Below are 54,597 nucleotides of genomic sequence, written 5' to 3' on the forward strand. Positions count from 1 at the left end.
GTCTCCCGGCTGGCCCGCGGCGCCGCCGCGGACGACCACCGCAGGCAGTGGCTGATCCTGGCGGGCCAGAGCGCCGGCGCGGCGGTCGCCGGAATGTTGCTGTTCAAGGGTTTCGAGACGATGTGGGAGACGCTGCCGTGGGTCGCGCTCGCCCTGGCCATGGTCGTCATCCTCGGACTGGTGGCCCTCGTGCGGATACTGCGCCGCACCGACGACATCTACAGCACTGTGATCGCCGTCGTCGTAGGCGTCTTCGTGACGCTCGGACCGCTAGCCTTTCTCCTCAGTACCAGCTGAAGCAGGGAGTGGGCTGTGGGGAACGCGCGGGCGGATATCGGAATCGGGCTCTCGACGGCGTCGGTGTATCCGGAGAACACCCAGGCGGCGTTCCGCTATGCGGCCGAATTGGGTTACGACGGTGTGGAATTGATGGTGTGGGCCGAACCGGCCAGCCAGGACATCGCGACCGTGCAGTCCTACGTCAAGCGCTACGGGGTGCCGGTGCTCGCGGTGCACGCGCCGTGTCTGCTGATCTCCCAACGGGTCTGGGGCGCCGACCCGGTGGCCAAACTGGAGCGCAGCGTGCGCACCGCGCAGGCGCTCGACGCCGACACCGTGGTGGTGCATCCGCCGTTTCGCTGGCAGCGCCGTTACGCCAAGGGTTTCGCCGACCAGGTCGGTGAGCTGGAGGCGAGCTACCCGGTCAAGGTCGCGGTGGAGAACATGTTCCCGATGCGGGCCGACACCCTGTTCCGCGAGGGCGCGGTGCGCAGGCTCGAACGCCGCTCCGGGCCCGGTCCCGCGGTGAGCGCGTTCAGTCCGTCCTTCGATCCGACCGACATCGGCTTCGAGCACTACACCCTCGATCTCTCGCACACCGCGACCGCGGGCGCCGACGCGCTCGAGCTGGCCCGGCGGATGGGCGAGGGCCTGGTGCACCTGCATCTGGCCGACGGCCGCGGCGCCGCCCACGACGAACACCTGGTCCCCGGCGACGGCACCCAGCCGTGCGCGCAGCTGTGCGAGCACCTGGTGCACACCGGCTTCACCGGGCACGCGGTCGCCGAGATCAACACCCAGACCGCGCGGACCACCGCCGAACGCTCGGCCCTGCTCGGCCGCACGCTCGACTTCGCGCGCAGGCACCTCACCGGTGCCACCCACGCCGACCTCACCTGAGCCATCGACTCGGTCACACCGCCGCAGTATGGTGCCTTGCATAGCATGCTTGTACGCTGTACGAACTACAGTGAACCGCGACCAGGAGTGACGATGACGCGAGAACTCGCGACCGACGCGCCGTTCAGTCAGGTCGTCGACCTGACCGAGCTCCCCACCACCGATGCCGAGACCGGGCGCTACGTCGGCATCATCGCGCCCGCCTGGACCATCGGTCCCAAGGTGCACGGCGGCACCATGGTCGCCGCCAGCGCGGCCGCGGCCACCCGTCGGCTCACCGAGTCCGACGCCTCGCTCGCGCGGATGGCGCCGATCGCGGCCAGCTCCGACTTCCTCGGCGCTCCTGAGCCCGGCGAGGTCGAGTACGCGGTCCACCTGCGCAAGAAGGGCCGCCAGATCTGCCTGGTCGACGCCGAGCTGATCCAGAACGGCCGCACCCTCGTGCGTACCGCCTTCACCTTCGGCCACCTCGACGTCGACGGCACCCGCTGGAGCGACACCGGCACCGACATGCCCGCCGAGCCCGACGCCACCGCGCTCGAGTACACCCCCGATTCGCCGATGGGCAAGATCGTGCACGTCGGCGAGGTGGCCCGGGTCTACCTGGACGCGACATGGGCCGACTTCGCCCGCGGCGAGACCGGCGCGCCCCGCGCCCGGCTGTGGATCCGCCCGCTCGACGGCGACGAGACCGACCCGCGCGTGCGCGCCGCCTTCGCCATGATGGCCGCCGACATGAGCCCGCCGGTGCCGATCAACCTCGGGCATTTCGGCTGGTCGCCGACCGTCCAGATGACCACCTACCTGCGCCGCGTCCCCGCCCCCGGCTGGCTGCGGGTCATCGCGACCGCCCGTGAGGTCGGTGAGCGCATGTTCGACGAGGACCAGCTGGTGATCGACTCCACCGGCGCCGTCGTCGCGCAGAGTCGCCAGCTGGCCTTGATCCCGGCGGCGCGCTGAGGGGTGGCGCACCACTAACCTTGACTGCATGACGAGAATTGCGGTGGTCGGTGGCGGTCGGATCGGTGAGGCGCTGGTCGCCGGATTGCTGGAGTCCGGCCGGGCGACCAAGGATCTGGTCGTCGTCGAGCCGGTCGCCGCGCGGGCCGCGCAGCTCGCCGAGCGCTTCAAGGTGCGGGTGAGCGGCTCGGTCGTCGAGGCGATCGTCGGGGCCGACATCGTCGTCGTCGCGGTCAAGCCCGGCGATGTCGACTCGGTGCTCACCGACCTGTCCAAGGCCGACCTCGACTCGGGCAGCGAGCAGGTGCTGGTCTCGCTGGCCGCCGGTGTCACCACCGCGCGGCTCGAGTCCAAGCTGCCCGCGGGCTTCCCGGTCGTCCGCGTCATGTCGAACACGCCGATGCTGGTCGGGCAGGGGATGAGCGTGCTCGCGCCGGGCCGCTACACCGACCCCGAGCAGCTCGAGCTCGTCGGCGAGATGCTCGAGGCCGTGGGTAAGGTGGTGACGGTGGCCGAATCGCAGATGGACGCGGTCACCGCGGTGTCGGGTTCCGGGCCGGCGTATTTCTTCCTCGTCGTCGAGGCGATGATCGACGCCGGCGTGAGCCTGGGGCTGACGCGCGATGTGGCCAGCCAGCTGGTCGTGCAGACCATGATCGGCTCGGCGGCGCTGCTGGACGAGACCGGGCAGAACGCGGTCGATCTACGGGCCGCGGTCACCTCACCCGCCGGCACGACGGCGGCGGCGCTGCGGGTGCTCGAACGTGGTGCGGTGCGGTCGACGTTCATCGAGGCGCTGCACGCCTCCAAGCAACGCTCGGCGGAACAGGGCGCGTCGAACGAATGACGATCGGGTACCCGGGATGAAAACCGATTTCTCACACCCGTCGCAGTAATCCCACTGGTCCCGCTAAGCTCGTAGAAGCACGTGCGTGTCTGTTCCGCCGGTGGGGAAGCCGGCGGCGCGGACGTGCCGGAGGTCAATGGTGCCATGATGTCTGCGAACAGAATGTCTGCAAGCAATTCACCGGCGTCGGGCGGCGGATCGGGTTCCCCGACTCCGCGGGTCGGCTCCACGCAGGGACAACCGGTGATCGGCGGTGGCACACAGTTTCTCACCGTCGCCGAAGTCGCCGATCTCATGCGGGTGTCGAAGATGACGGTGTATCGACTCGTCCATTCGGGTGAACTGCCCGCGGTGCGGGTCGGCCGCTCGTTCCGGGTGCACGCGAAGGCGGTGCACGACTACCTGGAGACGTCGTACTTCGACGCCGGCTGACCTAGGTCGGCCACAAGGGCGGTTTCGTCGCTGCTCGGGTGTCCCGGTAGCATGAACCCTCGGTTCGTGTCCGCCTGCCGGTGGCACCGCTTCGTGGTGTCCGGTGCGCCCCGGCGGCGCGGACACCAGACGACGCACGCGACACCGCGTGTGTATGCCGAGTAGAGAAACGCGAGGAAACCCTATGGGTTCTGTGATCAAGAAGCGCCGCAAGCGTATGTCGAAGAAGAAGCACCGCAAGCTGCTTCGCCGCACGCGTGTGCAGCGGCGCAAACTCGGCAAGTAAGCCTGCGTGCCTACGAGAGCCCGTCACCATCGCGGTGGCGGGCTCTCGTTTTGAAAAGATCAGGTTTGTGAATCTCGTCATGCGCTGACGAGTCGACCTCGTTAAAAGCTTGTTGATCGTGTCGGTGGGTGGCACGAATGCGGCTACTCTGGTACGCGGGAATACATGAGAAGCAGGGGGCTTTGAGTGGGGCCAGGTCCGAGTTCCGATACACGGGAACGACACGTACCGAAGGTAGTGCTGGTGACCGGAGCCAGCCGCTTCTTCGGTGGCAACGTCGCGTCCAGGCTCGCCGCGGAACCGGGTGTCGAACGCGTGATCGCGGTCGACACGATGACCCCCAGCCGGGAGCTCCGCCGTCGGATGGGCAGCGCCGAGTTCGTGCGCGCCGACATCAGGAATCCGCTGATCCGCAAGGTCGTCGAGGGCAACGACGTCGACACCGTCGTGCACGCGGCCGTGCTCACCCGTCCGCCCGCCGGTGGCGGTCGCGCGGTGATGAAGGATCTCAACGTGCTCGGCACGATGCAGTTGCTCGCCGTGTGTCAGAAGGCGCCGTCGGTGCGGCGCGTTGTCGTCCGGTCGTCCTCGGCGGTGTACGGCTGCAGCGCCAAGGATCCGGCGAAATTCACCGAGGAAATGGGCGCGCGTACCCCACCGGCCGGTTGGTTTGCGCGCGACATGATCGATATCGAGGCACTGGTGCGCGGAATGGCGCGACGCAGGCCCGATATTTCCGCCTCGATTCTGCGTTTCGCGCCGATCGTGGGTCCCCGGCTGGCCGATCGCGGCGTGCAATATCTGCGTTCGCCGATCACCCCGACCGTGCTCGGGCGCGAAGCCAGACTGCAATTACTGCACGAAGAAGACGCTGTCGCCGTCCTGGTGCACGCGGCATTTCGGGCACACGGCGGTACGGTGAATATCGCGGGCGACGGCGCGCTGGCCATGTCCCAGGCGATCCGCAGGGCAGGCCGTATTGTCGCGCCGGTGCCGTTCTTCGTTTTCCGCACTGTCGGGCGCACGCTGATGGGCCCGGTCATGCGCGGATTCAGCGGTGAACAACCCGACTACTTCTACTTCGGTTGCGGGTTGGATACCACCCGCATGCGGACCGAACTCGGTTTCACCCCACGCTGGACCACTGTCCAGGCATTCGACGACTTCATCGCGGGCGCAGCGTTGCGGCCCGTCTTCGATCCGGCTTGGATCGACGCCGCGGAAACCAAACTGCTCGGCCTCATCGGGGCCGATTCGGGAGCGCACACATGAACGAGGGAGCGAAAGTCATTCGTCTCGACGTGAATGTCGAGACCCGACAACGACCGCAGGCGCGTCGCTGGCCGGACCAGCCGACGCAGGCCACTCCGGTCACCTCGCTGAGTGAACGCAGGCCGGGCATGCCGACCCGGCCGCCCAAGACCCTGTCCGACATCGTCCGCGACACCGTCGCGGGCCAGATCGAGAACGCCGCGGAGTTCGCCCGGCGCAGGCTCACCGGCGACTACTCGGTCGACGAGTTCGGCTACGACGAGCACCTGCTCGAGTCGGTCATCCTGCCCGCGCTGCGGCCGCTGTCGGACTACTGGTTCCGGGTCGAGGTCGCCGGCATCGAGAACATCCCGGCCACCGGCGGGGCGCTGATCGTCGCCAACCACGCGGGCACCGTTCCACTCGACGGGCTGATGCTGCAGCTGGCCATCCACGACAAGCATCCGAGCCACCGGGCGCTGCGGCTGCTGGCCGCCGACCTGATCTTCGAGCTGCCCCTGCTCGGCGCGCTGGCCCGCAAGGCGGGCCATACCCTGGCCTGCCACCCCGACGCCGAGCGCCTGCTGCGCTCCGGCCAGATCGCGGGCGTGTTCCCCGAGGGCTTCAAGGGCGTCGGCAAGAACTACGCCGACCGCTACAAGCTGCAGCGCTTCGGGCGCGGCGGGTTCGTCTCGGCCGCTGTGCGCACCGGCGTGCCGATCATCCCGTGCTCGATCGTCGGCTCGGAGGAGATCTACCCGAAGCTGGCCGACATCAAGCCCCTGGCTCGTCTGCTCGGCCTGCCGTACTTCCCGGTGACCCCGCTGTTCCCGCACCTGGGCCCGCTGGGCGCGATCCCGCTGCCCTCGAAGTGGTACATCGAATTCGGCGAGCCGATCGCCACCACGGCCTACGAGCCGGAAGAGGCCGAGGACCCGATGACGATGTTCGAGGTCACCGACCAGGTTCGCGAGACCATCCAGCAGACCCTCTACAAACTGCTGGCCAAGCGCCGCAACCCCGTTCTGGGGTAGCGGCGCCGCGGTGGCTCAGTGCTCGCGGTGTCGGGCGACCGCCGCCGCGACCGCACCGCCCGCCGCGCCCAGCGCGAGCGCGGTGGGCACGCCGATCTTGGCGGCCTTGCGGCCGGTGCGGAAGTCGCGGATTTCCCAGCCCCGGTTCTTGGCGACCTCACGCAGGTCGGAATCGGGGTTGATCGCCACCGCGGTGCCGACGAGCGAGAGCATCGGCACGTCATTGTGGCTGTCGGAGTAGGCCGTGCAGCGCTTGAGGTTGAGGCCCTCGCGGATGGCCAGCGTGCGCACCGCGTGCGCCTTGCCGAGGCCGTGCAGGATGTCGCCGACGAGGCGGCCGGTGAACTTGCCGTCGACGCTCTCGGCCACCGTGCCCAGCGCGCCGGTGAGCCCGAGCCGCTTGGCGATGACATTGGCCAGCTCCACGGGCGTCGCGGTGACCAGCCACACCTGCTGGCCCGCGTCCAGGTGCATCTGGGCGAGCGCGCGGGTACCGGGCCAGATCTTGTCGGCGATGATCTCGTCGTAGATCTCCTCGCCGAGCGCGGCCAGTTCCGCGGTCGGACGGCCCGCGATGAAGCTGAGCGCCTTCTCCCGGCCCGAGGCCATGTCGGAGGAGTTCTCCTTGCCGGTGACCCGGAACTTCACCTGCTTCCAGGCGACGTCGACCAGGTCGGAGGTCTTGAAGTACTTGCGGGCGGCCAGCCCGCGGGCGAAGTGCACGATCGAGGCACCCTGGACCAGGGTGTTGTCGACGTCGAAGAACGCCGCCGCCGTCAGATCGCGGGGTACTTCGGGGCCCGTCGGCTCGCCCTGTTCGGCGAGTTCGGACTCGTGCAGGGTGAGCGCGGCGTCGGCACTGGCCTCACCGGCCAGATTGGCGCGCAGCTCCTCCTCGCTCGGCCCGAACGGGCTGCGAGGCAGCCGTGCGAACTGTTCCTGCAGTTCCTGGCCGAGGCGGCTGGGCTGCCACCGCGCAGGGAACTCCCCGAATCGCCCTGCGACGAATCCGGCCCTAGCCACCTTCGAACGTTCCGGCACCAGTACCCTCCGCTAGTCGCGCGAACCATGTCCACAGTAACCGGATTCACCGACAAGCCGCGGCGGGCTCGGGGATTAAATAGGGCTCATGACTAATCCCACACCCACCGTGACCCTGTTGACCCGCGCCGGCTGCTACCTGTGCACCACGGCACTGGCGCAATTGGAGACCATCTGTGGTGATTTCGGTCTCCCGGTGCACACCGTCGACGTCGACGAGGCGGCGGCCAGTGACCCCGGGCTCCGCGCAGAATACGGCGATCGGCTGCCCGTGGTCCTGTTGGACGGCCGTGAACACAGCTATTTCGACGTCGACGAGCCGCGTTTGCGGGCCGACCTGAGCCGTTTCGCTGGTCGCGGCGGAAAATGAGGCCAATTTCACCGACTTTGTGAACGCCTGCACAAGCGGTTACGGTGGTGGCACGCAATCCGCACCGCCGCGCTCAGCAGCGGCGGTGACCGGGTTTGCACAGCCCCCCATGGCACCGGTCGCGCTCTCGCGACGCAGTGACCCACACCGGTGAACGAACGACAGGAACCGGACCGTGATCAGGCCCGGCACGAGGAGCCGACGACGTGACAGAGCAGCATGAGACGCCCGGTGGCGTCTCCGGCAAGGCTCTTCAGAGGGATATCCCCCAGGCCACGGTGACTCGTCTTGCTACCTATCTCCGGGTTCTCGCCGGGTTGGCCGACGAGGGTGTAGCCATCGTATCGAGTGAGGAACTGGCTGTCGCGGCGGGTGTCAATTCGGCCAAGCTGCGCAAGGATCTTTCCTTCCTCGGACCCAACGGTGTGCGGGGTGTCGGCTATGACGTAGCCAAGTTGCGCACCAGGATCGAAGATGTGCTCGGTCTGTCGCAGGGACATCGGGTGGTGCTGATCGGTGCGGGCAATCTGGGCCGCGCCCTGGTCGGCTACGGCGGTTTCGGGGTACGTGGCTTCACCGTGGTCGGGATCTTCGACAACGACTCCGCGGTGATCGGCCAGTCGTACGCCGGTTTGGTCGTGCGCGATGTCGACCGGTTGACCGAGCAGATCCCGGCGCTCGCGCCGACCATCGCGGTGCTCGCCGTGCCGGACGAGGCCGCCCAGGACGTGTGTGACCGGCTCGTCGCCGCCGGGCTCCCGTCCATCCTGAGCTTCGCCCCGTGTGAACTGTGCGCACCCGCCCACGTGGAGGTCCGCCGCGTCGACCTGGCGATGGAGCTGCAGATGCTCTCCTTCGACGCCGCTCGCAACGACGCGCCCGCCCTGCCCGAGGTGGCGCAGGCCGGATCCGGCCGGATCGCGCGCCGGGTTCCCGCGCAGAACCATCCCGCCCTCACGCACCCCGCGCCGGTCGAACCGGCGCGCGGCAGGCCTACGCGCCGCACCGCGCCGCGCTCAGCCACTCCACACACAGCCACCCCGCATTCGGCAACGGAGCCAAGCACCAAGGGATCGGTGATCACGCCATGAGCGAGCGCCAGCGAGCGAATCAGCAGGCCAGTGCGCGGACGCGCAGGACGGCGCCGAGCGCGAGCGAGGTGCTGTCATGAGTGTCCTGCTCGTCGGAATTTCTCACCGGAGTGCGCCGGTCTCGGTGCTCGAGAAGGTCGCGATCAGTGAGGCCGACCGCCCGAAGCTGGTCGACCGGCTGCTCGCCTCCAGCCACGTGTCCGAGGCGATGATCGTCTCCACCTGCAACCGCGTCGAGATCTACGCCGTGGTCGACGCCTTCCACGGCGGGCTCGGCGAGGTCAGCGAACTGCTCACCAAGCATTCCGGGCTGCCGCTCGGCGACCTCACCAGGCACGCCTACGTGCGCTACAGCGAAGCCGCCGCCGAGCACCTGTTCGCGGTCGCCAGCGGCCTGGATTCGATGGTCGTCGGTGAGCAGCAGGTGCTCAGCCAGATCCGCAGCGCCTACGCCAGTGCCGACGGGCAGCAGGCGGTCGGGCGCACCCTGCACGAGCTGGCCCAGCACGGGCTGCGGGTCGGCAAGCGGGTGCACTCGGAGACCGGGATCGACCGGGCGGGCGCGTCGGTGGTGTCGGTGGCGCTGGACCGGGCGCGCGGCGTCGTCGGCGATCTCGCGGGCCGTACCGCGGTGGTGGTCGGCGCCGGTGCGATGGGCGGGCTGGCCGTCGCGCATCTGTCGCGGGCCGGGATCGGCCGGATCGTGGTCGTCAACCGTACGCTCGACCGTGCCCAGCGCCTCGCCGAGACCGGACGCAGCATGCACGGGGTCGACGCCGAGGCCATGGAGATGTCGCGGCTGACCGAGGCGATGGCAGGCGCCGATGTCGTCATCACCTGTACCGGCGCGGTCGGTGCGGTCGTCACCCTGGCCGACACCCACCGCGCGCTCGCGGGCCGGGCCACCACCGAAGCCGCCGAGCGGCCGCTGGTCTTCTGCGACCTCGGCCTGCCGCGCGACGTGGAGCACGCCGTGGCCGGGCTGCCCGGCGTCGCCGTCATCGACATCGAATCGCTGCAGCGCGATCCGGCCGCGGGCGCCGCGGCCGACGACACCGCCGCCGCGCGTCAGATCGTCGCCGACGAACTCGCCAAATACCTTGCCGGGCAACGCATGGCGGAGGTCACCCCCACGGTGGCCGCGCTGCGGCAGCGGGCCGCCGAAGTGGTGGAAGCCGAACTGCTGCGGCTGGATTCGCGGCTGCCCGACCTGGCCGATCCGGCCCGCGACGAGGTGGCGCGCACCGTGCGCCGCGTCGTCGACAAGCTGTTGCACGCGCCGACGGTGCGCGTCAAGCAGCTGGCTTCCACGCCGGGCGGCGACAGCTACGCCGAGGCGCTGCGTGAGCTGTTCGAGCTGAAACCCGGTGCGGTGCAAGCGGTTGCCGCTCCCATGGAGGTCGCCGCGGCGGAGTCCGCGCTGGCTGATGACTTCACCGCAGGACACCTCGGCGACGGGCAGTCCCGCATGACCGAGTCGAGGCCCGGAGGAGGCAGCCCGCGTAACCACGCAGGGCCTCTCGGGCATGCGCAGGAGGACACCGCATCATGACCACGACAGTGCAGGAAGAGGACACCGTGACCGCAGGCAGCATTCGTGCGCCGTGGCGGATCGGCACGCGCGGCAGCCTGCTCGCCCTGACACAGGCGGGCACCATCCGCGATGCGCTGATCGCCGCGGGTCAGCCCGCCGAGCTGGTCGTCATCAAGACCCCCGGCGACCTGTCGTCGGATCCGGTGCAGAAGATCGGCGTCGGCGTGTTCACCTCGGCGCTGCGCGACGAGCTCGCCGCCGGCGGCATCGACATCGCGGTGCACTCCTACAAGGATCTGCCCACCGCGCAGGACCCGCGCTTCACCATCGCCGCGATCCCGCCCCGCGAGGACCCGCGTGACGCGCTGGTGGCCCGCGACGGCCTGGTTCTCGGCGAGTTGCCCGCGGGCGCCAAGGTCGGCACCTCCGCGCCGCGCCGCGCCGCCCAGCTGCGCGCGCTCGGCCTCGGTCTCGACATCGTCCCCCTGCGCGGCAACATCGACTCCCGGCTGCGCAAGGTGAGCGAGGGCGAGCTCGACGCGATCGTCATCGCCCGCGCCGGCCTGTCCCGGATCGAGCGGACCGACGCGATCACCGAGTCGCTCGAGCCGGTGCAGATGCTGCCCGCGCCGTCGCAGGGTGCCCTCGCGGTCGAGTGCCGCAGTGACGACCAGGAACTCATCGAGATCCTCACCGGCCTCGACGACGCGTCGACCAGGGCCGCCGTCCTGGCCGAGCGTTCGTTGCTCGGTGAGCTCGAGGCGGGCTGTACCGCCCCGATCGGCGCGATCGCCGAGGTCGTCGAGTCGATCGACGAGGACGGCCGCATCTTCGAGGAGCTGTCGCTGCGGGCCTGTGCCGCCGCGATCGACGGCTCCGATGTGCTGCGAGCCTCGATCGTCGGGGCGCCCGCCGACGCCGAGGAGCTCGGCCGCACGCTCGCGCGCGAACTGCTGGATCTGGGCGCTCGCGCACTGCTGAGCGTCGCGGACGAGCCGGAACCGGAGGTCGGTTCCCCCACACAGGCGGTGAACACTCCCGCCCCAGACTTCACCAATTCCAGCCCGATGGAGAACAACCGATGAGCAGCCGAGGCACCAAGAAGCAACCAGGGCGGATCCTTTTCGTCGGATCCGGCCCCGGCGACCCGGCCCTGCTGACCGTGCGCGCCCGTGAGGTGCTCGAGCGGGCGACACTGGCGTTCACCGACCCCGACGTCGACAAGGGCGTGCTCGCCCTGATCGGCCTCGGCGTGGAGGCGGCCGAGGACGGTGAGCGTCCGGTCGACGTGCGGCCCGCGCTCGGCGAGCCCGCCGAGGTGGCCAAGACGCTGATCGCCGAGGCCCGCAACGGCCACGATGTGGTGCGCGTCGTCGCCGGTGATCCGCTGACCACCGATTCGGTGATCAACGAGGTCAACGCTGTCACCCGCTCGCACATGGTGTTCGAGGTGCTGCCGGGTCTGCCCAACGGCTCCGCGGTGCCCAGCTACGCCGGCATCGCCCTCGGTTCCGGGCACACCGAGGCCGATGTGCGCGGCGAGGTCGATTGGGCGGCGCTGGCCGCCGCGCCCGGTCCGCTGGTGCTCAGCGCCACCTCCGGCCACCTGGCCGAGACCGCGAGCGCGCTGGTCGAGCACGGGCTGGCCCCGCAGACCCCGGTCGCGGTGACCGTGCGCGGCACCACCCGGCAGCAGCGCACGATCGAGGCCACGCTGGCCACGCTGAACAACGCCGCCTCCGAGCTGGTCGGACCGCTGGTCGTGACGGTCGGCAAGGAAGTCGACAAGCGTTCGAAGATGTCGTGGTGGGAGTCGCGTGCCCTCTACGGCTGGACCGTGCTGGTGCCGCGCACCAAGGACCAGGCCGGCGAGATGAGCGAGCGGCTGGTGACCCATGGCGCCATCCCGATGGAGGTGCCGACCATCGCGGTCGAGCCGCCGCGCAGCCCCGCGCAGATGGAGCGCGCGGTGAAGGGCCTGGTCGACGGCCGCTACCAGTGGGTGGTGTTCACCTCCACCAACGCGGTGCGCGCGGTGTGGGAGAAGTTCGCCGAGTTCGGCCTGGACGCGCGGGCGTTCTCCGGTGTGAAGATCGCCTGCGTCGGCGAGGCTACCGCGGAGAAGGTGCGCTCCTTCGGCATCAACCCCGAGCTGGTGCCCAGCGGTGAGCAGTCCTCCGAGGGCCTGCTCGCCGACTTCCCGCCCTACGACGACGTGTTCGACCCGGTCAACCGGGTGCTGCTGCCCCGCGCCGACATCGCCACCGAGACCCTCGCCGAGGGCCTGCGGGAGCGCGGCTGGGAGATCGACGACGTCACCGCCTACCGCACCGTGCGCGCCTCGCCGCCGCCGGCGGAGACCCGCGAGATGATCAAGACCGGCGGCTTCGACGCGGTTCTGTTCACCTCGTCCTCCACGGTCCGCAACCTGGTCGGCATCGCGGGCAAGCCGCACGCGCGCACCATCGTCGCCTGCATCGGCCCGAAGACGGCCGAGACCGCGATCGAGTTCGGCCTGCGGGTGGACGTGCAGCCCGAGACCGCGCAGGTGGGTCCGCTGGTGGAGGCGCTGGCCGAGCACGCCTCGCGCCTGCGCGCGGAGGGCTTGCTGCCGCCGCCGCGGAAGAAGAGCCGCCGCAGCAGCAGCCGCTAGCCTGCCGAGACCGCTCGAAGGCCCGCCCACCGTGGCGGGCCTTCGGCGTATCGGAATCATCGGCTGTAGCGCAGCAGGGTGCGCACCAGCCGACAGGTGGCATCCGACGGCGGGCGCAGCTCGATCTGCTCGGCGGTGCGCCGGATCGTGTCGTTGGTCGCCTGATTCGGCAGGTACACACCGGAATCCAGCAGCGCGATCGTCAGCCGCATGGCCTTGAGCCTGCGGTTGTGCGCCACGTACCAGCGGCGCGGCCTGCCCGCGGGCAGGCGCTTCTTCTCCAGCGGTACGTACGGCGCGGTGATGAACGTGGACTTCGGTGCTGCGGCAATGGCGTTCATGGCGTCCTCCCGTCGCGAATGGGTCCCGCCCCCGATCGTCGGGAACCCTCGAACACGCTTTCGATTGTAGCGAGAGGGTCCGACAAGTTTCGTCGATCTCTCGCGGAAGCCATTGAGCTCCAGTGCGATTCGATGTTATCCACACGTTCGTGGCGGCCTGTCGCCGGGCGGCTGTCGGACCCGTGTGGTCTAGTGGGCTCCGATGTCACGGGAGGAGACGCGATGACGGTGGACGGGATCGGCGAACGTCTCGGCGTGCATGTCGAGCAGGGTGAACTGCTCGGCCTCGCCTGGCTGGTCGCGGTCGGTGACGCGGTGTCGACCGGGACGGCGGGGCACGTCGACGAGTCGCGCGCGGCGCCGGTGCGCGCCGACACGATCTTCCGCATCTCCTCGATGACCAAACCGCTCACCGCGGTCGCGGCCTCGATCCTGATCGACGACGGCCTGCTCGACCCGGCCGAGCCCGTCGATCGACTGCTGCCCGAACTCGCCGACCGCCGCGTGCTGGCGCATCCCGCCGCCGAGATCACCGACACCGTCGCGGCCCGGCGCCCGATCACCGTCGACGACCTGCTCACCTTCCGGCTGGGCTGGGGCATGGACTTCGCCGACTTCTCGCCCAAGCCGTTCGACGTGGCCTGGAGTGAGCTCGGCCTCGGCTGGGGCCCGCCGACTCCCGCGCGGTTGCCGGGGCCGGACACCTGGCTCGCCCGGCTCGGCACGCTGCCGCTGCAGTATCAGCCGGGGGAGCGCTGGCTCTATCACGTCGGCGCGCCGATCCTCGGTTTCCTGGTCGGCAGGGCCGCCGGTAGGCCGTTCTCGGAGTTCCTGGCCGAGCGGGTCCTGCGTCCGCTCGGCATGGTGGACACGGGCTTCTCCGTCCCCGCCGACAAGCTCGACCGCTTCGGCCCGCACTACGCCGACCGCGACGGCGCGCGCGTGGTCTTCGATCCGGTCGACGGTCAGTGGAGCACGCCGCCCGTGTTCGAGGGGGGTGGCGACGGACTCGTCTCCACCCTCGCCGACTATCACCGGTTCGCCCGCATGTTGCGCGACGGCGGCGTCCTCGACGGCACCCGGATCCTGTCCGAGGCGGCGGTGGCGACGATGACGCGCGACCACTTGACCGCCGCGCAGCTCGCGCGCGGCGGTCCGAACCCGGACGGCAGCGCGGGCTGGGGCTACGGCGTCGGTGTGCAGCTCAGCGACCTGTCCGACGGCCCGCGCGCGGGCTCCTACGGATGGTCCGGCGGCCTCGGCTCCACCTGGTCCACCGACGGCGCGGTGACCGGAATCCTGCTCACCAACCAGACGTGGAACTCGGCCGGACCGCTCCCGGTGTTTGCCACGTTCGAGTCGATCTTGGGCGAGGTGGCCCGCGCAGGCGACGCCGCGTAGGCGCCGTCGCGGGCCTGCTCGCCCAGGCGTATTCTGCGGTCTATGACCGCTTTCGACCGCCCGCGGCGGTTGCGCAGGACACCCGCATTGCGTCGGCTCGTCGCCGAGACCACGCTCGAGCCGCGTCAGCTGGTGCTGCCGATGTTCGTCGCCGACGGCATCGACGAACCGCGCGAGATCAGTTCGATGCCCGGCGTGTATCAGCACTCGCTGGACTCGCTGCGCAAGGCGTCGGTCGAAGCGGTGACCGCGGGGGTCGGTGGCCTGATGCTGTTCGGCGTGCCGCTGCCCGAGGACAAGGACGCCACCGGCAGTCAGGCCAGCGATCCGAACGGCATCCTCAACCGCGGTCTGCGCGCACTGGCCGAGGAGGTCGGCGACGCGACCGTCGTCATGGCCGACACCTGTCTGGACGAGTTCACCGATCACGGCCACTGTGGCGTCATCGGTTCCGACGGCGCGGTCGACAACGACGCCACCCTGCACCGCTACGTCGAGATGGCGCTCGCGCAGGCCGAGGCGGGCGCCGATCTGCTCGGCACCAGCGGGATGATGGACGGCCAGGTGGGCGCGATCCGGCGCGGTCTGGACGCGGTCGGGCGCACCGACACCGCCATCCTGGCCTACGCGGCGAAGTACGCCTCCGCCTTCTACGGCCCGTTCCGCGAGGCCGTCGGCTCGTCGCTGGAAGGCGATCGCCGCACCTACCAGCAGGACCCGGCCAACCGCCGCGAGTCGCTGCGCGAACTCGAGCTCGACCTCGCCGAGGGCGCCGACATCGTGATGGTGAAGCCGGCGATGTCCTACCTCGACATCCTGCGCGATGTGGCCGACCGCTCCACCGTCCCGGTCGCCGCGTACCAGATCTCGGGCGAGTACGCGATGATCACCGCCGCCGCCGAGCGCGGCTGGATCGACCGCAGGGCCTCGGTCCTGGAGTCGTTGATCGGTATCCGGCGGGCGGGCGCCGACATCGTGCTCACCTATTGGGCGACCGAGGCTGCACACTGGCTGTCGTGATCGTTCCACCGCACAAACCCGAGTCCCTCCCGATGCCCGAGGATGTCGGCACCGCACGCCAGCTGTGGTGGGCCGTGTCCGGGCTCGGGGTCGTCTACACCGGCGCTGGAATCGTCACCATGACCGGGCAGCGCGACGAGCTGAGCAAGCAGTTCCTCGACGAGATGCACAAGAGCGACCCGAATTTCCCCGCGTCCACGGTCGATGTGATGGTGCTGGCCGCCTTCGTACTGACCGCGGTCGTCGGGCTGGTGCTCGCCGGGGTGACCGTACTGATCGCGCAGCAGCTCGGCCGCGGCAAGTCCTGGGCGCGCACGGTACTCACCGTCATCGCGGTCTGGCTGGGGATGGGTGCGATCGCCACCATGTTCGCCTTCTCCGGGGACACCTCGGTGGCCACGATGGTCGCCGGCGGCACCGCGATCGTGCAGGGCGTGCTGGCGGTCGGCGCGGCGTACCTGAGTTACCGTCCGGAATCGACCAGGTACTTCCAGCTGAACCGCCGGTGAACGCCAGGTTGAACCCCGACGTCTTTGGTCACTGACACGCCACAGTGTATGGTGAGCATGATCACAGGGATTTGGGGTAATCCCAGTGATGTGACCGGTAGAAGTCCGGGGGATTCGGAGGCAATGATGCGCGTGGTGATCGAGCAGCAGCACCGCCTGCGACGCGACCTGTTGGTCATCGGCTTGATGGTCCTGCTGGCCGTCGTCACCATCGCACTGATTCTGTTGCCGAGTCTGGTCGGCTGATCCACCGGCGCCCTCGGCGCCGCGGTCCTCCCATGGTGTTGTTCTCCGAGCCCGGCGCGCGCTGGCGCGCGATCGCCTACGGCCCGCTGTTGTGCGCGGTGATCCTGCTGGTGGAGTGGCTCGCGGGCAGCACGCTGCACGGGTTCGCCCTCGGTTTCTGCGCCGTCGCCATCGGTGGTTTCACGGTGCTCCAGGTGATCGCCGGCCGCACCCACGCCCGTGTCGAACTGACCGGCACCGCCCTGCACCAGGGCGTCGAGTCCGTGCCGCTGACCGAGATCGCCGCCGTGCTGCCCACCGATGACGACGACGCCGCCGAAGGCCGGGCGCTCGGCGCGCTCAGCGGCGTGCCCCGGCGCCGTCGCGGCATCGGGTTGCGCCTGGTGGACGGCCGGATCGTGCAGGCGTGGGCGATCGACCACGCCGGGCTGCGCGCCGCGCTGGGCTCGGCCCTGGCAGGATCGCAATGATGAAACGCTGGATCGCCACGGCGCTGTTCGAGCTCGGCCTCGCCGTGATCTGCCTGGCCGGAGCGGTCTACAGCTGGCGCTACGCACGACGGGTGACCGGCTTCGTCACCTCCGACGAGCATCCGGGGTTCGAGGCCGTCCGCTATGTGCCGCCGCTGCTGCTGCTCGCCAGCGCGCTGGTCATCGTCGCGGGGCTGCTGGTGATCGACGCCGTCGCCCGGATCGCGACCCGATCTGTAGCACTGCGGTCCGTCGAACCGATGTCTTGAGTGAAGCCGAATCCCGATGCGCGCGTTGGGGTTCGGGACATATCTCGACCGCTCGCCTCGGCGGGCAACATGGAGGACCACCGATGACCAAGCTCACCGCGGGATTCTGTACGGCCGCCGCGGCCGTGGCGGCGATCGCCCTGGCAGCGGCACCCGCCCAGGCCGCAGGCCTGCCCCTGACCCCCATGGTCGCCGAGCCGGCCGCCGGTGGCTTCGCCCCGGAGACCGGCTCGAGCGGCATCTACAACGGCATCATGTGCCAGCTGCACACGATCTCGGCCGACGTCCCCTGCATGTACACCTAACCGGCCCACTGCTGGTAGACGTCGACGACGCGGCCTCCGCGCGTGCCCGGCGCGTTCAGGAACACGGTGACGGTGCCGTCGGGATGACTCGCCGCCTCCGTCACCACCTGGCGCAGGGTGGCGCGGATGCCGCCGTCGGCGTCGCGGTAGAGCGTGGTGTCCCCGTGCAGGCCCGCGCCGATCCGGTTGGCCGGGACGAACATCGCGGTGAGCGCCGGGACCGGACCCGCGCCGAGCGCGACGGTCTCCTCGTGGTCGAGCTGGGCGCCGATCCGATCCGGGTGGACCTGCGGTGCGAAGGCGGTGGCCGTGCCCGCGCCGAGGACCACTCCGGCCGCGACGAACCCCGTACACAGGGCAGCCCGCGGGAAACACAGTGCAGTGCTGGTGACGCCGAAACGCATGAAACACCCTTCCGCTGATAGCTGATGTCTACCGCTCGGTGCTCGAGCAGCCCGCAGCGTAGCCGCAGGCCAGCGCACCCGGATCCAAATGATCTCCGCGCAGGGGCGGCGTGTCGGGCGTGTCGCCGGTGGGTCGCTGCGGTCTGGGTCACTGTGCTCCACCCTGTCGTCCGGCGCGCCGAGGCGAGCTGAGAGACTGGAATCCGTGAGTTCTTCTCCGCGCGCGGCCGAGGCCAGTCCGTCGCAGGTACCGATGTCCGCTCAGCTCTTCGAGCGGGCCGCTTCGGTGATCCCGGGTGGGGTCAATTCCCCGGTCCGTGCGTTCAATTCGGTCGGCGGAACTCCGCGGTTCATCGCCTCGGCGAACGGCTACACCCTCGTCGACGCCGACGGCAACGAATACGTCGATCTGGTCTGCTCCTGGGGTCCGATGATCCTGGGCCACGCGCACCCCGCCGTCGTCGAAGCGGTGCAGCGGGCCGCCACCGGCGGACTGTCGTTCGGCGCGCCCACCGAGGCCGAGATCGAACTGGCCGAGGCCATCGCCGCGCGGGTCGAGCCGGTCGAGCGGGTCCGGTTGGTCAACTCCGGCACCGAGGCCACCATGAGCGCGGTGCGGCTGGCCCGCGGCTTCACCGGCCGGTCCAAGATCATCAAGTTCGCCGGCTGCTACCACGGCCACGTCGACGCGCTGCTGGCCGACGCGGGCTCCGGCGTCGCCACGCTCGGGCTGCCGACCTCACCCGGCGTCACCGGCGCCCAGGCCGCCGACACCATCGTGCTGCCCTATAACGACCTGACCGCCGTCGCTGCCGCGTTCGAGGCCAACCCGGGCCGGATCGCGTGCGTCATCACCGAGGCCGCCGCGGGCAACATGGGCGCGGTCGCGCCGCTGCCCGGCTTCAACGAGGGCCTGCGCACCCTGGCGCACGACAACGGCGCGCTGCTGATCATGGACGAGGTCATGACCGGCTTCCGGGTCAGTGCCGCGGGCTGGTACGGCCGCGAGGGCGTCGCCGGTGACCTCTACACCTTCGGCAAGGTGATGAGCGGCGGCCTGCCCGCCGCCGCGTTCGGCGGTCGCGCCGAGATCATGAACAACCTCGCTCCGCTCGGCCCGGTCTATCAGGCGGGCACGCTCTCCGGTAACCCCGTCGCCGTCGCGGCCGGCCTGGCGACGCTGCGCGCCGCCGACGCCGAGGTGTACGCGGCCCTGGATCGCAACGCCGATCGGCTCGGCGGTCTGTTCGCGAAAGCCCTGACCGAGGCCGGGGTCGAGCATCAAGTGCAGTTCGCAGGCAATATGGTGAGCGTGTTCTTCGCCGACCGCCCGGTGACCGACTACGCCGCCGCCAAGGCGAGCCAGACCTGGCGTTACCCAGCCTTCTTCCACGCTCTGCTCGACGCGGGCGTGTACGCGCCGCCGAGCGCGTTCGAGGCATGGTTCGTCTCCGCGGCGCTCGACGAGGACGCGTTCGACCGTATCGCCGCCGCTCTGCCCGCCGCCGCCCTCGCGGCCGCGGCCGCAACCCCCGAAGGATCCCCAGCGTGAGCTCCGACCAGCCCGACGCAGAATTCACCACTCCGGTCGACGGTGACGAGGCGCCGCATCCCGCGCCCGCCGCCGCGCCGCCCGGCCTCGACGACGACCCCGCGACGGTGGAAACCATCGTCCACGTGCTGCGCCACGGCGAGGTGCACAATCCGAACGGCATCCTCTACGGTCGCCTGCCCGGCTTCAGCCTCTCGGTGACCGGCCGATCGCAGGCCGGGGCCGTCGCGCGCTCGCTGGCCGACCACGACGTCTCCCTGGTGATCGCCTCCCCGCTGCAACGCGCCCAGGAGACGGCGGCCCCGATCGCGGCCGCCCACGACGTCATCGTGCGCACCGACGAGAACCTGATCGAGGCGGGCAACACCTTCGAGGGCCTGCGGGTGTCCGTCGGCGACGGCGCGCTGCGCAAGCCCCGGCACTGGTGGAAGCTGCGCGACCCGTTCACCCCGTCCTGGGGCGAGCCGTATCTGCAGATCGCGCATCGCATGCTGGCCGCGGTCAACAAGGCCCGCGTCGAGGGCGCCGGTCACGAGGTGGTGCTGGTCTCGCATCAGCTGCCCGTGTGGACGCTGCGCCGGTTCCTGCAGGGCCAGCGTCTGTGGCACGACCCGCGCAACCGGCAGTGCTCGCTCGCCTCGCTGACCTCGCTGGTCTACCACGGGGATACCCTGGTGGACATCGTGTACTCCGAACCAGCGGGCGCCTCCGACCCTTCGGTTCACGGCGCATGACACGCTCCACCGCGTCGGTCCCCGCCCGCAGCCACCGGCTGCGGGCGATCACTGCCGTCCTGTCCGCGCTGTTCGTGATCGTCGCGGCCGCCGGCTGTTCGACAGGTACCGATGCGGTGGCCACCGGGGGCGGCACCTTCGAATTCGTCTCGCCCGGTGGTAGAACCGATATCTACTACGATCCGCCCGCGACGCGCGGAACGATCGGCAAGCTCTCGGGGCCCGATCTGATGAACGAGGGAAAGACCGTCTCGGTCGACGATTTCCCGAACCAGATCGTGGTCGTGAATCTGTGGGGACAGTGGTGTGGCCCGTGCCGCGCCGAGTCGCCCGCGCTCGAAAAGGTCTTCGCGGCGACCAAGGACAAGGGCGTCGCGTTCCTGGGCATCAATGTCCGCGATCACCAGCGGGACAAAGCCCAGGACTTCGTAGTGGACAACAAGATCGAATACCCGTCCATCTACGACCCGTCGATGCGAACCTTGCTCGCGCTCGGCGGAAACTTTCCCACCAGTGTCATTCCGACCACGTTGATCCTGGATCGTCAGCACCGGGTCGCCGCGGTCTTCCTTCGCTCGCTATTGGCAGAAGATCTGCAGCCCGTGGTCGAGCGCATCGCCGCCGAGGAGAAGCAGTGAGCCGTCGTCGTCCCGGAAATCTGACCGCGTGTCGCCCCCGTCAGGGCGCGCGCCGCATGGGAGCGGGGTGGACCGTCGACGATCGTTGGGCGGGCATCGCGACCGTCCCGCGCAGCGTCGCCGGCGCGGGCCTGTTCGATTTCGGCCCGGTCGAACCGGCCGAGACCGAGCGCACCCTGTCGTTGCCCCGCGACGAGCAGCGTGACGAGGACACCAGCGAGTGATGGTGCTCGCCGCAGTCGGGGATTCCTTCCAGCAGACGGCGGCATCGGGTCCGTTGCTGTTGGCGTTGGGTGCCTGCCTGCTCGCGGGCCTGGTGTCGTTCGCTTCACCGTGTGTCGTGCCGTTGGTGCCGGGGTACCTGTCCTATCTGGCCGGGCTGGTCGGCGCCGAGGCGCCACCGGCCAGTGCCGCGCAGGTGGGCACGCTCACCGCGCAGCGCCGTAGCGCCAAGCTGCGGGTGGCCGGTGCCGCCGGACTGTTCGTCGCCGGGTTCACGGTGGTATTCGTGCTGGCCACGGCCACCGTGTTCGGCGTGATCCAGACCCTCAACGTCAACCGGGAGTTGCTGCAGCGCATCGGCGGTGTGGTGACCATTCTGATGGGTCTGGTCTTCATCGGCCTGGTGCCGGCGCTCCAGCGCGACACCAGGATGGAACCGCGCAGGTTCACCAGCATCGTCGGCGCGCCCCTGCTGGGCGGGGTGTTCGCGCTGGGCTGGACGCCGTGCCTCGGGCCGACACTGTCGGGCGTGATGGCGGTGTCCGCGGGCACCGAGGGCACGACCGCGGCGCGCGGTGTCGTGCTGATCGTGGCGTACTGCCTCGGGCTCGGGCTGCCGTTCGTCGTGCTGGCGTTCGGGTCGGCCGGCGCGCTGCGTGGGGTGGGATGGTTGCGGCGCAACTCGCGCACCATTCAGGTAATCGGGGGTGTTCTGCTCGTCGCCGTCGGCGTCGCGCTGGTCACGGGGGCATGGGATCAGTTCGTCGGCTGGGTGCGTGACGGGTTCGTCTCCGAGGTGACTCTCCCGATCTGATGACTGACACACTGACTCCGCCGACCACCCCCAACCCGCCCGTCCGGCAGTCCCTGCCCGGCCGTGCCTGGGCCCTGGTCCGCAATACCTGGCGCGGCCTCACCAGCATGCGCACCGCCCTGGTGCTGCTGTTCCTGCTGGCCCTGGCCGCCATTCCCGGCGCCTTGCTGCCCCAGCGCAGCCTGAACACGCAGAAGGTCGAGCAGTACATCGCCGACCGGCCGACGCTGGGTCCGTGGATGGACCGGTTCGAGCTGTTCGACGTGTTCGGCAGCTTCTGGTTCACCGCCATCTACGTGCTGCTGTTCATCTCGCTGGTCGGCTGCATCCTGCCGCGCTGCTGGGACCACTACCGGGCCTTGCGCACCCCGCCGGTGCCGACGCCGCGCAATCTGGGCCGGCTGCCGCACCACTTCAGCGAGACCGTCGACCGCGACGCCGACGCCGTCGTCGAGCAGGCGCGTGGGCAGCTGCGCGGCTGGCGCACCGAGGTGCGGCCGGGCAAGCGCGACGGCGAGGTCACGCTGTCGGCCGAGAAGGGCTACCTGCGCGAGTTCGGCAACCTGGTCTTCCACCTGTCGCTGGTGGGGCTGCTCGCCTCGATCGCGCTGGGCAAGCTGTTCGGTTACGAGGGCAACGTCATCGTGATCGCCGACAACGGCGCCGGCTTCTGCACCACCTCGCCCGCGGTGTTCGACTCCTTCCGCGCGGGCAATGTCAACGACGGCACCGGGATGACCCCGCTGTGCGTGCGGGTCAAGGACTTCAAGGCCGACTACCTGCCCACCGGCCAGGCCGAGATGTTCACCTCGAACGTCGAGTACCAGGCGGGCGAAGACCTGAGCACCGATACCTGGCGCTCCACCGAGCTGCGGGTGAACCATCCGCTGCGCGTCGCCGGTGACCGCGTCTACCTGCAGGGTCACGGTTTCGCGCCGACGTTCACCGTCACCTTCCCGAACGGGCAGACCCGCACCGAGACCATCCAGTGGCGCCCCGACGACGCCAGGACCTTCCTGTCCAGCGGCGTCCTGCGGATCGACCCGCCCGGCGGCATGTACGCCACCGACGAGGAGCGCCGGCAGAACCAGATCGCCATCGAGGGCCTGTTCGCCCCGACGGCGCTGTTCCACGGCAGCCTGCTCACCTCGTCGTTCCCGACGATGGACGATCCGGCCGTCGCCGTCGACATCTACCGCGGCAACACCGGCCTGGACACCGGCCGCTCGCAGTCGCTGTTCTCGCTGGACCCGGAGATGATCAAGCAGGGTCGGCTCACCAAGGAGGCGCGGGTCAACCTGCGACCGGGCGAGTCGACCACGCTGCCCAGCGGCGCGAAGGTGACCTTCGACGGCGCGAAGGAATTCGTGAACCTCCAGGTCTCGCACGATCCGGCCCAGCAATGGGTGCTGGTGAGCGCGCTGACGATGATGGCCGGTCTGCTGGTGTCGCTGCTGGTCAAGCGGCGCCGAATCTGGATCCGGGCGTACCCCGCCGAGAGCGGGGCAGGTACCGTGGATCAACGACGGACCGTAGTAGAAATGGGCGGTCTGGCCAGAAGCGATCAGGCGGGCTGGGGCGGCGAATTCGACCGGCTGCGCGCGCGGGTACTGGACGCGGAAACGGAGAACTGATGCCGATCGACGAAACGGTGGCGCGCTACAGCGACTTCGCCTTCATGTCGGCCATGGCGATCTACGCCCTGGCGCTGGTGCTGTTGCTGGTGCAGTACGCCTCGGCGCGCGCCAACAAGGTCGCGGAGCGCGAGCTGGTCACCGCGGGCGCGCCCGTCGACCCGTCGCTGCCCGGCCGGATCGAGACCCCGGCCGCCAAGCCGACCTCCGAGCGCCTCGGCAACATGGCGTTCGCGGTACTGCTCGTCGGCGCGCTGCTGCACGTCGGCTCGATCGTGCTGCGCGGCTTCGCCACCCACCGCTTCCCGCTCGGCAACATGTACGAGTTCACCACCATGGCCACCGCGGCCGCCGTGGTGATCGGCCTGTACTTCCTGCGTGACCAGCGTTACCGGTCCATGTGGGTCTTCCTGCTGGTCCCCGTGCTGATCCTGATGTTCCTGGCCGGCACCGTCCTCTACGCCGACGCCGCGCCCGTCGTCCCCGCGCTGCGTTCGTTCTGGCTGCCGATCCACGTCACCATCGTCAGCATCGGCAGCGGCGTCTTCCTGGTCTCCGGCGTCGCCAGCCTGCTCTACCTCTACCGCATGCGCCAGCCCGCGGGCGCGGAGTCGAACTCGATCTTCGGCACCATCGCCCGCCGCCTCCCCGACGCCCGCACCCTCGACCAGCTCGCCTACAAGACCACCATCATCGGCTTCCCCCTCTTCGGCGCCGGCGTCATCCTCGGCGCCATCTGGGCTGAAGCCGCCTGGGGCCGCTTCTGGGGCTGGGACCCCAAGGAAACCTGCTCCTTCATCGCCTGGGTCCTCTACGCCGCCTACCTCCACGCCCGAGCCACCTCCGGCTGGCGCGACACCAAGGCCGCCTGGATCAACATCGCCGGCTTCGTCGCGATGCTGTTCAACCTCTTCATCATCAACATGGTGATCTCGGGTCTGCACAGCTACGCCGGACTGAGCTGAGCGGCGCGGCCCTGGTCCGGGGAGCGCGATAACCGGTCTCTCAGGTCGGCCCGACGTGGTCGGCGGACGTGAGGAACGGGGCGAACGCGGTCGCTACCGCTGTCGCCGACGTAGGCTGCGTTCGTGTTCGTCAAGGCTTTTCGATCCTTCGCCGGCCCCCTGTGCGCCGCGGTCTTGGCCACGATCGCTCTCGGCGTGACGCTACATATCGGCTGGGTCTTCACGGAGTTCTGGATTCTCGCCTTCCCGCTGCTGCTGGGCGTGTTCGTGATCGTCCTGGCCTGCTTCGCGTTCGTGCTGTTTCTGGCCAGCCGCGATACGCGACCGTGGCCGCTGGTGGCAACCGCGGTACTCGCACTGATCGGGGTCGGCGGGTCGCTTTTTCTCTTCTTCAACCCGAAAGCTGCCGCATGGACCAGGTTTTGGGTCGAACGGCCGGCCTTCGCCGCTGTCGCAGCGATGGAGCTGCCGGAGCTTCGCAGCATCGACTACTACGGTGTCGACCTGCCACGGCATCTGTGTTTTGTTTCGGTGAACTGCAAGGTGGCAGTGATCGGCACCAGTAATGGCCAGCCGGTCCGGTTCGTACCCACCTACATCGGGATCCCCGACGACGCGCACGGCTACGCGCATTTCGTCGGAACACCCGAGCCCGGACCGTACGACGGGTTCGGCGAACCTGTCTGCCCGACGATGGAACTGGGCGGCGGTTGGTGGTGGCTCGACTTCTGCGGGTTCGGTTCACAGTGAGGATGCTGTGCCGCCTGGTCGGTGTCCGTACAGTCGGCGCATGGCCTTGGAGTTCTACGCGCAACCGGCTCCGCCGTTGCGGCTCACGACGAGCTGCACGGTCTTCGGAGGCGTTGTGCGACTCGTCATGATGGGGAAGTTCTTTCAGTCCGCCCGGGCAGCGGCTGACGAGTTCGGTGGTTTCCTCCCGGACGTCCCACCGCTGTCCGAGGGCGCGCCCGAACCGCGAGTGTGGGCTGAAGGGTGGTGGATGAGCACCGCGTCCGCCCCCGCGAGTGGATTCCCGTCGGGAGTCGAGTACGTCCGTGCGACATACCTTCCTGATCCACGCGCCGGTGGTACCGCGCGATGGCTCTACCTCGGCGGTGCCGCGCATGTGGGCAAAGAGATCACCATCGTGGGCAAAGAGATCACCATCGGCTACCGGGTGACCGTTCAGGCCGTGTAGCGGCGGTCACGTGGTCGTCGATGCCCGGAGACGACGATGCCCAGAGGCTCAGGTGAGCGTCCGGGCATCGGTCGAGCGATCGGGATCAGCAGTAGTAGCAGATCTTGTTGGCCGGGAGTTCGACGTGGCAGTTGAGGCAGACGGGCTTGCGGACCGGTTCTGGCTTGGGGACGGTGACGCTGCGGCGTGAGGACGTCGAGGTGCGCTTGGGCTTGGCGGCGGCTTCGGCCGCTTCGGCGGCGGCCAGGTCCTGGGAGGTCTGCTGGCGCAGGGCCGCGACCTTCGGGGGGAGGGTGGGGAGGCCGCCGTCGGCGGGGAGATCGGTGGCGTAGTGCTGGTAGCACTGCCAGCGGGCCGCGGCGGCGTGCATCTCGAGGTCGTCGGGGATGGGCAGGCCCGCGAGTTCGAGGATGTAGCGGTAGCCGGTGCCCACGGTCTGGTTCTTGCGCACGCACAGCGCGCTCAGCGGCGGCTCGTTGTTCTTGTGACAGTGCTCGGCGACCTTGTCCAGCACGACGGGCAGCCAGTGCTGCCACTTCACCTGCGTGCGGATCCCGGATTCCTCCTGGACCAGCTCCGCCAACTCGGTGTTGACGATGAAGTTGTTGAACCTGGTCGCGGTGTCGGCGAGGACCTCGTGTGCGGCGCGAGTCCACGCCGACCGTGCCTCGGTGAACGTCACGGCGCTGCCGTCGGCCGCGCGCCAAGTGGTCGGAATGGAACTCTGCTGCACATCGATCACCGGAATACGCTATCTACCCGGGTTTTTCGCGGTGCATCGGGGGGTATGTGGGTAAGCTCACGCGCGCGCGAACTACAGGTCGGACTGGCCGGAATCGTCGCGGTGCTGCTTGCCGAGGCGCCAGAGGAATTCCGGGTCGTCGTCGGGGCCGAGAATCGGTCGCCGCGACGGTGGGCCGGAACTCGGTCCTGCCTTCTCGGGGCCGAACGCCTTCCAGCACAACACCGCGACGGCCACGATCGCGATGAGTGCCAACACGTACGTCACGTCGCTCACCTCCTGCTATCGAGGGTAGCCGTGTCCGCGCCGTGTGCACATCCGTAACGGAAGGGAAATTCCCGGCAAACGCGAGCCCGGGTGGACTCGCGTCGGCCGGTCGGGTCAGCGGGGTGCTGCCTCGGTGGTGAGCGATTTCAGCAACTGCAGAACCTCGGACTCGCGGAATCGGCGATGCCCGCCCGGCGTGCGCAGCGAACCGAGCCTGCCCGCATGGGCCCACCGGGTGACGGTCTTGGGGTCTACGTGGAACATTGCGGCTACTTGGCCTGGTGTCAGCAGAGTGTCCTGGCCGCCGACGGTGATCGCAGTCATAGCTAACCTCTCCGTTCTCGACAGTTCCCTCATCAGATGGCGTCATCGTCGCACTGCGACCCCCACGTAGTCGAACCACCTACTGTTGGTAAAGGGGAAGTAATAGACAAAAGCCGCGAACGGGGCTGCGCCGAGCCTGGCCGTCGTGGGGTCGGGCCCGCCTTCGGCCGTGCGCGGGTCTGTTGACGGCTTCACCGGCGGCGCGCATAAGCTGGTGGCGTGAGTGAAGCAACTGGTCAGCAAGGTTCTGGCGCGGGGAAGCGGCTGGTCCGCAATCTGGCCCTCTACACGCTGGCCCGGCTCGGGCTCGTCGTGCTGATCGCCGCGGTGATCATCGGCGTCGCCAAGCTCATCGGCGTCGAGGTGCCGATCATCGTGGCCGCGCTGTTCGCGCTGATCGTCGCGATGCCGCTCTCGCTCACCCTCTTCAAGAAGCTGCGCACGAAGGTCAACGAGGACATCGCCGTCGTCGACGCGCGCCGCCGCCAGGACAAGGCGCAGCTGCGGGCCCGGTTGCGAGGTGACGACGACGGGTCGGCCGCGTGAAATACCTCGACCGCAGCGCCCCGCGTGACTGGGTCGACAACGCCGTCCGGCTGATCGACGCCGACTCCCAGCGCTCGGCCGACACCCACCTGCTGCGGTATCCGCTGCCTGCCGCCTGGCCGGTGCAGCTGTACCTCAAGGACGAGTCCACCCACATCACCGGCAGCCTCAAGCACCGGCTGGCGCGCTCGCTGTTCCTGTACGCGATCTGCAACGGCTGGGTCACCGAGGGCACCACGGTGGTGGAGGCGTCGTCGGGGTCGACGGCGGTCAGCGAGGCCTACTTCGCGAAGCTGCTCGGCCTGGATTTCGTCGCGGTCATGCCGGCGAGCACGTCGCCGCAGAAGATCGCGCTGATCGAAGCCCAGGGCGGGCGATGTCATTTCGTCGAGCGGGCGCCGGAGATGTACACCGAGGCCAAGCGCCTGGCTGCCGAGACCGGCGGGCATTTCATGGACCAGTTCACCCATGCCGAGCGCGCGACCGACTGGCGCGGCAACAACAACATCGCCGAATCCATCTTCCAGCAGCTGGCGCTGGAGACCAATCCGATCCCGGAGTGGATCGTGGTCGGCGCGGGCACCGGCGGTACCAGCGCCACGATCGGCCGCTACATCCGTTATCGCAGGCACGCGACCAGGCTGGCCGTGGTCGACCCCGAGCATTCGGCGTTCTTCGGTGGCTACGAGACCGGTGACGCGGGCTACGAGACCGGGATGCCATCGCGGATCGAGGGCATCGGCAGGCCGCGGGTCGAGCCGTCCTTCATCGGGCAGGTCGTCGACCGGATGATCCTGGTTCCGGACGCGGCCTCGGTCGCCACGGCGCGCCACGCCAGCACGGTGCTGGGCAGGCGGGTCGGTGGTTCGACGGGGACGAACCTGTGGGGTGCCTTCCATCTGGTATCGGAGCTGCTCGCCGCGGGCCGTAGCGGCAGCGTCGTGACGCTGCTGTGCGACGGCGGCGACCGCTACGCCGGTACCTATTTCGACGACGCCTGGCTCGACGCCCAGAATCTCGACCTGGCCGGACCCACCGCCGTCCTCACCGAATTCGCCGCTACGGGGCGCTGGCACGGCTGATCGGTGAAACCTGACCGGAGGTGTCAGGTTTCACTGTCAGGATCAGTGTCCATGACGACCCGCTACTACACCGCTACCAGCCTCGACGGTTACATCGCCGATCCCGACAACTCGCTGGATTGGCTGATGGCCGTCCCCGACGCCGACAACGCGACCGGCGATGTCAGCGAATTCCTGCTCGGCGTCGGTGCGATGTGTCTCGGCGCGACGACCTATGAGTGGATGGTGGCCAACGAGCCGCCCGAAGTGTGGCACGAGAACTACGGCGACCGCCCGACCTGGGTGTTCACCCATCGTGAGCTGCCCGAGCTGCCCGAGCTGCCCGGTGCGAATGTGCGTTTCGTCGCGAGCGAGGTCGGGCCGGTGCACGCGGAGATGGTCGCCGCCGCCGCCGGCCGCGACATCTGGATCATCGGCGGCGGTGATCTCGCCGGACAGTTCGCCGATGCCGGACTGCTCGACGAGGTGATCGTCGGCGTCGCGCCGGTGACCCTCGGCGGCGGCGCCCCGTTGCTGCCGCGCCGCCTGCTGTCCGATCGGCTGCGGCTGGTCGAGGTCGCCCAGCTGGGCCAGTTCGCGAAGCTGGTGTACCGGGTGCGCTGACCGTGTTGTCAATTTTTGTTGACACCGCGTGGAACGTCAATCAAAATTGACGACATGACCGATGCAACAACGCTCGCCTCGGCGGCGGGCAATCCCGATCCGGCGGTCGGCCTGCGCGCGGTACTCGCCCTGCGCAGGCTGGCCGACCGGCTCGAAGCCATCCAGGTGGCCAATGCCAGGGCCAACGGCTGGTCGTGGCAGGCGATTGCCGAAGCGCTCGAGGTCAGCAAGCAGGCGGTGCATCAGAAACACAACCGGAAGGGCGGTACCCGCTGATGTTCGAGAAGTTCAGCCGACAGGCCAGGGTGGCGGTAGTGAGCGCCCAGGACGACGCCAAGGACCTGGGCGCGAAGCAGATCGGACCCGAGCACGTGCTGCTCGGTGTGATCGCCCACGCCGAGCCGGGCCTGCGGGCGGTGCTCGACGCGCGGGGCATCACCGCCGACGGGGTGCGCACCGCTCTCGCCGCCCGGACGAGCGCGCCGCCGCTGGGCGCCGACGACGCCGAAGCCCTGCGCTCGATCGGCATCGACCTCGACGCCGTGCGGGCCAGCGTCACCGAGAACTTCGGCCCCGAGGCCTGGGACCGGGCCGAACCCGAGGTCCGTCGCGGCGTCTTCGGCCGGTTGCTGGGCGCCGGGCACATCCCGTTCGCCGGGCCGGCCAAGAAGTCGCTCGAACTCGCTCTGCGCGAGGCGATCCACCGCAAGGAGCGCGAGATCTCCACCGCCTACCTGCTGCTCGGGATCCTGCGCGGCGCCGACCCGGCCACCACCGACCTGCTCGGCGGCCGCGACGGGGCCGCCGACTTGCGTGCCGACGTCTACGGAATGCTCGACCGCGCAGCGTGAATTCTGCGTCGGGTGTGTGTCAGACCCGCCGCAATGTCCGTTTCCGGGCCTAGCATGGCTCTATGCAGCTAGCCATTCGATTGGTCATCAACGCCATTGCCATCTGGGCCGCGGCGGCGTGGATCGACAAGATCGACATCCTGGTCCCGGCCGATTCGGGGAACTGGGGCAAAGCCCTGGTGATCCTGATCGTCGCGGCGGTGTTCACCGCGGTGAACGCCGTCATCAAGCCGATCGTGAAGCTCCTGTCCCTGCCGTTCGTGATCCTCACGCTCGGTCTGTTCCTGCTGCTGGTGAACGCGGGCATGCTCTGGCTCACCGCGAAGATCACCGAACTGTCCGACTACGGTCTGCGGGTCGACGGTTTCTGGGCGGCGTTCTGGGGCGGTGTGATGATCTCGCTGGTCAACTGGGCGCTCGGCATCCTCGTCCCGGACGGCGACGACTAACCGAGTCCGACGGCCAGCGCGCTCAGCGCCGACCAGACCAGCAGCGCCAGCCCGGAATCACGCAGGGCGGGAATCAGTTCCAGCCCACCCTTGCCGGTGCGCACCGGGGCATTGGCACGGATCGCCAGCGGCAACGCCAGCAGTCCGGCCAGTGCCCACGGGGTGCGGGCCACCAGGGCCAGGCTGATCACGAACGGCGCGACCAGCAGCATCAGGTGCAGCGTGCGGGTGCGCGCGTCGCCGAGTTTCACCGCGAGGGTGACCTTCCCGGCCTCGGTGTCGGTGGGGATGTCGCGCAGATTGTTGGCGACCAGCACCGCACTGGAGAACGCGCCGACGCCGATCGCCAGCAGCAGTCCCACCCAGTCCACGCGCAGCGCCTGCACGTACTGGGTGCCCAGCACCGCGATCAGGCCGAAGAACACGAACACGGCGATCTCACCGAAACCGCTGTAGCCGTAGGGCTTGCTGCCGCCGGTGTAGAACCAGGCGCCGGCCAGACAGACGGCGCCGAGTACGACCAGCCACCAGGCGGTCGTCACGGCCAGCACCAGACCAGCGACCGCGCCGATCGCCAGGCTGAGGATCGCGGCATTGCGGACGGCGGTGGGGGAGGCCAGTTTCGAGCCGACCAGCCGCAGCGGACCGACCCGCACGTCATCGGTGCCGCGGATGCCGTCGGAGTAGTCGTTGGCGTAGTTCACGCCGACGATCAGCGCCAGCGAAACCAGCAGCGCCAGTATCGCTTTCCACCAGACGGCCCCGCCGATCGACGCGGCCGCGCCGGTGCCGGCGAGTACCGGCGCGATCGCGTTCGGCAGCGTCCGCGGCCGGGCGCCCTCGATCCATTCCGCTGCTGTAGCCATGGATCGAAGCCTAGCCCCGGCGGGTGTACTAGGCGGATTCGGCGATGGTCTTAAGCCGGGCCAGCCCCTTGTCGAAGTCCTTGCCGATCATGTTGTCGATCGGGAAGACCTTGCCGAGCACGCCCATCAGCCCGGAGTGGGTGCCGGTCATCCGCCAGGTCACCTCGGTGGCGGCACCGCGCGGCGTGAGGGTGAAGGTGACGAAGTTGGTGGCCTTGAACGGCTTCTCGAACGCCAGCTCGATGCCGATCTCGTGCGCGGCGTCGGCCTTGATCTCCATCGCGCCCGCGCCGGCCTTACGGTTGCCGCGCCAGGTGTAGCGGGCCCCGACACCCGACTCGGGGCCGGTATAGGTGCGTGCGAGCTGCGGATCGGCGTCCTCCCATGGCGACCACAGTCGCCACTGGCGGAAATCATCGATGAAACCGTGGATGCGTGCGGGTTCGGCGGCAATGGTCGTGCGCCGGGTCACCTCGAAGTCGCCCATGCGGGTCAGCCTAAGCCGGGCTACCGACAATTCCGCGGCGTGCGGGCGTGGTGTCGCGCCCGGGGCGGTCCCGCAGGGAACGCCGGCTCGTCGTCGCGCTCGCCTACGATGACTTGCGGCATGTCTGCACAGCATCTCGGCCCCGACGGGCCGCCTCCCACCGTCGCGGTGGCCGCGTCCCCCATCGTCGTGGGGGTGCTCGGCGTGATCGCGATCCGCCGCGACGATGCGACCTTGCTCGCGCTGCCCGGCGCGCGGGCGCGGTTGCTGCTGGCCGCCCTGGCCGTGCGCCCCGGCCGTGCCCGCAGCGCGCAGTCGCTGGTCGACGAGGTCTGGGGCGACCAGCCGCCCCGCGCGCCGATGAACGCCCTGCACACACAGGTCTCGCGATTGCGGGCGCTGCTGCCCGACGGCGCGTTGGAGATCGGCCCCGCCGGCTACCGGTTGACCCTGCCCGCCGACAGTGTCGACCTGACCGCGGCCGCCGTCCTGGTCCGTCGCGCCGAGGACCTCCTCGCGACCGGCGAGACCACCGCCGGCCTGGCCACGATCGCCGCCGCCCGCGCCCTGTGGCGCGGCGAACCGGGCGCCGACCTGCCCGAATCCGGCCCGGCCGACGACCTGCGGACCGCCGCCGACCAGCTGCGCCGCGACCTCGATCGCGCCGAGCTGACCGCGCACACCCAGCGCGGTGACTTTCCCGCCGCCATCCCGCTGGCCGCCGCCGACGCGGCCGCCCACCCCCTCGACGAGCCCGCCCACACCACCCTCATCCGCCTGCTCGCCGCCGCGGGCCGCACCAGCGACGCCCTCGAAACCTTCGCCGCCTACCGCCTGCGGCTGATCGAGGAACTCGGCGCCGACCCCGGTCCGACCCTGGTCGCGCTCAATACCGCCGTGTTGCGTGGCGATCCGATCGAGCTTCCGGGCGCCAGCCGTCGCCGCACCGAGCGGGGCCCCGATCACGCGGACGCCTCGACCGACACCTCCGAACGCGCGGTCGCCGGTTCACCACCGGCGAATCGGAGCGCGAACGGGGACGACCGCGCGACGGTCGGCACCGCGATCACCGACGACCCCGCAGCGCGGACGAGGACCCCGGGCGCGACCGAGCCGCCGAACCGGGACGGTTGGTCGGCGGCGAACAGCGGCTGGGACACACCCGCGGTCGGACAACCCGGCGGCGCGGGCGCCCGGGACCGATCCAACGGCCAACCGCGCACCCTCCCGCCCACCTCCCTCGGCCTGCGCGCCGCCCCCAACGAACTACTCGGTCGCGCGGCCGATCTCGACGCGATCACCGATCTGGTGCGCCGGTCGCGGGTGACGACCGTGCTCGGGCCCGGCGGTACCGGCAAGACCCGCGTGGCGAACGCGGTCGGCGAACGACTCACCGGCACCGTGCCGGTGGTGCTGGTCGAGCTGGCCCCGGTGCAGGCCGAGTCGGCGGGCCCGCAGGCCCTGGTCGACATCGAAGCGGCGATCGGGCACGTCATGGGCCTGGGTGAGGTGATGCGGGAGCCGGGCGGTCTGCGCCTGGGACGGCAGGTCGACCAGCGCGCTCGACTGCGCGACGCGCTCGCCGCCCGCCCGACCCTGCTGATCCTGGACAACTGCGAGCACGTGATCGAGGCGGTCGCCGAGGTTGTCGCCGACCTGGTCGGCAGCTGCGCCCAGCTCACCGTCCTGACCACCAGCCGCTCGCCACTGGCGATCACCGCCGAATCCGTCTATCCGCTGGCACCGTTGGCGATCGACGCGGCGGGCTCACCCGCGACGGACCTGTTCACCGCGCGAGCGCGGGCGGTGCGCCCCGACGTCCGGCTCGACCCGGAGATCGTGGCCCGGCTGTGCCGCACCCTGGACGGTCTGCCGCTGGCGATCGAGCTGGCCGCGGCCCGGGCGCGCACGATGAGCGTCGCCGAGATCGAATCCAGGCTCGAGCATCGTTTCGCCCTGCTGCGCAGCGGTGATCGGGCCGCGCCGCTGCGGCATCGCACGCTGCACGCGGTGATCGCGTGGAGCTGGAATCTGCTCGACCTCGATCAGCAGATCGTGCTGCGCAGGCTGTCGCGGTTCCCGGGCGGGTTCACCCTGTCGGCGGCCGAGGTCGTCGCGGCCGGGCCCGAGGTCGCCGAGGTCGCCGCCGCGGTCGACGGCCTGGTCGGGCAGTCGCTGCTCACCGTGCTCGACGACCCCGACGGCACCGGCATCCGCTATCGCATGCTCGAGACCGTGCGCGAGTTCGGCGCCGAGCAGATGGCCGCCGTCGACGCCGCGACCGGCGGCGCGGAAACCGCGCTGGTCCGCGATCGGATGGCCCGGTGGGCGCGGGACTTCGTGCTCGGCGCCGTCGCCGACTACACCGCTGTCGATCAGGTGCCGGTGGTGCTCGCGGTGACCGCCGAGCTCGACAACCTGGTCGCGGTCCTGCGCACGGCCACCGCGCACGCCGACGCCGACACGGTCTACACCGTGTTCCCGGTGGTCGCGACGCTGTGGGTGATGCGGGGCGCGCATCTGGAGTTCATCGGCTGGGCGGTGCGGCTGGTCGCGGTCACGCCGCCGGAGCCGGTCACCGGGGTGGCCGCCGACCTCCAGATGGTCACGCACATGCTGACCTGCCTGCACCTGATGTTCCACAACGGCGGTGACGCGCGTCCGGTCGCCCGGGCCCGGCTGCGGGCCCGCAGACTGCTGCGCCACCCCGGGCTCGATCCGGGCCTGCGGTTGCTCGGGGGGCTGATCACGGTGCGCCCCCAGGCTTTCCGTCTGGGGCGATTGCTCGCCGACGGCGCCCACTCGCCGGAGCGCAGCGCCCGGGTAGCCGCGCTGGCCGCCCGCGCCAACTTCTGGGAGAACGCGGGCAATGTGGCGGGCTCGACCCGCGACGCGCTGCGCGCGCTGGACGAACTGGCCTCGCAGGACATCTGGGGCGCGGCGATGATGAGCCAGCATCTGGCCCAGCTGTGCGGCCAATCCGCGCGGTACGCCGAGGCGGCCACCTACTACCGGCAGGCGCTGGGGCAGATGAGCAGGCTGCGAGTCGACGACGAGATCCTGGAGGGCCGGTGCTTCCTGTCGGCCGTCCTGATCGGCGCCGGACAGCGCGAGCAGGCCCGCGCGGAGATCGACTTCGTGCTCGGCTCCGAGGATTCCGGGCTCGGCCAGGTCGACGACCCCACCATCCGCCGCAACCACCGGCTCTCGACGGTCGCGACCGCGGTCGCCGAACTGGAACTGGCCGACGGTGACATCGATGCCGGACTCCGGCACTATCGCCGGGCCCTGGATCTGCTGGGCTGGCCCGATTTCGAGCTCAGTCCCGGGCCCGGCGCGATGATGGTGTCGGCGGCGGCGGTCAGCGCCCACGTCCTGCACGACCGGGCCGCGGCGGCCGACGATCTGGTGGTCCAGATCGTCGCGACCACCGAGCGCAGGCTCTCGCAGTATCTCGACCTGCCGCAGATCGGCGCGGTCGGCTGCGCGCTCGGCTCCTACCTGCTGGCGACCGATCCCGCCCGACCCGAAGGACTCGAACTGCTCACGCTCGCGGCGGCTTCGGCGGCCCGACAGGACTATCCGTCGATGGAGCTGGCCCGCCATCGCGCCCTGCACCGGGAGCGGGTGGGCGCGGACGCGCTGGCCGGGGCCGAGCGCGCGGCGGCGGGGGTGCGTCGCCTCGCCGCGGCCACCCGCATCATCGAGATCGTCGCGCACCTCGACGGATACGCCGACGGCATCCGACCCTGACGGATCGGATGCCGTTGCGGTAGTGCGGGAGTCAGGCCCGGCGCATGTAGGCGCGCACGGTCAGCGGCGCGAACACCGCGATGACCACGAGCGAACCGACCAGCGACCAGACCAGGTCACTGCTGTAGATGTTGGCGTTCATCAGGTCCCGGCAGGTGTTGACCATGTAGTACACCGGGTTGGCGTGGTTGATCGCCTGCATCCAGCCCGGCATGGTGCTCACCGGGGCGAAGGCGCCGGACATGAAGGTCAGCGGGAACATCACCATCATCGAGATGCCCTGCACGGAGGCGGCACTCTTGCCGGTGACGCCGACCAGCGCCCACACCCAGCTGATCGCGAAGGAGCAGACCACGACCACCAGGCAGGCCGCGACGACACCGGCGAAGCCGCCGCCGGGCCGGTAGCCCAGGCACAGGCCGACGATGATCGTCAGCGTGGAGGCGATGCCGTAGCGCACCATATCGGCCAGCAGTGCCCCGGCCAGGGCCGAAACCCGGGCGATGGGCAGGGATTTGAAGCGGTCGAAGACGCCCTTGTCCATGTCCTCGCGCAGCTGGGTGCCGGTGACCACCGAGGTGAGCACCACCGTCTGGACGAGGATGCCGGGGATCAGCACGGGCAGGTAGTTGTCGACGCTGCCCGAGATCGCGCCGCCGAAGATGTAGGTGAACAGCGCGGTGAACAGGATCGGCTGCACCGTCACGTCGAAGAGCTGCTCGGGATTGTGCTTGATCTTGAGCAGGCCGCGATAGGCCATGGTGAACGAGGTGGAGATCGTCTCGCGCAGGCCCACCCGGTCGCTGACCTGCGTGACGTCGGTGGCGGGTACGGGAGCGGTGAGAACTGCGGTCATGCCGCGCTCCGTTCGGTGTCGTCGGATTCGTCGGCCGGGTGGCCGGTGATGGTGAGGAAGACCTCGTCGAGGGTCGGCTTGGAGACGGTGATCTCCTCGACGCCGATCTCCCAGTCGCGCAGGCGGATCAGCAGGTCGGCGGTGAGGTTCGGATCGGGCAGCGGCGCGGTGAGCCGGCCCGCCTCCGGGCTGATCTGGGCGGCGACGCCGAGGAAGTCGCCGACGATGCGCCGGGCCTCCTCGAGCTGCTCGCGATCGAGCAGCGTCAGATGCACCGAGGAGCCGCCGATGGAGGCCTTGAGCTCGTCGGCGGTGCCGTCGGCGATCACCCGGCCGTGGTCGATCACGGCGATCCGGTCGGCCAGCTGGTCGGCCTCGTCGAGGTACTGGGTGGTCAGCAGCACGGTCGCGCCCTCGGTGACCAGCCTGCGGATGGTGTCCCACATCTGGGCGCGAGTGCGCGGATCGAGGCCGGTGGTCGGTTCGTCGAGGAACAGCAGCGGCGGGGTGGAGATCAGGCTGGCCGCGAGATCCAGGCGCCTGCGCATGCCGCCGGAGAAGTTCTTGAGCGGCTTGTTCGCCGCCTCGGCGAGGTCGAACTCGGCGAGCAGCTCGACGGCGCGACGACGGGCGTCGGGCCTGCTCAGGCCGAGCAGGCGGGCGAAGATGATCAGGTTCTCGGTGGCGGAGAGCTCCTCGTCGACCGAGGCGTACTGGCCGGTGACGCCGATCAGCGAGCGGACCGCGTTGGGCCGTTCGACGACGTCGTGGCCGAAGATCCGCGCGCTGCCGCCGTCGGGACGCAGCAGCGTGGCGAGCATCTTGATGGTCGTCGTCTTGCCCGCGCCGTTCGGTCCGAGCACCCCGTAGACCGAGCCGCGCGGCACCGCCAGGCTCACCCCGTCCACGGCACGCTGCTTGCCGAACACCTTGACCAGACCGTCCGCCTCGACGGCGAGGGCTGAAGTGGGTGTGTAAGTCATGGGACCTACGGTGCCCGGCCCGCCTTGCACGGCCCTTGCGTCGCGATGGCGTGGCCACGCAAGGGCCGGTGAACGTCAGTTCCCGGTGTTGGCCAGCAGGTGTTCGCGCAGGGCCGCGCGGTCGGGCTTGCCGGGGCCGCGCAGCGGGATCTCGGTCAGCACGGCCAGCTCGCGGGGCGCGGCGATGGAATCGAGTTCGGCGACCACGTGGGCGCGGATCTCGTCCAGGGTCGGCGCGGCGCCGGGCAACGGCACGATCGCCACCGCGACCCGCTGACCCAGCCGCTCGTCGGGCAGGCCGAGCACGATGCACTCCCTGATCCCGGGATGGTTGGCCAGCACGGCCTCCACCACCTGCGGGATCACCAGCAGCCCGCCGGTCATGATCGCCTCGTCGAGGCGGCCGCTGATCGAGAGCACGCCGTCGGTGTAGGTGCCCGCGTCCTCGGTGCGGAACCAGCCGGGTTCGGCGAAGGCGGGATGGTCGGGCAGGTTGCGGTAGCCGCGCGCGATCATCGCGCCGCCGAGCAGCACCCGGCCGTCCTCGATCCGCACCTCGGTGCCGTCGAGCGGTACGCCCTCGTAGACACAGCCGCCGCAGGTCTCGCTCATGCCGTAGGTCCGCACGACGGTGATGCCCGCCTCGCGCGCGCGTTCGTAGACCGGCAGCGGCGTCGCCGCCCCGCCGACCAGCACGCCGTCGAGTTCGGCCAGCGCCTTGGCGGCCACCGGCGAATCCAGCGACTTGATCAGCTGCGTCGGCACCAGCGCGGTGTAGCGGCGTGGCCCGCGCATCGCGGCCACCGCGCCGGCCAGCGCCTCGGGCAGGAACCCGCCCGACACGTCCAGCACGGTCGGCTCGGTGCCGGCCAGGATGCTGCGCAGCAGCACCTGGATGCCAGCGATGTGGTGGGTCGGCAGGGCCAGCAGCCAGCTGCCCGGCCCGCCGAGCCGCTCGTGGGTGGCGTTACCGCTGGCCCGCAGGGCTTCGGCGCCCAGCAGGGCGCCCTTGGGGATGCCGGTGGTGCCCGAGGTGGTCACCACCAGGGCGACATCGTCGTCGATCGGATCGCCGGGCTTGAGCGCGTCGGAGAGCCTGCGCGCCTCGCGGCGGTCGGTGGTCGGGATCGGCAGCCAGGCCGGGCCGTTGCCGTCGAGGGCCTGGCGCAGGTGGGGAAGCACTTCGCCGACACCGGAACCGGTCGGCATCTGCAGCGTCCGCAGGGTTCTGCTCACGCCACACCCTCACCGGCGCTCGGCTGTGGCCTGCGCGGTGCGCGCTCCCTCATGCCCACCACCTCCGGATACAGCTTGCTGCGCTCCCTCACGGCTTCGATCGTGTCATGCGGCGGCCGAGACCCGGCCAACGGGTCGGTTTGCCGGGAATTGGTGAGCCAAAAGGCAGGCATAGCGACTGCGATTCAGTAGATGGACAACGATTCGCACGGCGGTCCGGACGACGGCGGTCGGGCGCTTGCTCGCAGCTATCGTGCGCGGCCGGACCCGGATCGGCAACTCGGATCCGCCGCGACGACCCCTCCTTCACTCCGCCGACCAGCGCGGATCCCGCCGGATCGGATGTTCGGCAGGAACCTGTACCAGAACGATCGCGAGGCCGTCCGGGTCACGCACCCACATCTCCCACAGGCCCCATGGTTCGAGCACGGGCGCGCGCTCGATCGCAATTCCCTTCAGCGCCAACTCCGCCGCCGCGTCGGCCACATCGCGCACCTGCAGCCAGAGCGCGCCGTCGAAGCGGCCCGGATCGCCGCTGCCGCCGTGCGCGGCGACCTCGATCAACCCCTGCCCGGCGTAGAACACGGTGCCGCCCGGGTACTCCCGGGCGATCGCCAGGCCGAGGCCGTCGCGGTAGAACGCCAGCGTGGTCGCATAGTCGCTGGGCCGCACGATGATCCGGCTGTTGAGAATGTCCATGGGGCCGTCCGTTCTCAGAAGTACCAGGGGTAGGGCGCCCAGTCGGGCTTGCGCTTCTCCAGGAACGCGTCGCGGCCCTCGACCGCTTCGTCGGTCATGTACGCCATTCTGGTCGCCTCGCCCGCGAAGAGCTGCTGGCCGACCAGGCCGTCGTCGAGCAGGTTGAACGCGTACTTCAGCATGCGTTGGGCCTGCGGCGATTTGCCGTTGATGTCGGCGGTCCACTCGAGCGCGACATTCTCCAGCTCGTCGTGGTCGACGACCTTGTTCACCGCGCCCATCTGGTGCATCTCCTCGGCCGTGTACGGCCTGCCGAGGAAGAAGATCTCACGGGCGAACTTCTGCCCGACCATCTTCGCCAGGTACGCGCTGCCGTAGCCGCCGTCGAACGAGCCGACATCGGCGTCGGTCTGCTTGAACCGCGCGTGCTCGCGCGAGGCCAGCGTCAGATCGCAGACGACGTGCAGGCTGTGCCCCCCACCGGCCGCCCAGCCGTTCACCAGCGCGATGACGACCTTGGGCATGAAGCGGATCAGCCGCTGGACCTCGAGGATGTGCAGCCTGCCCGCGCGCGCGGTGTCGACGGTGTCGGCGGTCTCGCCGTCGGCGTACTGGTAACCGTTGCGGCCGCGGATGCGCTGGTCGCCGCCGGAGCAGAAGGCCCAGCCGCCGTCCTTCGGGCTCGGCCCGTTACCCGTGAGCAGCACCGCGCCGACATCCGGTGACATCCGCGCGTGATCGAGCGCGCGGTAGAGCTCGTCGACGGTGTGCGGGCGGAACGCGTTGCGCACCTCCGGCCGGTCGAACGCCACCCGCACCGTGCCCTGCTCGATATGTCGGTGGTAGGTGATGTCGGTCAGGTCCTCGAACCCGGGGACGGGCCGCCACAGCTTCGGATCGAAAGTCACGACCCTGATTATTGCCCTACCGTCCGGCGGACCGGTACGAGGTCGTAACACCGCAGCTCGAGCGGTCGCCGCATGTTTCCTGGACCCGGTGCGTATAGTTGCGGCTGCTCGTTCAACGAACCGATCCGGAGGAACCTGAAAGTGGTTGCAGCGCTGTCTGAATCCCTGCTCGACGACACCAAGCGTCCGGCTTTCCTTGCCGACGCCGTCGAGGTTCTCGACGCCGAGGTCTCGGACAAAGGTGGTGCGTCCGGCCTGGCCGTGAAGGGTGGCTACGCGGCGGTCAAGAAGATCAGTCCGACCATCGTTCCCGATGCGCTGGCATCGCTGGCGCCGAAGCTGCTCGACCAGCTCCAGCCGTACTGGGCCGAATTCACCACCTCGGGTGCGGGCACCTTCGCCGACCTGCTGACCTCGAAGTCCGACGAGGTCGCCGAGTCGCTGCTGGCCGTCACCGACGCCCGCGCCGACGCGTCGAGCCGTCCCGCCCTGCAGAAGGTGTACTCCTCCATGCGTGGCTCGGCCAAGAAGCACGTCGTCGAGGCTCTGCCGCGCGTGGCCGACCTGGTGCAGAAGCACGCGGGCTGAGTCCCATGGCGGGGTAGCCCCCGCACAGCTCGATCGTGAGGCCGGTGTGGCCCGGGTGTGAACCCGGTCCGCACCGGCCTTTCGCGTCGGCGGGTGACCACACTCACGTAACGGGGCACGGCGCGGGCGGCGCCACAGCGTTTCCCGGTCGCGGGTAAATTCCGGCCGAGCGATTGTGAGCCCCGTAACGCCGTCGGTGAACAGCGGGAAAATGAACGATGGCCGATAATTCCGGCCATGCGGTGGCGGCACCGAACGATTGACTGCTTCCGTCCTGAATCGATTACGTTCGATTTCAGGTGATTCGGAAGGCGAATTGCCGCGACGCGGAATATTGTTTTCGCGCGATTCGGTTCGAGAAGGAAGTTCGGTCCCATGATCTCTCGCAAGACCCTCGCCGCCACCGGTGCCGCCGCTGCCGCCGCCGTGATGTTCCTCGGCCCCGTCGCTGTCGCGGGTGCCGATTCCGGCTCGGCGACCGGATCCTTCAGCGGCTCGGCCGATCTGGCCAGCGGCTCCGCCGATCTGTCCTCGGGTTCGGCCGCGCTGACCACCGGTTCGGCCGCAGGCGCAGGCGTGCTCGACTCGGGCAGCTCGGCACTCGACGGCGGTACCTCCGCGCTGGTCAATGTCATCGACCTGATCACCGGTATCAACGGTCTGCTCCCGGCGCCCGCGGCTTCCTGATCTTTGCCCGGGCAAGCTTTTCCGGAATTCGGCGGCGGGTGTGAATCCGCCGCCGAATTCCGCTTTTTCGGCGTGCTCGGCGCGGAGTTGTCGAATAGCGCGCAGGTCATGGCGGAAATGATTCCGTGGTGCCCCTATCGACCGGCCGAAACAGGTGAACATGCCGCTGCCGTCCCGGTTCCGGGGGAGTGTGCACCCGGCCGGTGATGCAGACAACGCGGGCCGGGGGCAGACGGGCGTGGTCCGGTCTGACAGTCTGGGATTGTGAATCCGTCAACTGCGCAGGCACGAGTGGTCGTCGACGAGCTCGTGCGCGGCGGCGTCCGCGAGGTCGTGCTGTGCCCCGGATCGCGTAACGCCCCACTGGCCTTCGCGCTGCAGGCGGCCGATGTCGCCGGGCAGCTGCGGCTGCACATGCGCATCGACGAGCGCACCGCCGGTTTCCTCGCGGTCGGGCTCGCGGTGTCGTCCGGGCGGCCGGTGCCGGTCGTGATGACCTCGGGCACCGCCGTCGCCAACCTCGGTCCCGCCGTGCTCGAGGCCAACTACGCCCGGGTGCCGCTGATCGTGATCAGCGCGAACCGGCCCTACGAGATGCTCGGCACCGGCGCCAATCAGACGATCGAGCAGCTCGGTCTGTTCGGCAGCCAGGTGCGGGCCACCATCAGTCTCGGACTGGCCGAAGCCGAGGCGGGGGAGTCGGCCTATCCGCGGCAGAACAGCGTCTGGCGCTCATCGGTCTGCCGGGTGCTCGCCGCGGCGCGTGGCACCAGGTCGGGCAATGCCGGGCCGGTGCAGTTCGACATCCCCCTGCGCGAGCCGTTGGTCCCCGAGCTGTCCGACGATCCGCTGCCCGTCGGCCGCGACGGCGAACGGCCATGGACCGCCACCCAGTACGCCACCCTCGACGTGCCACTCGACATCGACCTGACGCCCGACACCGTCGTCATCTCCGGCCACGGCGCGCGGCTGCTGCCCGAACTCGCCGAGCTGCCGACCGTCGCCGAGCCGACGGCGCCGATGCACGGTCCCGCGCTGCACCCGCTCGCGCTGTCGCTGCTGAAGCCGACGCAGGCGATCATCACCGGCCGCCCGACCCTGCATCGGCAGGTCTCGCGGGTGCTCGCCGACCCGAATGTCACCGTCTTCGCGCTCACCACCGGCCCGCGCTGGCCCGATGTCTCCGGCAATGTCGTCGGCACCGGCACCCGCGCGGTCACCACCGGCGCGCCGCGACCGGAGTGGCTGGCGCGCTGCGCCGACCTGAACCGGCAGGCCGAATCGGTGGTGCGCGCCGAACTGGCCACCCACCCCAAGGCCACCGGCCTGCACGTGGCCGCCGTCGTCATGGACGCGCTGCGCGAGGGCGACCAGCTGCTGCTCGGCGCGTCGAACCCGGTCCGCGACGCGGCGCTGGTCTCGCATCCGCGACCCGGCGTGCGGGTGCTGTCCAACCGCGGCGTCGCCGGGATCGACGGCACCGTCTCCGGTGCGGTCGGCGCGGCACTGGCCCATCCGGGCCGCACCATCGCGCTGATGGGTGATCTGACCTTCCTGCACGACGCGTCCGGCCTGCTGATCGGGCGCGGCGAACCACGGCCCGACAACCTCACCATCGTCGTCGCCAACGACGACGGCGGCGGCATCTTCGAGCTGCTCGAACAGGGCGATCCGCAGTATGCGGGCGTGTTCGAGCGGGTCTTCGGCACCCCGCACGGGATGGACCTGGCCGCCCTGTGCGCGGCCTATCGCATTCCGCACCGCCAGGTCGACCCGGAAGAGCTGGCCGTCGAGCTGGCGGATGACGCGCACGGCCTGCGCGTGCTCGAGGTCGCCACGGAGCGCTCCAGCCTGCGCGAACTGCACGCCACCGTGCGCACGAAGATCGCCGGCTAGCCGAGCGACGCGGTCAGGGCTCCTCGACGAACTCGTCCTCGTAGGGGACGGGGATGGTCTGCTCGATCACGTCGGCAGGGTTCGCGGTGTCGGCGTCGCGGTCGATGTTGGCCGCCATCTCGTCGGAGTAGTCGGCGGCATCGGAGAACGCCGGGTCATCGGGATCGTCGGCGGCGAAGGCCGATTGCTCCTGTTCGATCCGATCGGCCTCGGGAACTTCGTCGAGTGGCCGGGCGGCGTCGTAGTCGATCATCGGTGCTCCTCGGTTGTCGCCTCGCACGGTGTCGCTGATCGTTGCGTCATCCAGCGTGCGCCTATCGGCGGAACTCGGCAACCCGCGCGGCGATGAGATCGCGTGGCTCATCTCGTCACTACTGGTGAACGAGTCCGCCCTCGCCCAGGAGCGTCCATGGAACCGCAGTTCGACTTCGCCCTCGCCGCCCGCACCCTCGCCGACATCGTCGCCGGGATTCCCGACGACCTGCTCGACGCGCCGACACCGTGCGAGAACACCGCCGTGCGCCAGGTGCTCGCCCACGTCGTCGGGCTGACCGAGGCCTTCCGGCAGGCCGCCACCAAGCAATCCCTCGGCCACTCGGTGCCGCCGAGCCTGGACAGCGCGCTGCCCGCTGATTGGCGCACCTTGATCCCCGCCCAGCTCATCGCGCTCACCGAGGCGTGGCGGGTGCCCGCGGCCTGGGACGGCGACGCCGAGGCCGGTGGGGTGGTGTTGCCCGCGGCGATCATGGCGACCGTCGCGCTCGACGAGGTGACCGTGCACGCCTGGGATCTGGCGGCCGCCACCGGGCAGTCGGTCACCGTCGACCCGGACCACTTGGCGATCCTGCTCGAATTCCTGCGCGACACCGATCCGGAGGGCACGCCAGGTCTGTTCGGTCCGGTCGTCACCGTGCCCGAAGCCGCCCCCGCTTTCGATCGTCTGCTCGGTCTCACCGGGCGCGATCCGGGCTGGCGTCCGGCGGCGATCGCGGCCGACCGGCAGGTCTGACCGTCGATCGCCTGCCTCGACGAGGTCGAGGGCGGCAGGTTCCGCACGCGTCCGATGTCGTCGAATGTCACCGCGCACTGGGCGAACTCGTCTCGGCGCGAGCGCGGTCAGCGGACGTAGGCGCCGCCGATCGTGGCGAGGGCGGCCGCCCGCGCCGACTGGTCGGCGGCGCTCTCGTCGATGGGGTCGCCGCTGGCGAGCAGGCGGTAGTACAGCGGCGCGGACACCGCCGACAGCACCGCCCGCGGGTCCGTGCCCGCAGGCGCCTCACCGCGCGCCACGGCCGCCTCGACGCAGGGCGCCCATTCGGTGAGCCGGGTGTCGTAGAAGGTGTGCAGCGCCGTGGCGGTGACCTCGTCACCGGTGGCCGCGGCGATGACGGCGCGGAACAGATTGCCCTGGCGTGGGTCGGCGAGCGTCTTCGCGACCAGTCGGGCATTGGCGATCAGGTCGTCGAGCAGGGAGCCGGTGTCGGCGCGCGGCAGCGACTGCTCGGCCATGTCCACGAGCAGGTCGGCGACCAGCCCCGCCGGTGTGCGCCAGCGCCGGTAGACCGTCGTCTTACCGACGCCCGCCGTCGCGGCGACCTCGGCCAGATCCAGGCTCACGAATCCCCGGTCGGCGATCAGATCGCCGGCGACCTGCAGTACCGACTCGCGCACCCGGGCGGTGCGTCCACCTGGGCGAACGGACCCCGGCCAGGCGATGTCGTGATTCATAACGGAACTCCAGTTTCATTTAGCGCGCAACGGGTGTACTGTCCGAAGTGTTAACGGAACTATAGACCCTTTAGGAGTTCTCATGGAGTATCGGCGGCTCGGCGCATCGGGTCTGCACGTTCCCGCGCTCGGTTTCGGCGCGGGCACCTTCGGCGGACGGGGCGCGCTGTTCAGCGCCTGGGGCGATACCGACGCGGCGCAGGCCAGGCGCCTGGTCGATATCAGCCTGGAGGCGGGTGTCACCCTGTTCGACACGGCCGATGTGTATTCCGACGGGGCCTCGGAAGAGGTGCTCGGCGCGGCGATCAAGGGCAGGCGCGAGCAGGTGCTGCTGTCGACCAAATCCGCCCTGCCGACCGGTCCGGGCGCCCACGAGGCCGGGGCGGGCCGGGCCCGGCTGATCCGCGCCGTCGACGCCTCGCTGCGCCGCCTCGGTACCGACTACCTCGACCTGTTCCAGCTGCACGCCTTCGACGCGGGCACCCCGCTCGCGGAAACCCTCACGGCCCTCGACGATCTCGTGCGCGCGGGCAAGATCCGCTACGTCGGTGTGTCCAACTTCGCCGGCTGGGAGCTGATGAAGACGCTGTCCACCGCCGAGGCGCTCGGCCTGGAAAAGCCTGTCGCGCACCAGGTGTACTACTCGCTCGTCGGTCGCGACTACGAGTGGGAGCTCATGCCGCTCGCCGCGGACCAGGGCGTCGGCGCGATCGTCTGGAGTCCGCTGGGCTGGGGCAGGCTCACTGGCAAGGTCCGCCGTGGCCAGCCGCTACCGGCGGGCAGCAGGCTGCACGAGACCGCGCAGGCGGGCCCGCCGGTGGACGACGAACACCTCTACGACATCGTCGATGTCCTCGATCGCATCGCCGCCGAGACCGGGCACAGTGTCCCGCAGATCGCTCTCAACTGGCTGCTCACCCGGCCCACCGTCGCCAGTGTTCTGATCGGCGCCCGCAACGAGGAGCAGTTGCGCCAGAACCTCGGCGCGGTCGGCTGGCAGCTGGAGCCCGAGCACCGGGCGGCTCTCGACGCCGCGAGCGCCACGACACCGCCGTACCCGTACTACCCGTATCACCGGCTGCCCGACTTCACCCGGCTGAACCCGCCGGCGATTCGGGCGGCGTGATCAGTACACGTCGCGGACGTAGCGCTTCTCGGCGACCAGCTGCTTCTTGAAGGCCAGGGCACCGGCCTCGTCCAGCTTCCCGTGGATCTGGGCGATCCGGAGCAGCGTGTCGTCGACGTCCTTGGCCATCCGGGAGGCATCGCCGCAGACGTAGAAGTGGCCGCCGTCGCGCAGCCACGACCACAGCTCGGCGCCGTGCTCGATCATCCGGTGCTGCACGTAGACCCGCTCGCGCTGGTCGCGGGAGAAGGCCAGGTCCAGGCGGGTGAGGAAGCCCGAGCGGAACATGTCCTCCAGCTCGGTCCGGTAGTAGAAGTTCTGGGCGGCGTGTTGATCGCCGAAGAACAGCCAGTTGCGTCCGGTCGCGCCCAGGGCCCGACGTTCGTGCAGGAAACCGCGGAAAGGAGCGATGCCGGTGCCGGGGCCCACCATGATCATCGGGGCGTTGGGGTCCAGCGGCGGACGGAAGTGCGGGGCGCGCTGCAGGAAGATCGGCACCTCGGCACCCGCCCGGTCGGCCAGGAAGGTCGAGCACACGCCACCGCGCCGGGTGGAGTTGCCGGCAGGTTCGCCGTAGCGGACGACGCCGACGGTCAGCTGCACTTCGTCGGGGGTGGTCAGCGGGCTCGAGGAGATCGAATACTGGCGCGGCTGCAGCTTTTTCAGGGCGCCGAGCCAGTCGACCAGGTCGGTGCGCACCGGGAAATCACGCAGCACGTCGGCGGCCTGACGGTCCCAGAGGTAGTTGGCGAGTTCGTTGCGGTTGTCGCGCCGCAGCAGCTTGGCCAGCTGGGGGTGCGGATTGCGTTCGGCGATGAAGCCGAGCAGATCCTGACTCACCTTGGTGATGTCGTAGTGGGTGCGCAGGGCCTCGGTGAGGGTGAGTTCGCGGTCGTCGAGCTCGATGACACGGCGACCGTCCAGGCCGGTCGCGGTGAGCCACTCCTCGACGAGTTCGGGGCTGTTGGCCGGGAGCACGCCCAGCGAGTCGCCGACCTCGTAGCTGGCGTCGAGGTCGTGCAGGTCGAAACCGAAGCGGCGCACCTCTTTCGACGAGCCCGGCGCGCTGAGTGTTTCGTTGCGCATCAGGGTCGCGCGGACCGGAGCCTGGCGGGTGAACGGCGCCGGGGCGGTGCGCTGGACGCGAGTGGGTGCAGGGGCGAGGGGGCGGTCGAGCACGATCGCGCCGCCGCGACCGGACGGCCGCGGTAGCGAGGAGCCGGACATCTGGTGTGGCACAGGGGCATCGGTGTCGCCGATACCCGGTGCGTCGGGTGGGGTGGCCTCGCCCGGGGCCGACCCGCCGAGCGCGGCGAGGACATCGTCGAGCCACTGGTCGGCGGCGTCGGCGAAGTCGGGTTCGCTGTCGACGCGGGGCACCAGCGGCTTGGCGCCGCGCGCGGCGAAGAGGCGGTCGAGTTTGCGGCCGTGGCCACAGAAGTCGTCGTAGGAGGAGTCACCGAGGGCGAACACCGCATAGCGGACGTCGTTGAGCCGGACGATGCTGTCCTCGAGCCGGGTCCAGAAGTCGGCGCCGTTGTCGGGCGGGCCGCCGTCGCCGAAGGTGCTGGTGACGATGAGGATGTCGCCGGTGAGCGCCGACAGCTCGCAGGAATCCATGTCGAGCAACGACGGCTGGAATCCGGCGGTGGACAGGCGCGCGGCGACGGTGGCCGCGAGTTCCTCGGCATTGCCGGTCTGGGAGGCCCACAGGACCGTCACCGGGGCGGCGGCCGGAGCGTCGGCGACCGCAGCTTCGACCGTGGCGCCGGAGGTGCGCGAGTACATCCCGGCCAGCAAGCCGTCGACCCAGAGCCGGGACTGGGCCGACAGCGGCGCGCTCGCCGGCAGCACGGGCTGCCCGGAGACCGGCAGCGACTGCAGTGCGGCGAGGTAGCCGCCGAGATAGATGCGTTCGGTTTCGCTGAGGGTCGGCGAGGTGCCCGCGTCCAGGCCGAGGATCCTGGCCAGCGGGTGCACACTCGGCTGGGCGGACAGCTGGGCGGGCTGGGCCGGCGCCTGCTCGGGCGCGGCGGCGGGTCCGACCCGGCGCAGCGCCACCGCGCAGGCCTTGAACTCCGGCTGCAGCGAGGCGGGGTCCACCGCATCGTTGGTGACGGCGTTGATCGTCAGGTATTCACCCTGTTCGTCGTTCCAGTGGAAAGGAGCGAAGCAATCGCCGGGCCGAACCCGATCACTGATCTGTACCGGCAGCACGGCACGGCCACGGCGCGAGGCGATTTCGAGCTGGTCGCCGGGCTTCAGGTCCAGCCGCCGCGCGTCTTCGGGATGCACCTCGACGAAGGGAGCGCCGTTGAGCTTGGTCAGCTTGGCGACCTTGCCGGTCTTGGTCATCGTGTGCCACTGATGCTGCAACCGGCCGGTGTTGAGCAGGAACGGGTAATCGTCGTCGGGCAGTTCGGCGGCGGGCAGGTGCGGTCGGGGGAAGAACACCGCGCGCCTGCTCGGGGTGGCGAACGCCAGTCGCGGTGTGGTGCCGTCGGATTCGACATGCAGCGGCTGGTGGACGCCGTCGTTGCGGTAGCGGATCGGGTTGCGCGGGCTGGTGCTGTCGTTGCAGGGCCACTGCATCGGGCCTTCGCGCAGCCGGTCGTAGCTCATACCGCTCAGGTCGTAGCCGGTGGCCGGGTTGGTGAACTGCTGGATTTCGGCGAAAACCTCGGCACTCGAGGCGAAGTCGAAGCCGGGGAAGCCCATGGCCGTGGCGACCTGGGCGATCAGCAGCCAGTCCGGTCGCGCGTCGCCGACCGGATCGACCGACTGCTGCAGCAGGGTGACATTGCGCTCCGAGTTCACCATCACCGCATCGGCTTCGGCCCACAGCGTGGCGGGCAGCAGCAGGTCGGCATAGGCGTTGGTGGCGGTCTCGGTGTAGGCGTCCTGCACCACGACCAGCTCGGCCGCTTCCAGGCCCGCGATCACGGTCTTGCGATTGGCCACGGTGGCAACGGGATTGGTGCAGATGATCCACGCGGCCTTGATCTCGCCGTCGGCCAGACCGCGGAACATGTCGATGGTGCCGGGCCCCGCCTCGGTGCGCAGGGTGCCGGCGGGCAGGCCCCACGCGGTCTCGACGAAGGTCCGGTCGGCGGGGGAGAGCAGGCTGCGCTGGCCGGGCAGGCCGGGGCCCATGTAGCCCATCTCGCGGCCGCCCATGGCGTTGGGCTGACCGGTGAGCGAGAACGGGCCGCTGCCGGGGCGGCAGATCGCGCCGGTCGCCAGGTGCAGGTTCACCAGCGCGTTGGTGTTCCAGGTGCCGTGGGTGGACTGGTTGAGTCCCATCGTCCACAGCGACATCCAGTCGCCGGCCTCGGCGATCATCGTCGCCGCGGTGCGGATGTCGGCCTCGGCCAGGCCGGTGAGCTCGGCGACCCGGGCGGGCGGGTAATCGGCGAGGAACTCGGGCATCGCGTCCCAGCCCTCGGTGTGCTCGGCGATGAACGCGGTGTCGATCGCGCCGTCGGCGACCAGCAGGTGCAGCAGGCCGTTGAGCAACGCCAGGTCGGTGCCGGGCGCGATCTGCAGGAAGAGGTCGGCGCGCGCGGCGGTGTCGGTGCGGCGCGGGTCGACCACGATCAGCTTGGCGCCCGCCTTGAGCCGGTCGGCCATCCGCAGGTAGAGGATCGGGTGGCAGTCGGCCATGTTCGCGCCGGAGACCAAGAACAGGTCGGCGTGTTCGAAGTCGTCGTAGGAGCCGGGTGGACCGTCGGCGCCGAGCGACTGCTTGTAGCCGGTGCCCGCGCTGGCCATGCACAGCCGGGAGTTGGCTTCTATGTGCTTGGTCCGCAGGTAGCCCTTGGCCAGCTTGGTCGCCAGGTACTGGGCCTCGAGCGACATCTGCCCGGAGACGTAGAGGGCGATCGCGTCGGGCCCGTGTTCGTCGAGGATGGCGCGCAGCCGGGTGGCGGTCTGGTGGACGGCCTCGTCGACCGGCAGCGGGACGGGGACTTGACCGCGTTCGGGGCGGTGGTAGGCGGTGTCCATCCGGCCGGGCGCGGCCATCATCTCCGCGTGCGTCGCGCCCTTGGTGCACAGCCTGCCCGCGTTCGCCGGATGCAGCTTGTCGCCGCTGACCTTCGCGATCAACCGCGCACCCGACTGATCAGTCTTGGTCTGGACGCTGATGCCGCAGCCGACGCCGCAGTACGAGCACTGTGTACGCACAGTGTCCGTGGCGCGGATGTCAGCTTCCCGTGTCATGGCTTCGATCATCCGCACCTGTCGTTGCGCTCGATTTACCGAACGTTATGTCCAGGTGACAATCGACCTCACACGTCAAAATTTCCACCGTGAGGTCCGGTCGGGAATATCTGCCCTGATCAGGGCGCATTCCGGTGCGGCACCCCGTGCCGCGCGCCGCCCCGGGGTGACGGGACTCACCCCGGTATCAGGGCGGTTCAGCCCAGTTTGTAGCCGCGATGCAGCGCGACAACACCACCGGTGAGGTCGCGCCACTGCACCGAGTCCCAGCCGGCGTCGGCGATCCGCCGGGCCAGCCTGCGCTGGTTCGGCCAGGCCCGGATCGACTCCGCCAGGTAGACGTAGGCGTCGGGGTTGGAACTGACCGCGCGCGCCACCCGCGGCAGCGCCTTCATCAGGTACTCCATGTAGACGGTGCGGAACGGCCCGAACACCGGTGTGGAGAACTCACACACCACCACCCGGCCGCCCGGCTTGGTCACCCGCAGCATCTCGCGTAGCGCCAGGTCGATGTCGGCGACATTGCGTAAACCGAAGGAGATGGTCACCGCGTCGAACGAGTTGTCGGCGAACGGCAGGGCCATCGCGTCACCGGCGACCATCGGCACCTGGCGGAACCGGCCGGCGGCGAGCATGCCCTGGGAGAAGTCGGTGGCCACGCACCACGCGCCGGACTTGCCCAGCTCGACGGTCGAGACGCCGGTGCCCGCGGCGAGGTCGAGCACTCGCTCGCCCGGACGCAGCCCGAGCGCGCGCCGCGTCGCCCACCGCCAGTATCGATCCTGGCCCGCGGAGATGACCGTGTTGGTGAGGTCGTAGCGCTTGGCCACACCGTCGAACATCGACGCGACCTCGTGGGGTTGCTTGTCCAGCGATGCTCGAATCGGTTCCCGCTGCTCTGTTGTCGCCACGATTCGAGCTTATCCGGAGCGCGCTCGAACCCTCTATGCCGAGCGCGGCAATCGGTCGCGCATCCCGGTCACCTCGGCGTAGTGGGTCATCAACTCGGTGCAGATCGCGGGCCAGGTGCGGTGCAGCACCGACTTGCGGGCCGCCGCCGCGAACCGGGCGCGCTGGCCCCGGTCACGCAGGGCCGATACCGCGCTGGGCAGCAGCTCGGCGAACCGGTCGACCGGCAGCAGGTAGCCGTTGCGGCAGTGCGCGATCAGGTCGCGCGGGCCACCCGCGTCCGGCCCGATCACCGGCACACCGGACGACAGCGCCTCCTGCACGCCCTGGCAGAACGTCTCGTGCTCGCCCGGATGCACCATCACGTCCAGGCTCGCGTAGTGCGTAGCCAGGTCGCTGCCGCCGAGCTCGCCGGTGAACACGGCGTCGGGCAGCAGCCGGCTCAGCCGCGCCCGTTCCGGTCCGTCACCCACCACGACCAGCTGGATCGACGGATCGCCCGCCAGCGCCGCGAGCCGTTCGACGTGCTTCTCCGGGGCGAGTCTGCCCACGAAGCCGACCACCAGCCGGTCCTCGCCGCCCAGCCAGCTCGCCCGCAGGTCGGCGCTGCGCGCGGCGGGGTCGAACCGGTCGATGTCGACGCCGCGTCCCCAGCGATGCACCCGGGGGATGCCGTGGTCGGCCAGGTCCTGGGCGGCCGCCGAGGACGGCGCCAGCGTGCGGGTCGCGCCTTCGTGGATCCGGCGCGTCCACGCCCAGGCCGCGCGGGCAGCGAGCCCGAGACCGTAACTCTTGGCGAAACCGGCGACATCGGTCTGATATACCGCGACCGAGGGCAGATCGAGCCGGGTCGCCGCGGCCAGCCCGCCGGCGCCGAGCAGGAACGGCGAGGCCAGATGCACCACGTCGGGGTCGAAGGCGGCGATCGCGGCGGTGATCCCCGGCTGCGGCAGGCCCACCGGCAGCGAGCTGACCTTGGGCACCATCATCGCAGGCACCCGGTGCACCGGGAAGCGGCCGTGGAAGCGGGGTGCGGGCGCGACGCCGCGCAGGGTGTCGGGTGCCACGATCATCGCGTCGTGTCCGTGCTGGTCCAGGTGGTCCAACACCCGCAACACGGAGTTGACGACGCCGTTCATGTTCGGCAGGAATGACTCCGCCACGATGGCTACGCGCACCACCTCAGAGTGACCGCCACACGGCGCGACACCACCACGCCGACGTGAAGCCGGGACGAACAGCAGACGAAGTTACGCCTCGTGCTGCTTGCGCCGCACCAGCCACAGCACGGGCAGCGCCACCGCCCAGACCACCACGATCACCGAGGCCGCCGGGATGATCGCCACCCGCGCGTCCCGCCCGGCGACCCGGACCAGATCGGGGTCGCGGGTGCTGTACTCGACATTGATGCGCTGCCCGGCCGTCAGATTGGTCGGATACAGGATGCCGACCTTCGGGTTGTGGGTGACGCTGTCCGGCGTCACGTACATGACCGCCGACCGCAGCCTGCCCGCCGAGAGCACCTCACCGGAGGTGGTTCCGCGATGCTGCTCGATCTCGAAGTCGTTGCGCCAGGCCGCGAGTACGAGCAGCACCATCAGCACGCTGATCACGGTGGCCACGCCGAGCACGCAGGACCGTACCCGTCGCAGGCGCTTGGACCGCCGCTCCGACAGGCTCACTTCCGACACCCGGCACACAGTACCGTTGCCGCCATGTCCCGAAAATTCAGCTTCACCGTGCCCTACGCAGTCCCGGTCGAAGATCTTCACCGGGCACTCGTCGACGATGCGGTCTGGCAGGAGCGATTCGCCGCCGCCGAGACCGCGACCCTCGAACTCTCCCATCCCGACGGGCCGGGTTCGATTCGCCTTCATATGACGGAAAAGCCAGGTCGGGACAAGGTTCCCGGCCTGGTACGCAAGGTGCTCAAGAGCGATCTGGTGCTGTCGCGGACCGACAACTGGCAGCCGCTGCAGGGCGAGGTCGCCAAGGGCAGCTTCACCGGGCAGACCGGCGGCATCAACACCGAGATGTCGGGCACCTACGAACTGCGTCCGACCGCCGAGGGCAGTGAGATCGAAGTCGTCGGCACCGTCACCGTGAAGGTGCCGCTGGTCGGCGGCGCCATCGAACCGCTGGCCGAGCAGCTGCACCAGCGCGTTCTCAACAGCGAACGCAAGTTCATCGAGAACCGCTTCGCCAGGAAGTAGACCGTCGGAAGGTGCCGCCCGCCGGGCCGGGCGGCACCGCGCTCACGCGCTCGGCTCGACCAGCACCAGCCAGTTGCCGGAGTTGTCGCGGATGATGGCCTCGGTGCCGTACGGGCGCGCGGCGGGCGGCTGGATGAACTCGACGCCCTTGGCGGTGAGCTCCTCGAAGGTCTTCTGGCAGTCGGCGGTGCGCAGCCCGAGGGCGCCGTGGGTGCCGTCGGCGAGGGATCGCCGGATCGCGTCGGCCATGTCGTCGGTCAGCGGCGGTCCCGGCACCATCAGCGTGACCTCGAGCTCGGTGTGGTCCGGGTGAGCGACGGTGACCCACCGGAACCCGTTGTCGCCCATGCTCACATCCGCGGTCTCGACGAATCCGAGCTTGTCGATGTACCACTGCTTGGCGGCGTCCTGATCGGTCACATACACGGTGACCAGGGAAACGTTCGTGATCGTTGGCATGACTCGAGGCTAGGACGGACCGGTGCCGCCGGGCTTCTCCGAAATTGCGGTGTCGGGCCGGACCCGGTCGGAGAGCCCGTGCATGAAGACGTAGCAGCCCGGAATGTGTGGTGCGCCGTCGGCGAACCTGGCCTGATACTCGCTCGGCGTCGCCCCGACGAGCTGACGGAACTTGCTGCTGAACGAGCCCAGACTCGCGTACCCGACCAGCATGCACACCTCGGTGACGGTCAGATTGGTGGCCCGCAGCAGATCCTGGGCTCGTTCGATCCGCCGCTCGGCCAGATAGGCCCCCGGCGTCGGCCCGTACACGGCGGCGAACGCGCGCAGGAAGTGGTACTTGGAGACCCCGGCGGCGCGGGCGAGATCGTCCAGGTCGAGCGGGTCGGCGTAGTGCCGATCGATCAGATCGCGGGCCCTGCGCAGGTGCGGCAGCAGAGCCAGGACCGGGCGACGCGCCGTCGCGCTCACGACGTCAGCTGAACGGCCGCAGGTCGTCGGCGCGCAGGGAGGCGCGGCCGGCGGCTCGCCAGGCGCGGGCGGTGAGGTCGACGTCCTCGTCGGTCACCAGGTTGCCCATCACCCGAACGGCCGTGCGCTGCAGGTACTTCGAGCGCATCACCGGCGGGCCGCCGAGCGGGACCATCTTCGGGTGGGTGGCCAAGCCGGCCAGCCTGCGCGCGACCGAGAAGGTCCGGCCGTAGCGCTCGCGCAGCAG

The 54,597-nt window shown here is 69.9% G+C and carries 62 protein-coding genes and 1 pseudogene (1 of these 63 only partly in view); 41 read left to right on the forward strand and 22 right to left on the reverse strand.

What is annotated here, in order from left to right; translation table 11 throughout:
- The 8 genes and pseudogenes from V8688_RS03710 to V8688_RS03745 form a co-directional block, all read left to right on the forward strand.
- A pseudogene (locus V8688_RS03710) lies at positions 1–297 on the forward strand (hypothetical protein); the annotation flags it as partial.
- Between the two features lie 42 nt (positions 298–339).
- Positions 340–1,179: a sugar phosphate isomerase/epimerase gene (locus V8688_RS03715; RefSeq protein ID WP_218716650.1), complete on the forward strand. Its 840-nt coding sequence runs from the start codon at positions 340–342 to the stop codon at positions 1,177–1,179.
- A 93-nt stretch (positions 1,180–1,272) separates the two neighbouring features.
- Entirely contained in the window at positions 1,273–2,139 is an 867-nt protein-coding gene (locus tag V8688_RS03720) for a thioesterase family protein (protein WP_218716617.1), read from the forward strand.
- 28 nt (positions 2,140–2,167) lie between these two features.
- Positions 2,168–2,986, forward strand: a complete 819-nt coding sequence (gene proC, locus V8688_RS03725) for a pyrroline-5-carboxylate reductase (protein ID WP_316576203.1) — start codon at positions 2,168–2,170, stop codon at positions 2,984–2,986.
- Between the two features lie 162 nt (positions 2,987–3,148).
- Positions 3,149–3,418 carry a helix-turn-helix domain-containing protein gene (locus V8688_RS03730; protein WP_255586995.1) on the forward strand — a complete coding sequence of 90 codons (270 nt, stop codon included), beginning with the start codon at positions 3,149–3,151 and terminating at the stop codon, positions 3,416–3,418.
- Between the two features lie 184 nt (positions 3,419–3,602).
- A complete protein-coding gene (locus tag V8688_RS03735; RefSeq protein WP_003402602.1) occupies positions 3,603–3,704 on the forward strand; it encodes an AURKAIP1/COX24 domain-containing protein in 102 nt (33 codons plus the stop codon).
- Positions 3,705–3,941: 237 nt separating this feature from the next.
- Complete coding sequence (locus tag V8688_RS03740) at positions 3,942–4,976, forward strand: NAD-dependent epimerase/dehydratase family protein (RefSeq protein ID WP_218716619.1); 1,035 nt, start codon at positions 3,942–3,944, stop codon at positions 4,974–4,976.
- On the forward strand, positions 4,973–5,989 hold the full coding sequence (locus V8688_RS03745; protein WP_316576202.1) for a lysophospholipid acyltransferase family protein: 1,017 nt from the start codon (positions 4,973–4,975) through the stop codon (positions 5,987–5,989). The genes V8688_RS03740 and V8688_RS03745 overlap by 4 nt, the downstream gene beginning before the upstream one ends.
- 15 nt (positions 5,990–6,004) lie before the next feature.
- Here the strand turns inward: V8688_RS03745 and V8688_RS03750 are convergent, their stop codons facing one another.
- On the reverse strand, positions 6,005–6,934 hold the full coding sequence (locus V8688_RS03750; RefSeq protein WP_255587002.1) for an HAD-IB family hydrolase: 930 nt from the start codon (positions 6,932–6,934) through the stop codon (positions 6,005–6,007).
- Positions 6,935–7,118: 184 nt separating this feature from the next.
- Here V8688_RS03750 and V8688_RS03755 point away from each other — a divergent pair, with 184 nt between their 5' ends.
- From V8688_RS03755 to V8688_RS03775, 5 genes are all read left to right on the forward strand, one after another.
- On the forward strand, positions 7,119–7,400 hold the full coding sequence (locus V8688_RS03755; protein ID WP_218716622.1) for a glutaredoxin family protein: 282 nt from the start codon (positions 7,119–7,121) through the stop codon (positions 7,398–7,400).
- A gap of 206 nt (positions 7,401–7,606) precedes the next feature.
- Positions 7,607–8,491: a redox-sensing transcriptional repressor Rex gene (locus V8688_RS03760; RefSeq protein WP_342800177.1), complete on the forward strand. Its 885-nt coding sequence runs from the start codon at positions 7,607–7,609 to the stop codon at positions 8,489–8,491.
- Between the two features lie 76 nt (positions 8,492–8,567).
- Positions 8,568–10,043: a glutamyl-tRNA reductase gene (locus V8688_RS03765; RefSeq protein ID WP_218716624.1), complete on the forward strand. Its 1,476-nt coding sequence runs from the start codon at positions 8,568–8,570 to the stop codon at positions 10,041–10,043.
- The gene (gene hemC, locus V8688_RS03770) at positions 10,040–11,110 is read left to right on the forward strand and encodes a hydroxymethylbilane synthase (protein ID WP_218716625.1); all 1,071 of its coding nucleotides are present in this window, start codon (positions 10,040–10,042) and stop codon (positions 11,108–11,110) included. The genes V8688_RS03765 and hemC overlap by 4 nt, the downstream gene beginning before the upstream one ends.
- On the forward strand, positions 11,107–12,678 hold the full coding sequence (locus V8688_RS03775; protein WP_218716626.1) for a bifunctional uroporphyrinogen-III C-methyltransferase/uroporphyrinogen-III synthase: 1,572 nt from the start codon (positions 11,107–11,109) through the stop codon (positions 12,676–12,678). The genes hemC and V8688_RS03775 overlap by 4 nt, the downstream gene beginning before the upstream one ends.
- Positions 12,679–12,734: 56 nt before the next feature.
- On the opposite strand, the gene V8688_RS03780 is transcribed toward V8688_RS03775, so the two are convergent.
- On the reverse strand, positions 12,735–13,019 hold the full coding sequence (locus V8688_RS03780) for a hypothetical protein (RefSeq protein ID WP_218716627.1): 285 nt from the start codon (positions 13,017–13,019) through the stop codon (positions 12,735–12,737).
- A gap of 222 nt (positions 13,020–13,241) precedes the next feature.
- Here V8688_RS03780 and V8688_RS03785 point away from each other — a divergent pair, with 222 nt between their 5' ends.
- The 6 genes from V8688_RS03785 (at position 13,242) to V8688_RS03810 (ending at position 17,239) form a co-directional block, all read left to right on the forward strand.
- Positions 13,242–14,420 (forward strand): serine hydrolase domain-containing protein, encoded by a 1,179-nt coding sequence (locus tag V8688_RS03785; protein ID WP_342800178.1) that lies wholly within the window; start codon positions 13,242–13,244, stop codon positions 14,418–14,420.
- Between the two features lie 42 nt (positions 14,421–14,462).
- The gene (gene hemB, locus V8688_RS03790) at positions 14,463–15,440 is read left to right on the forward strand and encodes a porphobilinogen synthase (protein WP_218716629.1); all 978 of its coding nucleotides are present in this window, start codon (positions 14,463–14,465) and stop codon (positions 15,438–15,440) included.
- Positions 15,437–15,949 carry a hypothetical protein gene (locus tag V8688_RS03795; RefSeq protein WP_342800179.1) on the forward strand — a complete coding sequence of 171 codons (513 nt, stop codon included), beginning with the start codon at positions 15,437–15,439 and terminating at the stop codon, positions 15,947–15,949. The genes hemB and V8688_RS03795 overlap by 4 nt, the downstream gene beginning before the upstream one ends.
- 278 nt (positions 15,950–16,227) lie before the next feature.
- Positions 16,228–16,665 carry a hypothetical protein gene (locus V8688_RS03800; protein ID WP_342800180.1) on the forward strand — a complete coding sequence of 146 codons (438 nt, stop codon included), beginning with the start codon at positions 16,228–16,230 and terminating at the stop codon, positions 16,663–16,665.
- Complete coding sequence (locus tag V8688_RS03805; RefSeq protein WP_342800181.1) at positions 16,665–16,934, forward strand: hypothetical protein; 270 nt, start codon at positions 16,665–16,667, stop codon at positions 16,932–16,934. Before V8688_RS03800 ends, V8688_RS03805 begins: the two co-directional genes overlap by 1 nt.
- Before the next feature lie 83 nt (positions 16,935–17,017).
- Positions 17,018–17,239 carry a hypothetical protein gene (locus tag V8688_RS03810; protein ID WP_316576199.1) on the forward strand — a complete coding sequence of 74 codons (222 nt, stop codon included), beginning with the start codon at positions 17,018–17,020 and terminating at the stop codon, positions 17,237–17,239.
- Here V8688_RS03810 and V8688_RS03815 read toward each other — a convergent pair.
- Positions 17,236–17,643: a hypothetical protein gene (locus V8688_RS03815; RefSeq protein WP_218716633.1), complete on the reverse strand. Its 408-nt coding sequence runs from the start codon at positions 17,641–17,643 to the stop codon at positions 17,236–17,238. The genes V8688_RS03810 and V8688_RS03815 overlap by 4 nt on opposite strands.
- A gap of 205 nt (positions 17,644–17,848) precedes the next feature.
- On the opposite strand from V8688_RS03815, the gene hemL reads away from it, so the two are divergent.
- The 9 genes from hemL to V8688_RS03860 all read left to right on the forward strand — a co-directional run bounded on the left by hemL (position 17,849) and on the right by V8688_RS03860 (position 25,400).
- Positions 17,849–19,195: a glutamate-1-semialdehyde 2,1-aminomutase gene (gene hemL, locus V8688_RS03820; protein WP_308248372.1), complete on the forward strand. Its 1,347-nt coding sequence runs from the start codon at positions 17,849–17,851 to the stop codon at positions 19,193–19,195.
- A gap of 107 nt (positions 19,196–19,302) precedes the next feature.
- Complete coding sequence (locus tag V8688_RS03825) at positions 19,303–19,929, forward strand: histidine phosphatase family protein (RefSeq protein ID WP_218716653.1); 627 nt, start codon at positions 19,303–19,305, stop codon at positions 19,927–19,929.
- Entirely contained in the window at positions 19,926–20,567 is a 642-nt protein-coding gene (locus tag V8688_RS03830; RefSeq protein ID WP_218716634.1) for a TlpA disulfide reductase family protein, read from the forward strand. Before V8688_RS03825 ends, V8688_RS03830 begins: the two co-directional genes overlap by 4 nt.
- A 56-nt stretch (positions 20,568–20,623) precedes the next feature.
- Positions 20,624–20,791, forward strand: a complete 168-nt coding sequence (locus tag V8688_RS03835; protein ID WP_218716635.1) for a hypothetical protein — start codon at positions 20,624–20,626, stop codon at positions 20,789–20,791.
- On the forward strand, positions 20,791–21,603 hold the full coding sequence (locus tag V8688_RS03840; protein WP_218716636.1) for a cytochrome c biogenesis CcdA family protein: 813 nt from the start codon (positions 20,791–20,793) through the stop codon (positions 21,601–21,603). Before V8688_RS03835 ends, V8688_RS03840 begins: the two co-directional genes overlap by 1 nt.
- The gene (locus tag V8688_RS03845) at positions 21,603–23,237 is read left to right on the forward strand and encodes a cytochrome c biogenesis protein ResB (RefSeq protein ID WP_218716637.1); all 1,635 of its coding nucleotides are present in this window, start codon (positions 21,603–21,605) and stop codon (positions 23,235–23,237) included. Before V8688_RS03840 ends, V8688_RS03845 begins: the two co-directional genes overlap by 1 nt.
- Positions 23,237–24,202: a c-type cytochrome biogenesis protein CcsB gene (gene ccsB, locus V8688_RS03850; protein WP_218716638.1), complete on the forward strand. Its 966-nt coding sequence runs from the start codon at positions 23,237–23,239 to the stop codon at positions 24,200–24,202. The genes V8688_RS03845 and ccsB overlap by 1 nt, the downstream gene beginning before the upstream one ends.
- A 123-nt stretch (positions 24,203–24,325) precedes the next feature.
- The gene (locus V8688_RS03855; RefSeq protein WP_342800182.1) at positions 24,326–24,952 is read left to right on the forward strand and encodes a hypothetical protein; all 627 of its coding nucleotides are present in this window, start codon (positions 24,326–24,328) and stop codon (positions 24,950–24,952) included.
- Positions 24,953–25,202: 250 nt separating this feature from the next.
- A complete protein-coding gene (locus V8688_RS03860; RefSeq protein ID WP_342800183.1) occupies positions 25,203–25,400 on the forward strand; it encodes a hypothetical protein in 198 nt (65 codons plus the stop codon).
- Between the two features lie 85 nt (positions 25,401–25,485).
- Here the strand turns inward: V8688_RS03860 and V8688_RS03865 are convergent, their stop codons facing one another.
- The 3 genes from V8688_RS03865 to V8688_RS03875 all read right to left on the reverse strand — a co-directional run bounded on the left by V8688_RS03865 (position 25,486) and on the right by V8688_RS03875 (position 26,733).
- The gene (locus V8688_RS03865; RefSeq protein WP_255586998.1) at positions 25,486–26,142 is read right to left on the reverse strand and encodes a hypothetical protein; all 657 of its coding nucleotides are present in this window, start codon (positions 26,140–26,142) and stop codon (positions 25,486–25,488) included.
- Positions 26,143–26,214: 72 nt separating this feature from the next.
- On the reverse strand, positions 26,215–26,409 hold the full coding sequence (locus tag V8688_RS03870) for a hypothetical protein (RefSeq protein WP_218716641.1): 195 nt from the start codon (positions 26,407–26,409) through the stop codon (positions 26,215–26,217).
- Positions 26,410–26,523: 114 nt separating this feature from the next.
- Complete coding sequence (locus tag V8688_RS03875; protein WP_019049435.1) at positions 26,524–26,733, reverse strand: BldC family transcriptional regulator; 210 nt, start codon at positions 26,731–26,733, stop codon at positions 26,524–26,526.
- A gap of 219 nt (positions 26,734–26,952) precedes the next feature.
- Here V8688_RS03875 and V8688_RS03880 point away from each other — a divergent pair, with 219 nt between their 5' ends.
- The 6 genes from V8688_RS03880 (at position 26,953) to V8688_RS03905 (ending at position 30,264) form a co-directional block, all read left to right on the forward strand.
- Positions 26,953–27,279: a DUF4229 domain-containing protein gene (locus V8688_RS03880; RefSeq protein ID WP_218716642.1), complete on the forward strand. Its 327-nt coding sequence runs from the start codon at positions 26,953–26,955 to the stop codon at positions 27,277–27,279.
- Complete coding sequence (locus V8688_RS03885) at positions 27,276–28,361, forward strand: PLP-dependent cysteine synthase family protein (RefSeq protein ID WP_218716643.1); 1,086 nt, start codon at positions 27,276–27,278, stop codon at positions 28,359–28,361. Before V8688_RS03880 ends, V8688_RS03885 begins: the two co-directional genes overlap by 4 nt.
- Before the next feature lie 51 nt (positions 28,362–28,412).
- Positions 28,413–28,964, forward strand: a complete 552-nt coding sequence (locus tag V8688_RS03890; protein ID WP_342800184.1) for a dihydrofolate reductase family protein — start codon at positions 28,413–28,415, stop codon at positions 28,962–28,964.
- Between the two features lie 54 nt (positions 28,965–29,018).
- Positions 29,019–29,240: a helix-turn-helix domain-containing protein gene (locus V8688_RS03895; RefSeq protein WP_110039216.1), complete on the forward strand. Its 222-nt coding sequence runs from the start codon at positions 29,019–29,021 to the stop codon at positions 29,238–29,240.
- Positions 29,240–29,815, forward strand: coding sequence for a Clp protease N-terminal domain-containing protein (locus V8688_RS03900; protein WP_342800185.1), 576 nt, complete (start codon positions 29,240–29,242; stop codon positions 29,813–29,815). The genes V8688_RS03895 and V8688_RS03900 overlap by 1 nt, the downstream gene beginning before the upstream one ends.
- Before the next feature lie 62 nt (positions 29,816–29,877).
- The gene (locus V8688_RS03905; RefSeq protein ID WP_342800186.1) at positions 29,878–30,264 is read left to right on the forward strand and encodes a phage holin family protein; all 387 of its coding nucleotides are present in this window, start codon (positions 29,878–29,880) and stop codon (positions 30,262–30,264) included.
- Here the strand turns inward: V8688_RS03905 and V8688_RS03910 are convergent.
- Together V8688_RS03910 and V8688_RS03915 are read right to left on the reverse strand one after the other, a co-directional pair.
- A complete protein-coding gene (locus tag V8688_RS03910) occupies positions 30,261–31,130 on the reverse strand; it encodes a 1,4-dihydroxy-2-naphthoate polyprenyltransferase (RefSeq protein WP_218716647.1) in 870 nt (289 codons plus the stop codon). The two genes, V8688_RS03905 and V8688_RS03910, sit on opposite strands and share 4 nt — an antisense overlap.
- A 28-nt stretch (positions 31,131–31,158) precedes the next feature.
- Complete coding sequence (locus V8688_RS03915) at positions 31,159–31,617, reverse strand: SRPBCC family protein (RefSeq protein ID WP_218716648.1); 459 nt, start codon at positions 31,615–31,617, stop codon at positions 31,159–31,161.
- A 120-nt stretch (positions 31,618–31,737) separates the two neighbouring features.
- On the opposite strand from V8688_RS03915, the gene V8688_RS03920 reads away from it, so the two are divergent.
- Entirely contained in the window at positions 31,738–35,370 is a 3,633-nt protein-coding gene (locus V8688_RS03920; protein ID WP_342800187.1) for a BTAD domain-containing putative transcriptional regulator, read from the forward strand.
- Between the two features lie 31 nt (positions 35,371–35,401).
- On the opposite strand, the gene V8688_RS03925 is transcribed toward V8688_RS03920, so the two are convergent.
- From V8688_RS03925 to V8688_RS03945, 5 genes are all read right to left on the reverse strand, one after another.
- The gene (locus V8688_RS03925; RefSeq protein WP_218719588.1) at positions 35,402–36,226 is read right to left on the reverse strand and encodes an ABC transporter permease; all 825 of its coding nucleotides are present in this window, start codon (positions 36,224–36,226) and stop codon (positions 35,402–35,404) included.
- The gene (locus V8688_RS03930; protein WP_342800188.1) at positions 36,223–37,209 is read right to left on the reverse strand and encodes an ATP-binding cassette domain-containing protein; all 987 of its coding nucleotides are present in this window, start codon (positions 37,207–37,209) and stop codon (positions 36,223–36,225) included. Before V8688_RS03930 ends, V8688_RS03925 begins: the two co-directional genes overlap by 4 nt.
- Positions 37,210–37,284: 75 nt before the next feature.
- Entirely contained in the window at positions 37,285–38,418 is a 1,134-nt protein-coding gene (gene menE, locus V8688_RS03935) for an o-succinylbenzoate--CoA ligase (protein WP_342800202.1), read from the reverse strand.
- 333 nt (positions 38,419–38,751) lie between these two features.
- Positions 38,752–39,144, reverse strand: a complete 393-nt coding sequence (locus V8688_RS03940) for a VOC family protein (RefSeq protein ID WP_218719590.1) — start codon at positions 39,142–39,144, stop codon at positions 38,752–38,754.
- A 14-nt stretch (positions 39,145–39,158) separates the two neighbouring features.
- Positions 39,159–40,052, reverse strand: a complete 894-nt coding sequence (locus V8688_RS03945; RefSeq protein WP_316576188.1) for a 1,4-dihydroxy-2-naphthoyl-CoA synthase — start codon at positions 40,050–40,052, stop codon at positions 39,159–39,161.
- A 141-nt stretch (positions 40,053–40,193) separates the two neighbouring features.
- On the opposite strand from V8688_RS03945, the gene V8688_RS03950 reads away from it, so the two are divergent.
- From V8688_RS03950 to menD, 3 genes are all read left to right on the forward strand, one after another.
- A complete protein-coding gene (locus tag V8688_RS03950) occupies positions 40,194–40,640 on the forward strand; it encodes a hypothetical protein (protein WP_218719592.1) in 447 nt (148 codons plus the stop codon).
- Positions 40,641–41,015: 375 nt separating this feature from the next.
- Positions 41,016–41,327 (forward strand): hypothetical protein, encoded by a 312-nt coding sequence (locus tag V8688_RS03955; RefSeq protein WP_218719593.1) that lies wholly within the window; start codon positions 41,016–41,018, stop codon positions 41,325–41,327.
- Positions 41,328–41,591: 264 nt separating this feature from the next.
- Positions 41,592–43,223 (forward strand): 2-succinyl-5-enolpyruvyl-6-hydroxy-3-cyclohexene-1-carboxylic-acid synthase, encoded by a 1,632-nt coding sequence (menD, locus tag V8688_RS03960; RefSeq protein ID WP_218719594.1) that lies wholly within the window; start codon positions 41,592–41,594, stop codon positions 43,221–43,223.
- 13 nt (positions 43,224–43,236) lie between these two features.
- On the opposite strand, the gene V8688_RS03965 is transcribed toward menD, so the two are convergent.
- Positions 43,237–43,476, reverse strand: a complete 240-nt coding sequence (locus V8688_RS03965) for a hypothetical protein (RefSeq protein WP_218719595.1) — start codon at positions 43,474–43,476, stop codon at positions 43,237–43,239.
- Between the two features lie 156 nt (positions 43,477–43,632).
- On the opposite strand from V8688_RS03965, the gene V8688_RS03970 reads away from it, so the two are divergent.
- On the forward strand, positions 43,633–44,232 hold the full coding sequence (locus V8688_RS03970; protein WP_342800189.1) for a TIGR03086 family metal-binding protein: 600 nt from the start codon (positions 43,633–43,635) through the stop codon (positions 44,230–44,232).
- A gap of 107 nt (positions 44,233–44,339) precedes the next feature.
- Here V8688_RS03970 and V8688_RS03975 read toward each other — a convergent pair whose 3' ends face one another.
- Positions 44,340–44,951 carry a TetR/AcrR family transcriptional regulator gene (locus tag V8688_RS03975; protein WP_218719597.1) on the reverse strand — a complete coding sequence of 204 codons (612 nt, stop codon included), beginning with the start codon at positions 44,949–44,951 and terminating at the stop codon, positions 44,340–44,342.
- 82 nt (positions 44,952–45,033) lie between these two features.
- Between V8688_RS03975 and V8688_RS03980 the strand changes: the two genes are divergently transcribed.
- Positions 45,034–46,077: an aldo/keto reductase gene (locus V8688_RS03980; RefSeq protein WP_218719598.1), complete on the forward strand. Its 1,044-nt coding sequence runs from the start codon at positions 45,034–45,036 to the stop codon at positions 46,075–46,077.
- Here V8688_RS03980 and V8688_RS03985 read toward each other — a convergent pair whose 3' ends face one another.
- From V8688_RS03985 to V8688_RS04000, 4 genes are all read right to left on the reverse strand, one after another.
- On the reverse strand, positions 46,078–50,298 hold the full coding sequence (locus V8688_RS03985; protein WP_342800190.1) for a bifunctional nitrate reductase/sulfite reductase flavoprotein subunit alpha: 4,221 nt from the start codon (positions 50,296–50,298) through the stop codon (positions 46,078–46,080).
- A gap of 197 nt (positions 50,299–50,495) precedes the next feature.
- Positions 50,496–51,209 (reverse strand): demethylmenaquinone methyltransferase, encoded by a 714-nt coding sequence (locus tag V8688_RS03990; protein WP_218719600.1) that lies wholly within the window; start codon positions 51,207–51,209, stop codon positions 50,496–50,498.
- 33 nt (positions 51,210–51,242) lie between these two features.
- Complete coding sequence (locus V8688_RS03995; protein ID WP_218719601.1) at positions 51,243–52,385, reverse strand: glycosyltransferase family 1 protein; 1,143 nt, start codon at positions 52,383–52,385, stop codon at positions 51,243–51,245.
- Between the two features lie 72 nt (positions 52,386–52,457).
- Positions 52,458–52,898 carry a DUF3592 domain-containing protein gene (locus V8688_RS04000; protein ID WP_218719602.1) on the reverse strand — a complete coding sequence of 147 codons (441 nt, stop codon included), beginning with the start codon at positions 52,896–52,898 and terminating at the stop codon, positions 52,458–52,460.
- 24 nt (positions 52,899–52,922) lie between these two features.
- Here V8688_RS04000 and V8688_RS04005 point away from each other — a divergent pair, with 24 nt between their 5' ends.
- On the forward strand, positions 52,923–53,420 hold the full coding sequence (locus V8688_RS04005; RefSeq protein WP_342800191.1) for a DUF2505 domain-containing protein: 498 nt from the start codon (positions 52,923–52,925) through the stop codon (positions 53,418–53,420).
- Between the two features lie 42 nt (positions 53,421–53,462).
- Here the strand turns inward: V8688_RS04005 and V8688_RS04010 are convergent, their stop codons facing one another.
- The 3 genes in view from V8688_RS04010 to V8688_RS04020 are tightly spaced (at most 9 nt apart) and all read right to left on the reverse strand, a layout consistent with a single transcriptional unit that may run on beyond the window.
- Positions 53,463–53,879: a VOC family protein gene (locus tag V8688_RS04010; protein WP_316576180.1), complete on the reverse strand. Its 417-nt coding sequence runs from the start codon at positions 53,877–53,879 to the stop codon at positions 53,463–53,465.
- 9 nt (positions 53,880–53,888) lie between these two features.
- A complete protein-coding gene (locus V8688_RS04015; protein WP_218719605.1) occupies positions 53,889–54,350 on the reverse strand; it encodes an AraC family transcriptional regulator in 462 nt (153 codons plus the stop codon).
- Positions 54,351–54,354: 4 nt separating this feature from the next.
- Positions 54,355–54,597, reverse strand: partial view of a geranylgeranyl reductase family protein gene (locus tag V8688_RS04020; protein WP_255588105.1) — the 3' end only. Its footprint extends 1,098 nt past the window's final position; only the last 243 of its 1,341 coding nucleotides appear in the window; the start codon falls outside the window, past its right edge; it ends in the stop codon at positions 54,355–54,357.

Origin of the sequence: Nocardia sp. No.11 (assembly GCF_038752175.1) — a bacterium.
Taxonomy (GTDB): Bacteria; Actinomycetota; Actinomycetes; order Mycobacteriales; family Mycobacteriaceae; genus Nocardia; species Nocardia canadensis.

What these genes read in the sequence shown, in the direction of transcription:
- ccsB (WP_218716638.1), top strand. Translation starts at nt 23,237, where the DNA reads ATGCCGATCGACGAAACGGTGGCGCGCTACAGCGACTTCGCCTTCATG.
- V8688_RS03830 (WP_218716634.1), top strand. Translation starts at nt 19,926, where the DNA reads ATGACACGCTCCACCGCGTCGGTCCCCGCCCGCAGCCACCGGCTGCGG.
- V8688_RS03755 (WP_218716622.1), top strand. Translation starts at nt 7,119, where the DNA reads ATGACTAATCCCACACCCACCGTGACCCTGTTGACCCGCGCCGGCTGC.
- V8688_RS03900 (WP_342800185.1), top strand. Translation starts at nt 29,240, where the DNA reads ATGTTCGAGAAGTTCAGCCGACAGGCCAGGGTGGCGGTAGTGAGCGCC.
- V8688_RS04005 (WP_342800191.1), top strand. Translation starts at nt 52,923, where the DNA reads ATGTCCCGAAAATTCAGCTTCACCGTGCCCTACGCAGTCCCGGTCGAA.
- V8688_RS03875 (WP_019049435.1), bottom strand. Translation starts at nt 26,733, where the DNA reads ATGACTGCGATCACCGTCGGCGGCCAGGACACTCTGCTGACACCAGGC.
- V8688_RS03975 (WP_218719597.1), bottom strand. Translation starts at nt 44,951, where the DNA reads ATGAATCACGACATCGCCTGGCCGGGGTCCGTTCGCCCAGGTGGACGC.
- hemB (WP_218716629.1), top strand. Translation starts at nt 14,463, where the DNA reads ATGACCGCTTTCGACCGCCCGCGGCGGTTGCGCAGGACACCCGCATTG.
- V8688_RS03815 (WP_218716633.1), bottom strand. Translation starts at nt 17,643, where the DNA reads ATGCGTTTCGGCGTCACCAGCACTGCACTGTGTTTCCCGCGGGCTGCC.
- V8688_RS03955 (WP_218719593.1), top strand. Translation starts at nt 41,016, where the DNA reads ATGATCTCTCGCAAGACCCTCGCCGCCACCGGTGCCGCCGCTGCCGCC.
- V8688_RS03925 (WP_218719588.1), bottom strand. Translation starts at nt 36,226, where the DNA reads ATGACCGCAGTTCTCACCGCTCCCGTACCCGCCACCGACGTCACGCAG.
- V8688_RS03930 (WP_342800188.1), bottom strand. Translation starts at nt 37,209, where the DNA reads ATGACTTACACACCCACTTCAGCCCTCGCCGTCGAGGCGGACGGTCTG.
- V8688_RS03730 (WP_255586995.1), top strand. Translation starts at nt 3,149, where the DNA reads ATGTCTGCAAGCAATTCACCGGCGTCGGGCGGCGGATCGGGTTCCCCG.
- V8688_RS03980 (WP_218719598.1), top strand. Translation starts at nt 45,034, where the DNA reads ATGGAGTATCGGCGGCTCGGCGCATCGGGTCTGCACGTTCCCGCGCTC.
- V8688_RS03890 (WP_342800184.1), top strand. Translation starts at nt 28,413, where the DNA reads ATGACGACCCGCTACTACACCGCTACCAGCCTCGACGGTTACATCGCC.
- V8688_RS03810 (WP_316576199.1), top strand. Translation starts at nt 17,018, where the DNA reads ATGACCAAGCTCACCGCGGGATTCTGTACGGCCGCCGCGGCCGTGGCG.
- V8688_RS03720 (WP_218716617.1), top strand. Translation starts at nt 1,273, where the DNA reads ATGACGCGAGAACTCGCGACCGACGCGCCGTTCAGTCAGGTCGTCGAC.
- V8688_RS03965 (WP_218719595.1), bottom strand. Translation starts at nt 43,476, where the DNA reads ATGATCGACTACGACGCCGCCCGGCCACTCGACGAAGTTCCCGAGGCC.
- V8688_RS03800 (WP_342800180.1), top strand. Translation starts at nt 16,228, where the DNA reads ATGGTGTTGTTCTCCGAGCCCGGCGCGCGCTGGCGCGCGATCGCCTAC.
- V8688_RS03845 (WP_218716637.1), top strand. Translation starts at nt 21,603, where the DNA reads ATGACTGACACACTGACTCCGCCGACCACCCCCAACCCGCCCGTCCGG.
- V8688_RS03920 (WP_342800187.1), top strand. Translation starts at nt 31,738, where the DNA reads ATGTCTGCACAGCATCTCGGCCCCGACGGGCCGCCTCCCACCGTCGCG.
- proC (WP_316576203.1), top strand. Translation starts at nt 2,168, where the DNA reads ATGACGAGAATTGCGGTGGTCGGTGGCGGTCGGATCGGTGAGGCGCTG.
- V8688_RS04010 (WP_316576180.1), bottom strand. Translation starts at nt 53,879, where the DNA reads ATGCCAACGATCACGAACGTTTCCCTGGTCACCGTGTATGTGACCGAT.
- V8688_RS03860 (WP_342800183.1), top strand. Translation starts at nt 25,203, where the DNA reads ATGAGCACCGCGTCCGCCCCCGCGAGTGGATTCCCGTCGGGAGTCGAG.
- V8688_RS03735 (WP_003402602.1), top strand. Translation starts at nt 3,603, where the DNA reads ATGGGTTCTGTGATCAAGAAGCGCCGCAAGCGTATGTCGAAGAAGAAG.
- V8688_RS03915 (WP_218716648.1), bottom strand. Translation starts at nt 31,617, where the DNA reads ATGGGCGACTTCGAGGTGACCCGGCGCACGACCATTGCCGCCGAACCC.
- V8688_RS03765 (WP_218716624.1), top strand. Translation starts at nt 8,568, where the DNA reads ATGAGTGTCCTGCTCGTCGGAATTTCTCACCGGAGTGCGCCGGTCTCG.
- V8688_RS03835 (WP_218716635.1), top strand. Translation starts at nt 20,624, where the DNA reads ATGGGAGCGGGGTGGACCGTCGACGATCGTTGGGCGGGCATCGCGACC.
- V8688_RS03940 (WP_218719590.1), bottom strand. Translation starts at nt 39,144, where the DNA reads ATGGACATTCTCAACAGCCGGATCATCGTGCGGCCCAGCGACTATGCG.
- V8688_RS03905 (WP_342800186.1), top strand. Translation starts at nt 29,878, where the DNA reads ATGCAGCTAGCCATTCGATTGGTCATCAACGCCATTGCCATCTGGGCC.
- V8688_RS03775 (WP_218716626.1), top strand. Translation starts at nt 11,107, where the DNA reads ATGAGCAGCCGAGGCACCAAGAAGCAACCAGGGCGGATCCTTTTCGTC.
- V8688_RS03805 (WP_342800181.1), top strand. Translation starts at nt 16,665, where the DNA reads ATGAAACGCTGGATCGCCACGGCGCTGTTCGAGCTCGGCCTCGCCGTG.
- V8688_RS03840 (WP_218716636.1), top strand. Translation starts at nt 20,791, where the DNA reads ATGGTGCTCGCCGCAGTCGGGGATTCCTTCCAGCAGACGGCGGCATCG.
- V8688_RS03910 (WP_218716647.1), bottom strand. Translation starts at nt 31,130, where the DNA reads ATGGCTACAGCAGCGGAATGGATCGAGGGCGCCCGGCCGCGGACGCTG.
- V8688_RS03785 (WP_342800178.1), top strand. Translation starts at nt 13,242, where the DNA reads ATGACGGTGGACGGGATCGGCGAACGTCTCGGCGTGCATGTCGAGCAG.
- V8688_RS03780 (WP_218716627.1), bottom strand. Translation starts at nt 13,019, where the DNA reads ATGAACGCCATTGCCGCAGCACCGAAGTCCACGTTCATCACCGCGCCG.
- V8688_RS03895 (WP_110039216.1), top strand. Translation starts at nt 29,019, where the DNA reads ATGACCGATGCAACAACGCTCGCCTCGGCGGCGGGCAATCCCGATCCG.
- V8688_RS03970 (WP_342800189.1), top strand. Translation starts at nt 43,633, where the DNA reads ATGGAACCGCAGTTCGACTTCGCCCTCGCCGCCCGCACCCTCGCCGAC.
- V8688_RS03985 (WP_342800190.1), bottom strand. Translation starts at nt 50,298, where the DNA reads ATGACACGGGAAGCTGACATCCGCGCCACGGACACTGTGCGTACACAG.
- V8688_RS03745 (WP_316576202.1), top strand. Translation starts at nt 4,973, where the DNA reads ATGAACGAGGGAGCGAAAGTCATTCGTCTCGACGTGAATGTCGAGACC.
- menE (WP_342800202.1), bottom strand. Translation starts at nt 38,418, where the DNA reads ATGCCGACCGGTTCCGGTGTCGGCGAAGTGCTTCCCCACCTGCGCCAG.
- hemC (WP_218716625.1), top strand. Translation starts at nt 10,040, where the DNA reads ATGACCACGACAGTGCAGGAAGAGGACACCGTGACCGCAGGCAGCATT.